This window comes from Streptomyces sp. PT12 (genome assembly GCF_003311645.1).
GTDB lineage: Bacteria > Actinomycetota > Actinomycetes > Streptomycetales > Streptomycetaceae > Streptomyces.
Genome location: NZ_QEST01000236.1, coordinates 1 through 57,671 on the forward strand (window position 1 = coordinate 1; position 57,671 = coordinate 57,671).

General features: G+C 74.1%; 39 protein-coding genes, 1 tRNA gene, 4 pseudogenes and 2 CRISPR repeat arrays (1 of these 46 running past the window's edge). Of the genes and pseudogenes, 25 read left to right on the forward strand and 19 right to left on the reverse strand.

The features are described 5' to 3' along the window. Positions 1-409: pseudogene (locus DEH69_RS25515) on the forward strand (IS1380 family transposase); the annotation flags it as partial. Between the two features lie 719 nt (positions 410-1,128). On the opposite strand, the gene DEH69_RS25520 reads toward DEH69_RS25515, so the two are convergent. Together DEH69_RS25520 and DEH69_RS25525 are read right to left on the reverse strand one after the other, a co-directional pair. Beyond that, positions 1,129-1,332 carry a nuclear transport factor 2 family protein gene (locus DEH69_RS25520; protein WP_113689347.1) on the reverse strand — a complete coding sequence of 68 codons (204 nt, stop codon included), beginning with the start codon at positions 1,330-1,332 and terminating at the stop codon, positions 1,129-1,131. Positions 1,333-1,399: 67 nt separating this feature from the next. Continuing rightward, on the reverse strand, positions 1,400-1,747 hold the full coding sequence (locus DEH69_RS25525) for a hypothetical protein (RefSeq protein ID WP_113689348.1): 348 nt from the start codon (positions 1,745-1,747) through the stop codon (positions 1,400-1,402). Between the two features lie 186 nt (positions 1,748-1,933). Between DEH69_RS25525 and DEH69_RS25530 the strand changes: the two genes are divergently transcribed. Then, positions 1,934-2,593: a TetR/AcrR family transcriptional regulator gene (locus tag DEH69_RS25530; RefSeq protein WP_113689349.1), complete on the forward strand. Its 660-nt coding sequence runs from the start codon at positions 1,934-1,936 to the stop codon at positions 2,591-2,593. Between the two features lie 50 nt (positions 2,594-2,643). Then, positions 2,644-3,321 (forward strand): ABC transporter permease, encoded by a 678-nt coding sequence (locus tag DEH69_RS25535; RefSeq protein ID WP_220131340.1) that lies wholly within the window; start codon positions 2,644-2,646, stop codon positions 3,319-3,321. 845 nt (positions 3,322-4,166) lie between these two features. On the opposite strand, the gene DEH69_RS25540 is transcribed toward DEH69_RS25535, so the two are convergent. From DEH69_RS25540 to DEH69_RS31130, 9 genes and pseudogenes are all read right to left on the reverse strand, one after another. Continuing rightward, positions 4,167-4,430: a hypothetical protein gene (locus DEH69_RS25540; protein WP_113689350.1), complete on the reverse strand. Its 264-nt coding sequence runs from the start codon at positions 4,428-4,430 to the stop codon at positions 4,167-4,169. A gap of 268 nt (positions 4,431-4,698) precedes the next feature. Then, a CRISPR array of direct repeats spans positions 4,699-5,403; the repeat unit is 29 nt; unit sequence GGGAACAACCCCGCGGGTGCGGGGAGCGG. Between the two features lie 99 nt (positions 5,404-5,502). Next, on the reverse strand, positions 5,503-5,859 hold the full coding sequence (gene cas2e, locus DEH69_RS25545; RefSeq protein ID WP_113689351.1) for a type I-E CRISPR-associated endoribonuclease Cas2e: 357 nt from the start codon (positions 5,857-5,859) through the stop codon (positions 5,503-5,505). Further along, a pseudogene (gene cas1e / locus DEH69_RS25550) lies at positions 5,856-6,805 on the reverse strand (type I-E CRISPR-associated endonuclease Cas1e). The gene cas2e and the pseudogene cas1e overlap by 4 nt, the downstream one beginning before the upstream one ends. Positions 6,806-6,808: 3 nt before the next feature. Next, positions 6,809-7,516: a type I-E CRISPR-associated protein Cas6/Cse3/CasE gene (gene cas6e / locus DEH69_RS25555; protein ID WP_113689352.1), complete on the reverse strand. Its 708-nt coding sequence runs from the start codon at positions 7,514-7,516 to the stop codon at positions 6,809-6,811. Next, entirely contained in the window at positions 7,516-8,220 is a 705-nt protein-coding gene (cas5e, locus tag DEH69_RS25560; protein ID WP_113689353.1) for a type I-E CRISPR-associated protein Cas5/CasD, read from the reverse strand. Before cas5e ends, cas6e begins: the two co-directional genes overlap by 1 nt. Continuing rightward, positions 8,217-9,425 (reverse strand): type I-E CRISPR-associated protein Cas7/Cse4/CasC, encoded by a 1,209-nt coding sequence (cas7e, locus tag DEH69_RS25565; RefSeq protein WP_113689354.1) that lies wholly within the window; start codon positions 9,423-9,425, stop codon positions 8,217-8,219. The genes cas5e and cas7e overlap by 4 nt, the downstream gene beginning before the upstream one ends. Before the next feature lie 88 nt (positions 9,426-9,513). Then, positions 9,514-10,284, reverse strand: coding sequence for a type I-E CRISPR-associated protein Cse2/CasB (gene casB, locus DEH69_RS25570; RefSeq protein WP_113689355.1), 771 nt, complete (start codon positions 10,282-10,284; stop codon positions 9,514-9,516). Then, positions 10,281-14,891, reverse strand: coding sequence for a type I-E CRISPR-associated protein Cse1/CasA (gene casA, locus DEH69_RS25575; protein WP_181727606.1), 4,611 nt, complete (start codon positions 14,889-14,891; stop codon positions 10,281-10,283). The genes casB and casA overlap by 4 nt, the downstream gene beginning before the upstream one ends. A gap of 137 nt (positions 14,892-15,028) precedes the next feature. Then, positions 15,029-15,232, reverse strand: coding sequence for a hypothetical protein (locus DEH69_RS31130; protein WP_147255845.1), 204 nt, complete (start codon positions 15,230-15,232; stop codon positions 15,029-15,031). Positions 15,233-15,939: 707 nt separating this feature from the next. Further along, a CRISPR array of direct repeats spans positions 15,940-16,517; the repeat unit is 29 nt; unit sequence GGGAACAGCCCCGCGCGTGCGGGGAGCAG. Positions 16,518-16,850: 333 nt separating this feature from the next. Between DEH69_RS31130 and DEH69_RS31800 the strand changes: the two genes are divergently transcribed. Next, a tRNA-Tyr gene (locus DEH69_RS31800) sits at positions 16,851-16,955 on the forward strand. A 176-nt stretch (positions 16,956-17,131) separates the two neighbouring features. On the opposite strand, the pseudogene DEH69_RS31135 reads toward DEH69_RS31800, so the two are convergent. Next, a pseudogene (locus tag DEH69_RS31135) lies at positions 17,132-17,296 on the reverse strand (site-specific integrase); the annotation flags it as partial. Between DEH69_RS31135 and DEH69_RS25580 the strand changes: the two are divergent. The 3 genes and pseudogenes from DEH69_RS25580 to DEH69_RS25590 all read left to right on the forward strand — a co-directional run bounded on the left by DEH69_RS25580 (position 17,244) and on the right by DEH69_RS25590 (position 20,228). Then, positions 17,244-18,211, forward strand: a pseudogene (locus DEH69_RS25580) (zinc-binding dehydrogenase). The pseudogenes DEH69_RS31135 and DEH69_RS25580 overlap by 53 nt on opposite strands. A 214-nt stretch (positions 18,212-18,425) precedes the next feature. Next, positions 18,426-19,106: a hypothetical protein gene (locus tag DEH69_RS25585; RefSeq protein ID WP_113689356.1), complete on the forward strand. Its 681-nt coding sequence runs from the start codon at positions 18,426-18,428 to the stop codon at positions 19,104-19,106. Between the two features lie 924 nt (positions 19,107-20,030). Beyond that, positions 20,031-20,228 carry a hypothetical protein gene (locus DEH69_RS25590; protein WP_147255849.1) on the forward strand — a complete coding sequence of 66 codons (198 nt, stop codon included), beginning with the start codon at positions 20,031-20,033 and terminating at the stop codon, positions 20,226-20,228. Here the strand turns inward: DEH69_RS25590 and DEH69_RS25595 are convergent. Together DEH69_RS25595 and DEH69_RS33130 are read right to left on the reverse strand one after the other, a co-directional pair. Next, the gene (locus DEH69_RS25595; protein WP_113689358.1) at positions 20,215-20,715 is read right to left on the reverse strand and encodes a hypothetical protein; all 501 of its coding nucleotides are present in this window, start codon (positions 20,713-20,715) and stop codon (positions 20,215-20,217) included. The genes DEH69_RS25590 and DEH69_RS25595 overlap by 14 nt on opposite strands. Beyond that, the gene (locus DEH69_RS33130; protein WP_258534959.1) at positions 20,691-21,239 is read right to left on the reverse strand and encodes a GNAT family N-acetyltransferase; all 549 of its coding nucleotides are present in this window, start codon (positions 21,237-21,239) and stop codon (positions 20,691-20,693) included. The genes DEH69_RS25595 and DEH69_RS33130 overlap by 25 nt, the downstream gene beginning before the upstream one ends. 670 nt (positions 21,240-21,909) lie before the next feature. On the opposite strand from DEH69_RS33130, the gene DEH69_RS25605 reads away from it, so the two are divergent. The 9 genes from DEH69_RS25605 (at position 21,910) to DEH69_RS25645 (ending at position 42,118) form a co-directional block, all read left to right on the forward strand. Further along, a complete protein-coding gene (locus tag DEH69_RS25605) occupies positions 21,910-22,260 on the forward strand; it encodes a BlaI/MecI/CopY family transcriptional regulator (RefSeq protein ID WP_113689359.1) in 351 nt (116 codons plus the stop codon). A 76-nt stretch (positions 22,261-22,336) separates the two neighbouring features. Beyond that, positions 22,337-26,278: a non-ribosomal peptide synthetase gene (locus DEH69_RS25610; protein WP_113689360.1), complete on the forward strand. Its 3,942-nt coding sequence runs from the start codon at positions 22,337-22,339 to the stop codon at positions 26,276-26,278. After that, the gene (locus tag DEH69_RS33515) at positions 26,275-32,742 is read left to right on the forward strand and encodes a type I polyketide synthase (RefSeq protein ID WP_113689361.1); all 6,468 of its coding nucleotides are present in this window, start codon (positions 26,275-26,277) and stop codon (positions 32,740-32,742) included. Before DEH69_RS25610 ends, DEH69_RS33515 begins: the two co-directional genes overlap by 4 nt. A 46-nt stretch (positions 32,743-32,788) precedes the next feature. After that, positions 32,789-34,303, forward strand: a complete 1,515-nt coding sequence (locus DEH69_RS25620) for an ABC transporter substrate-binding protein (RefSeq protein WP_113689362.1) — start codon at positions 32,789-32,791, stop codon at positions 34,301-34,303. Continuing rightward, positions 34,304-35,236 (forward strand): ABC transporter permease, encoded by a 933-nt coding sequence (locus DEH69_RS25625; protein WP_113689363.1) that lies wholly within the window; start codon positions 34,304-34,306, stop codon positions 35,234-35,236. Then, positions 35,233-37,617, forward strand: coding sequence for an ATP-binding cassette domain-containing protein (locus tag DEH69_RS25630; RefSeq protein ID WP_147255851.1), 2,385 nt, complete (start codon positions 35,233-35,235; stop codon positions 37,615-37,617). Before DEH69_RS25625 ends, DEH69_RS25630 begins: the two co-directional genes overlap by 4 nt. Then, positions 37,607-38,971 carry a bifunctional 2-polyprenyl-6-hydroxyphenol methylase/3-demethylubiquinol 3-O-methyltransferase UbiG gene (locus DEH69_RS25635; protein WP_113689365.1) on the forward strand — a complete coding sequence of 455 codons (1,365 nt, stop codon included), beginning with the start codon at positions 37,607-37,609 and terminating at the stop codon, positions 38,969-38,971. The genes DEH69_RS25630 and DEH69_RS25635 overlap by 11 nt, the downstream gene beginning before the upstream one ends. Next, positions 38,961-40,136, forward strand: a complete 1,176-nt coding sequence (locus tag DEH69_RS25640) for a class I SAM-dependent methyltransferase (protein ID WP_113689366.1) — start codon at positions 38,961-38,963, stop codon at positions 40,134-40,136. The genes DEH69_RS25635 and DEH69_RS25640 overlap by 11 nt, the downstream gene beginning before the upstream one ends. Positions 40,137-40,141: 5 nt before the next feature. Then, complete coding sequence (locus tag DEH69_RS25645; protein WP_113689367.1) at positions 40,142-42,118, forward strand: phosphopantetheine-binding protein; 1,977 nt, start codon at positions 40,142-40,144, stop codon at positions 42,116-42,118. A 56-nt stretch (positions 42,119-42,174) separates the two neighbouring features. Here DEH69_RS25645 and DEH69_RS25650 read toward each other — a convergent pair whose 3' ends face one another. Beyond that, positions 42,175-43,095: an NAD(P)/FAD-dependent oxidoreductase gene (locus DEH69_RS25650; protein ID WP_113689368.1), complete on the reverse strand. Its 921-nt coding sequence runs from the start codon at positions 43,093-43,095 to the stop codon at positions 42,175-42,177. Between the two features lie 72 nt (positions 43,096-43,167). Between DEH69_RS25650 and DEH69_RS25655 the strand changes: the two genes are divergently transcribed. Further along, a complete protein-coding gene (locus DEH69_RS25655) occupies positions 43,168-44,250 on the forward strand; it encodes a saccharopine dehydrogenase NADP-binding domain-containing protein (RefSeq protein WP_113689369.1) in 1,083 nt (360 codons plus the stop codon). Beyond that, positions 44,247-44,999 (forward strand): trans-aconitate 2-methyltransferase, encoded by a 753-nt coding sequence (locus DEH69_RS25660; protein WP_113689370.1) that lies wholly within the window; start codon positions 44,247-44,249, stop codon positions 44,997-44,999. Before DEH69_RS25655 ends, DEH69_RS25660 begins: the two co-directional genes overlap by 4 nt. A 97-nt stretch (positions 45,000-45,096) precedes the next feature. Here the strand turns inward: DEH69_RS25660 and DEH69_RS25665 are convergent, their stop codons facing one another. Further along, the gene (locus DEH69_RS25665) at positions 45,097-46,296 is read right to left on the reverse strand and encodes a hypothetical protein (protein ID WP_113689489.1); all 1,200 of its coding nucleotides are present in this window, start codon (positions 46,294-46,296) and stop codon (positions 45,097-45,099) included. A 140-nt stretch (positions 46,297-46,436) separates the two neighbouring features. On the opposite strand from DEH69_RS25665, the gene amiA reads away from it, so the two are divergent. The 7 genes from amiA to DEH69_RS25695 all read left to right on the forward strand — a co-directional run bounded on the left by amiA (position 46,437) and on the right by DEH69_RS25695 (position 54,963). Beyond that, positions 46,437-46,550, forward strand: a complete 114-nt coding sequence (gene amiA / locus DEH69_RS33150) for a streptamidine family RiPP (protein WP_258534970.1) — start codon at positions 46,437-46,439, stop codon at positions 46,548-46,550. A 91-nt stretch (positions 46,551-46,641) separates the two neighbouring features. Continuing rightward, a complete protein-coding gene (locus DEH69_RS25670; protein ID WP_113689371.1) occupies positions 46,642-47,463 on the forward strand; it encodes a hypothetical protein in 822 nt (273 codons plus the stop codon). Beyond that, positions 47,460-48,956, forward strand: a complete 1,497-nt coding sequence (locus tag DEH69_RS25675) for a CocE/NonD family hydrolase (protein WP_113689372.1) — start codon at positions 47,460-47,462, stop codon at positions 48,954-48,956. Before DEH69_RS25670 ends, DEH69_RS25675 begins: the two co-directional genes overlap by 4 nt. After that, a complete protein-coding gene (locus tag DEH69_RS25680; protein ID WP_113689373.1) occupies positions 48,953-50,332 on the forward strand; it encodes a YcaO-like family protein in 1,380 nt (459 codons plus the stop codon). The genes DEH69_RS25675 and DEH69_RS25680 overlap by 4 nt, the downstream gene beginning before the upstream one ends. A 10-nt stretch (positions 50,333-50,342) precedes the next feature. Continuing rightward, positions 50,343-51,461: a SagB/ThcOx family dehydrogenase gene (locus DEH69_RS25685; protein ID WP_258534960.1), complete on the forward strand. Its 1,119-nt coding sequence runs from the start codon at positions 50,343-50,345 to the stop codon at positions 51,459-51,461. After that, positions 51,458-53,194, forward strand: a complete 1,737-nt coding sequence (locus DEH69_RS25690; RefSeq protein WP_113689374.1) for an ABC transporter ATP-binding protein/permease — start codon at positions 51,458-51,460, stop codon at positions 53,192-53,194. Before DEH69_RS25685 ends, DEH69_RS25690 begins: the two co-directional genes overlap by 4 nt. Beyond that, the gene (locus DEH69_RS25695) at positions 53,191-54,963 is read left to right on the forward strand and encodes an ABC transporter ATP-binding protein (RefSeq protein ID WP_113689375.1); all 1,773 of its coding nucleotides are present in this window, start codon (positions 53,191-53,193) and stop codon (positions 54,961-54,963) included. Before DEH69_RS25690 ends, DEH69_RS25695 begins: the two co-directional genes overlap by 4 nt. 62 nt (positions 54,964-55,025) lie before the next feature. Here DEH69_RS25695 and DEH69_RS25700 read toward each other — a convergent pair whose 3' ends face one another. The 3 genes in view from DEH69_RS25700 to DEH69_RS25710 are tightly spaced (each overlapping or abutting the next) and all read right to left on the reverse strand, a layout consistent with a single transcriptional unit that may run on beyond the window. Then, positions 55,026-56,048, reverse strand: coding sequence for an ABC transporter substrate-binding protein (locus DEH69_RS25700; protein ID WP_113689376.1), 1,023 nt, complete (start codon positions 56,046-56,048; stop codon positions 55,026-55,028). After that, positions 56,045-56,866, reverse strand: coding sequence for an ABC transporter ATP-binding protein (locus DEH69_RS25705; protein WP_113689377.1), 822 nt, complete (start codon positions 56,864-56,866; stop codon positions 56,045-56,047). The genes DEH69_RS25700 and DEH69_RS25705 overlap by 4 nt, the downstream gene beginning before the upstream one ends. Further along, positions 56,863-57,671, reverse strand: partial view of an iron ABC transporter permease gene (locus DEH69_RS25710; RefSeq protein ID WP_113689378.1) — the 3' portion only. 226 nt of this gene lie beyond the right edge of the window; the window shows 809 of its 1,035 coding nt (coding positions 227-1,035); the start codon falls outside the window, past its right edge; the stop codon is at positions 56,863-56,865. The genes DEH69_RS25705 and DEH69_RS25710 overlap by 4 nt, the downstream gene beginning before the upstream one ends.

Genomic DNA, 57,671 nt, shown 5'->3' on the forward strand with positions numbered 1-57,671 from the left:
GTCGTCAATCTCCGCGGCGGTCCTCACTCTGGAGCGGCAGTACTGAAAGAGCTCAGTGACACCGCTGCCGACCACATCACCACCGCCCAACTTGCCCTGGCCCAGTTGCCGAAGAATCACCGGCGTGGACGCCAGACGCTGATGCGTACCGACTCCGGCGGCGGCACCCACGAGCTGGTCGCCTGACTCGCCCAGCGGGGCGGATGGCTGTCGTACTCGGACGGCAGGACCTCACCGACGCAGTCCACCAAGCCGTCCTCGAGGTTCACACCGCCGCGTGGACGGTGGCCGTCGAGCCCGACGGCGAGATCCGCGACGGTACCTGGGTCGCAGAACTCGACGGCGACGTCCTCAAGGGCTGGCCGAAGGGCGGCTGATCGTCCGCAGGGAAGGGCCACACCCCGGCGCGAGCCGGGGGGACCTGTGCAGGGAGCCGATCACCGGGGTGCACCAGGCCGAAGCTGAGGAGCGCCGCGATTTCGGAGAGAACGCTGAGCGTGATGACGTAGGTGATGTGGCCCGCGGTCGGCGAGAGTGGCTCGCCGCCCATGCCGTGGCCGATGACTGGTAGGCGCCACAGGCACATGGGGAGCGCCACGACTGGGATGGCGTGGGCGACCCGGTGGGCCAGGTAGGGGCGGGCGGCTCGGCCTCTGTCACGTTCACGGCTTCAGCATGACCAGACCGTCACAGGGGGCGTCTCGCCAGGAGGTGATCTCGACCCGTCGCGAGGGTGACGGCGGCACCACCCTCTCGGAGCACCCCACTCCTGAACGCCAGCGCGCCAGCGCTTGCCAGTGACGCGTGACTCCCGAATTGCGGCGCGTGAAAAAGGCCAGATCGCCGACACACAGCGTCGGCACACCTCCGCCACGAGCCCGCCGCAGAGATCCCGACCTGGATCGCGGCCGGAGACTTCCGGGAGGTCAATTGTCCGCCGCCCCGCCCCTCCCCGGGGACACGGGCACGATGCGGGCGGCGGGGGCGGTGCGACGCGGGATGTGTGGGGGTGCCGCCGCCGACCACGGTGAGCCGTGGTCGGCGGCGGCGTGGGCGAGGTGTGACGCGCCCCGAAAACGTTCAGAGCGCCTTGAGCCGCCTGAGTAGGTGGAGGCTGTCGGAGTTGAGCTAGTACTCGACGAACTTGCCGTCCCGCATGAGGAGTGTGTCGGTTCCGGTGAAGGTGACGGCGGTGCCGGGCTCGGCGGTGGCACCGGGGAATCCGCCGGCGTAGGTGCCGGTGGCGGTCCAGCGCACGGACAGGTAGGCGCCGTCGATCACCGGCGGGACCTCGATGGCGAACTCCAGGTCGGAGGTCGGGGCGGCGGTCATCAGAAGGCCTTTCGTCGAGGTGGTGGACGGGGGTGCGGGGTGCAGGGGCTGCTGGCCGGGGTGGCCCTCAGCGTCGCTGGACCCGGTGGATGGCGAGGAGGAGGAAAGCCGCCGCGGTGACGATGAGGGCGACGAAGCCCGGGTGGATGTCCTTCGACAGGCTCGGCGCGCCGTCGGGTCGGGTCTGCCAGATGACGAACGGGATGGCGTAGACGAGGGCCAGGATCGTGGCGGCCGCCTTGACCACCGTGTCGCGGGCCCGGGTAAGGGCGCCAACCAGCGTGATCAGGACGGGGACGAACGCGATGAAGGCGAATCCGGTGAGCACCAGGAGTGGCGCGATCCAGGCGGGGACGGTCACCACCAGAGGGGTGCGTCGCTCCTCGCGTGCGACGGTATCGGACGAACGTGCCATGGCTGGTCTCCTTGGGGGCTTGTGCTTTCGCGTCCAACCGCTCACGGTCCTCGTGCGGGCCCGCGCGAGCGGTGCCGCGTGGACGAGGATCCCGGGCAAGCGAGCTAACGATCGTAAGGCTACGTTCGTAAGTTCACGCCCGCAAGTGCGTTCCGTCGGTAAGCTTCGGAATGTAAGGTCACAAGGGTGAACGAAACCAACACGGCAGGCCCGGCCGCAGCAAAGCGGGCACGTGTACGCAATCGCCGCGGCGAGGGCGGCCGCCTGCGCGAAGAGATCATCTCCGCCGCCGCCGCACTCCTGGACGAGACCGGGGACGAGAAGGCGATCACCCTGCGGTCGGTCGCCCGCAAGGTCGGCATCGCCGCCCCGTCGATCTATCCGCACTTCCCCGACCAGCCGGCCATCATGCTGGCCGTCGTGCAGCGGGAGTTCGCCGCGCTGGACGCCTGTCTGCGCACTGCCGTGCGGGACGCCGGGGACGACCCGCGGGGCAGGCTGTACGCCCTCTGCCACGCCTACCTCGGCTACGCGCAGAGCCACCCCGAGCGCTACCGCACGATGTTCGGCGGGCTGTGGATCCCGACGCTCGGCGACAGCTCCCTCACCGAGGAGGATCTGGTCAACCTCGGCGCGACGGCCATGCGGCTGCTCGCGGACGTGCTGACGGACTGCGTCTCGGCGGGCCAGTCCGCGATCACCGACCCGGAGCAGGACGCCGTCGCCCTCTGGGTCGCCCTGCATGGCCTCGCGCACCAGCACGCCGCGACGCGGATCTTCCCCTGGCCCGGGGAGCGCATCGCCGACACCCTCATCGAGCGGATCGCCCGCCTCCGGGACGCCTGACCCCTCCCGTCGCCGACCGGGACCCCGGGGCGCGTCTCGGCCTCGACCCGGTGGCGCTCGCGCCCGACCTTGACGCCTCCGCGCTGATCGGCTGGGAGGCGGCCGAGGAGCTGACGGGCGACGAGGTGCCGCCGTCCACGCTGTACGAGCGGTCGGAGGAGTCCGCCGTGGAGGAGGGCGCCGAACTGCTGCCCGCCACCGTCAACCCGGAGCTGCCATCGGAGGTCGTGATCTCCGGCCCCTCGGACGCGCTGGCGGCGCAGGAGGCGGCGGACGAGACCCTCACCACGCTGCTGCTCGCCCTCGGCGGGGTCTCGCTGCTGGTCGGCGGCATCGGGATGGCCAGCACCATGGTCATCGCGGTGCTCGAACGGCGCTCCGAGATCGCCCTGCGCCGGGCCCTGGGCGCCACCCGGGCCCACATCCGGCGTCAGTTCCTCGGCGAGTCGGTGCTGCTGGCAGGTCTCGGCGGGATCGGCGGCGCGCTCATCGGCGGCGGGGTGACCATGGCGTTCGCCGCCAGTCGCGAGTGGCCGTTCGCCCTCCCCCTGTGGGTGCTCGGCGGCGCGGCCGGGGCGACCGTGCCTGTCGTCGCGTACCCGGCCGCCCGCATGCCCCGACCGCCGCCCTGTCCACGGCATAGCGGCGGGCCTTCGCCCCGTACGGAGCAGAGTCCGACAGATCGGGTGCGGCCGGGTCAACTCCTCAAGCACCGGTCTGCGACGTGACCCTGAGCTCCCTGGCCACCTTCACTCGGCCTCGGGTGCTCGGTTAGGCGCTACACCGGCGGGGGACGTCCTGGCGGGCCTGTCCCTGACCGAGGACGCCAGCGCACATCTGGCCCAGCTCGCGCGCGGCCAGGGCCTGCGCCCCTTTCGCGACCCGCACGTCGCGAACGGCGGTGAGGGCGAGGACTGATCGGCGACCCCGGCAGGGAAGACCGTCAGGCGGGTTCGGTGTTGAGGGCGCGCCCGGCGGGGCTGCGGGTGTGGAGCCAGGCGGGCAGGGCGGCCAGCGCCGCCACGGCACAGGGCGGTGTCCGGCAGAGAACAGGTCGGCGACTGCCCGCACAGCCGAAGGCCCATCGCCCGGCCACTGATCGCCTGCGATCCCTGACTGCCACGTCCTGGGAAGGGGCGGTGGTCCCCGCGGCGCGGTGTTCATCCCCCAGGTGTTCCCCAGAGGTGCAGGCTCGGCCGACTCTGGGCAGGAAGGCGCAGGTCAGAGGTGGTGTGGCGGAGTGAGGCTGAGCCCACTGTTAGATCTGCCGGCTCAGCCTTCCCAGGTTCGAATCCTGGCGCCGCCACCCTGGTGAAGCGGCCTCTGACGCGCAAATAGATCGGTTCCAAGGTCATCAAGGGTCTGACGCCTTCGATTTGCCCGTCCCACGGTGGGCGGCGGAGCCGCCCTGGGTCGCTGATCTGCGAATACGCAGGCGGGGCCGTTCTCGTTCCATCGAACAATCCGCGGGCGCAATGCGCCCTATGTCCCACTCTGTTCCGCCGGATTTCGCGTGCTGACCAGCGCGTGTGGGGTATTCGTGGACAGATCTGAGGAGTCCGATCGGCCTGACTCAGGACCGTCGGTTGCCGTATGCGGTGATCTTGGCGTTGGTGGCGTCGTCGCTGTCGTCGATGAACTTCGCGTAGACCCGGAGCAGGACCGCGACGGTGTGTCCGGCCCGTTTGGCGACGGTCTGTGGACCCGCGCCGACGACCTCGCCGACATCCCGGGCGACCCCGTCACCAACGCCCTGGCCGCCTACAACGCCGGGCCCGCCGCCGTGCGCACCTTCGCCGGGCCGCCGCCGTTCCCCGAGACCCGCGACTACATCCACCGGATCAGGGAGCTCGTGCCCCGCTATCAGGCCGCCCTGATCGCCAGCACCGAAACGGTCGACGACTGCGCCTTCACCCTCCCCCGCCCCAACCCCCACACCTGGACCAGCCACCAAGGCAGCCGCGGCCCACCTCAGCAGGCTCTCGACCACCGCCTGGGCGCCGACCACCTGAGGCCGACTCGTCGAAGCCCTCGGCCCCTCACACAGATCGCCACCAGCTCCACCGACCTCCCCTTGAACAGACGAGCTTTCTGGTGCTCAGTCGCCTCGTGCCCCCGCGGGTGCGGGGAGCGGCACCGTCAGCGCCTCTGACCAGCCCGGGAGGGGGGAACAACCCCGCGGGTGCGGGGAGCGGGCAGGGCCGGGCCGGGCCGAAGAGGATGAACAGAAACGGGAACAACCCCGCGGGTGCGGGGAGCGGTCTTCGATGCGGTCGGCCGCCGGCGGGCTGCCGGGAACAACCCCGCGGGTGCGGGGAGCGGGCCAAACCGATGCCTGTGTCAGCCAGTGCACGGGGAACAACCCCGCGGGTGCGGGGAGCGGCGGGGACGCCGAGAGGCCCGCGGCTGGGCGGAGGGAACAACCCCGCGGGTGCGGGGAGCGGCCCGGGGCGAGCGACGTGAGGGCGCCGAGAGAGGGAACAACCCCGCGGGTGCGGGGAGCGGGCGACGTCGATTGAGCCAGTGGCGTGGGACCGGGGAACAACCCCGCGGGTGCGGGGAGCGGCTGGAGAGGGCAGGTGACGCGGTGAAGAGTAGGGGAACAACCCCGCGGGTGCGGGGAGCGGTCGGGCGTTCACCGGGCCACCTGCACCGGGTTGGGAACAACCCCGCGGGTGCGGGGAGCGGGCGGGTCGGGGTCACGGTGTGCTCCTGGTGGTGGGAACAACCCCGCGGGTGCGGGGAGCGGGCCGTGCTGCCGGTCACCACCGACCCGGTGCCGGGAACAACCCCGCGGGTGCGGGGAGCGGAGGGGCTGACCTGCGGGTTTATTTCATGTGGAGGCCGTTTTTACTTACTTCCGGGGAAACGGTCATGGCGGGCCTTTCCCTCCGTATCGGCCGGCCGATTCACTTGCCGCCGAACCTTCTGCGTTTGGCTGCCTTGCTCCAGCCTGATGTCGGTGGCTCGTTGCCGGTGAGGGGACGGTCTCTTCGAGTGGGGCGGTGGATCAAGGTCAAGCCCTCGTGGTCCAAGGGGTGCCAGCCATGATCGTGGGTTCTGAAGGTGTAGCCCTGTTCGTTGTCGGCCTGGTGGGCGAGGAGTGCCCTGCCTTGGCCGACATAGGTGCGGACCTCGTCCCACAGGAGGTCTCGGACGCGGGCTGTGGGGGCACCGACGAAGACGCCGGGGGAGATCTCGAGAAGCCAGCGGGTGAGGAAGCCGCGGAGCCCGGCCGGGCAGTTGGTGAGGACGATGACGGTCACCAGATGATCTCGTCTTCCGCGTGGTTGCGCCCGGCTTCGAGATGGGTGTCCCGGTCGCCCTGGACGGTGACGCGGTCCTCGGCGTCGGAGGTGTCCCGCGTCCCTTCGTAGCGCAGCAGGGTCTTGATGTCCTGGACGCAGCGGTCGAGCAGGCGCGTCTTGTTGATGCGGTCGCGCAGTGCCCTTCGGGTGCGGGCGCCCATGTCGTCGTCGCCCTGGGCCGCCGCGTCGAACGCCGCAGGGATGGCGACATCCGTCTTGTAGAGGTCGGCGATGTCGAGGACGAAGGAACGCTCGTGCCCCGAGTGGACGAAGCCGAGGCCGGGTGAGCAGCCGAGGGCGACGACGACGGCGTGGGCGATGCCGTACATGCACTGGGCCGCCGCGGTGATGCCCTGGTTGGGCGCGTCTCCGGCCGAGAAGTCGCCGGGGTTGTACTCCCTGCGCTTCCAGGGACGCCGGTGCGCGCGGCTTCCCTGCGGTAGCAGTCCTTCAGGCGGCGTCCCTCGGCGCTGAGAAGCTCTTGCCGGGTGCGGCCCGACGGGTCCTCGTCGGGGAAACGCAGCCGGTACATGTCGCGGGCGACGTCGAGGCGCGTGCGGCGGTTGGCCCAGAGGGTGGCCTGGGCCTCGACCAGGCCCGAGGACCGGGTGAGTGCGCGCCCTCCGGCGTAGAAGCGGACGCCGTGCTCGCCGACCCAGATGACTCCGGCGCCGCATTCGCCCAGGACGCTCATCGCCTGGTGGGTGACACGGGTTCCCGGGCCGAGCAGCAGGGTTCCGATGGTGGCGGACGGGATGTGGGTGACGCCTGCTGCGTCCTCGGCGGTGATGGCGTTGTCGTCGCGGTGGACGGTGCAGCGTTCGAGGTAGACGAAGGACAGCCGGTCCCCGACCCGGCTGAGCTCACGGGGAGTTGACGCTCTGCGTCGGCCGATGGTCGACATGGGTCACCGGACCGGCGCGAGGGTCATCAGGCCGCAGCCGTATGCCTTGGCCTTGCCGAGGCCGTTGGTGAGGGTGCGGCGCAGCAGGGCCGGGTCGGTGATGCGCAGGCGGCCGTCGTAGGTGACCTGGGTGATGCTCACGCCCGGCCGCCTGTCCTGGCCCGGCTTGGTGAACTGGAGGGGGCGGTGGTCGCGCACGATCAGCTGGTGCTCGTCGCCCTCGGGCAGCAGCCGTTGTTCCTCGGGCTTGGCCAGGATCTCGAAGCCGTGCTTGTCCTGGCGGTCGAGGAGCCAACGGGCCTGGTGGCGCGGGGTGAGGTGCGCGGTGCGTTTGGTCGGCTCGCCGTCTTTGCGGCGGATGCTGTGCACCGGGTTGGCGGTGAGCCGGAAGCCCCAGGTGGTGCCCGGCTCCAGGGCGGTGAGGAAGTCGTCGTAGCCGTAGGTCTGCCAGCCGGGCGCGTCGGTGGCGGCGGGCCAACCCGCCTGGTCCACCAGGTGGGTGAGGTCGGGGCGGAAGGGGCTGACGATGAAGAGCAGGATCTCGTCGCGGGGGTTGCGGTCAAGGCGCCAGAGTACGCGGGGCTTCGCGCCGTCCGCGGTGGGTGGGGTGGGGAAGGCCGCGTTCACCGCGCCGTGCAGCCGGTGGGGAGAGGCGAGCAGGTGCCGGGCGTCCCTGCGACGTGTGTTGACGCGGAAGCGGGTCAGGTACATCAGCTCGTCCTCAGAGCGGCGGTCGGGTCGTGGGACGGTGGTGGCTCGTGGCCGGGCCGCTGTGGGTCGACGGAGGTGGTGGTGACCGCGCGGAGGTCGTAACGGCGGTGGCGGGGGTCGAAGCTGAGCGGCGTGTCCCTGAGGGTGAAGTGCGGTGGCTCTCCCGGGGCGTTGTCGAGGAAGATCTCCAGGGGGCGCTCGGCGTCGCGTCGGTGGCGGTACCAGTCGCTCGCGTGCCAGGGCTCGTCGCGGAGCGCCGTCAACAGGTCGGTATCCCTGCGGACTCCGAGGTCGAGCGGCTCGGCGGGTGGGCAGGAGCGCCGTCCCAGGTAGGGGAGGAAGGCGGGGGTCAGGAGCGCCGTGTGCAGGGCGTCGACGAAGGAGGAGTCGCCCTCGAGGCCCGCGACGAACACGGCGTCCGCGAGGTAGAAGCGCTCTGACAGCGGCATGGCCTTGCCGGAGTCCGCGTGGTGGGCGGTCTGGAAGTCGCGCAGGCGGGTGCCGGGTTGGTCGACGCGGACGCCGAACCGCAGGGCGGCCAGGTCGGACAGGTCCGCGTCCCGCTCCCGGCCATCGGCCGCGGCGAGGAGGCCGAGCACGCCGCTCTTGGTCGGGGCGTTCTCCGTGGTGCGCCGGGCGAAGCGCCCCGCGGAGCCCCATGCCTGGAGGGGTCCGGCCAGCCGGAGCAGCAGGACGCTGGTCATGCCGCCTCCGGTGCCAGCCGCTCGGCCACCGCCGCCCCCACGGCGTCGATCAGCTCGCGGAGGCCGACCTCGGTGCCCAGGTCGGCGAGTGCCCGGGTGCCGGATCCGACCCGCAGGACCCAGCCGCCTTCGTCGTCGATGCCGAACTTCTCCTCCAGGTCCGGGACAAAGCGGGCGAGTCGTTCGCAGCTCGGGGCCAGGAAGCCGCCGTTCTCCGGGTCTTGGGCCACCGGCTTCTCGAAGGCGGCGACGAAGCTGACCGGCCGTTTGGTGCGGAGCTTGACGATCACGGCGTCGGGGAGGGTGGTGTTGCCGAAGGTGTTGATCTTCCCGGTGGGCAGCGAGGCGATGAAACCCTCGATGAACGCCTCGACCGCGCGGCGGGTCGGGGTGCCGGGTGCTTCGTCCTCGCGCAGGCCAGCGCCGAGGTTGGCGTGCAGCTGGTCGACGTCGAGGGCGGCGTAGCGGTAGAGGGTCGCGGAGTTGAACTCGACCGTGCCGATCATCCCGGCGCCCTTCTCGGCGTCGGTGTTGTTGTCGTCGACGGCGGTGTAGTAGTCGGACTCGTTGTCGACCGCGTGGACGCTGAGGGCGTGGGCGACCTGGGTGGACGCCTCGACATTGAGGTCGGTGGCGTCGGCCACCATGCGGCCGAAGAGGGCGATGTCCACGGAGTGGCCCGTGTTCACCAGGGCGCGGGCCCGCGCCTTGTTCTCCTTCGCCTTGAGGAACGCCTTGAGGGCGGTGACATCGTCGGTGCCCTTGGTGCCTTCGAGCGTCAGGGCGGCCAGGGCGTCGAGCTGCCGCCTGCTGAGGAACATGAGGTAGGAGGACTCGGGGGCCGTCTCCTCCGCCTCGCCGTCCGCGTCCTTCTTGCGCCGCGGCACCTCCAGCTTGGAGTTGGTCGCCGTCTGCAAGGTCTCCGCGGCGACCTTCCACGCCGCGGCCCGCTCGATGGACGGCTCGGCGGCGGTGATGCGCCCGGCCAGCTCGTCGACGAGCTTCTTGGAACGGACGCCCAGGTGGGAGGGGTCGAGCAGGTCGTCGAAGGCGCGGCGGGTGGCGCGCTTCCACGCCTGGCTCGACACACGGGCGCGGCGCACTCCGCCGTAGACGGCGGTCTTGGGCTGGCCGGTGTCGTCCCGGTTCAGGTTGCTCGGGGGGACGGTCTGGAGCACATGGATGTCGAGGATGGTGCGCGCCACGGTGATGGACTCCCTTTCGGCGAAACGGTGGTGAAGACTCTGTGGCTCTGTGGCTCTGTGGTGCGGGAGGCGGACGGTCCCGGTGCGATCAGTCGGCCGAGGGATATCGGTCGTCCGGAGGGCTCGGCTGGCCTTGGGCGACGGGGGCATCCGTTCCCTCGGGGTCGGCCGCGCGGCGACGTTGTGCCCCGGCGAGGTGGAAGTCCCTTCCCCAGGAACGGTGGACCTGGCCTCGTCCGCCCGGCTCCTGCCACCGGAGGAGCTGATCGGCCAACAGGCCGTAGTCCAGGGGGAGCCCGGCCGACCTGAGCAACAGGACCAGCTCGCGCAGCCGCAGCGTCATGACGTCGAAGGAGGTGGCGGAGGCCGTGCGCACGAACCGCTTCCGCAATCGCTCGTCGAGCTCGTCCGTGCCCTCGGCGCGCATCAGCTCGCGCACGGCCCGACCGAGGCCCCAGCCCCTCGCGTGCATCGACACCCCGCGGTGCGCCTGCTGGTGGAGGGACCACAGCGTCAGGGTGGAGTGCAGCGCCGCCTCGACGCGGTCGAGCGTGCGGTCGCTGCTCCAGTACCCGGTGTCCGCCGGTGGGGATGCCTTCTCCGCCGCCTGCTGGAAGGCGTCCATGCCGATCAGGCCCCAGAGATCGGGCTGGGTGTGCAGGGGGCGCCCGAGGCCACGGCGCAGCCGGGCGAGGGTCGCGACCGCTTGGGGCCGGTCGGCCTGGTAGCCGACATAGAGGCCGCGGATGTGAGCGGCCACGGCGGTGCGGAGCGGGCTGTCGCGCGGGCTGTCGCGTCGAGGCGGCGGGGAGGAGGTCGGCTCCGCGGGCTTGGCCTGCCGCGGCACGGTGCTGGTCATGAGGAGGGCTCCGGGGATTCATCGGTGATGTCGGTACCGGGTGATGGCGGCGCCTGTGCGGCCACGGGGAGGGCCACGGGGAGGACGTTGTTCAGCCGGGCTCGGAACCACTGCTCGGCCTGCGGAAGGTCGATCCAGCGGGAGCCACCCTCGCGGCTCTCCACGAGGCGGCCCTCCCAGGCGGCCGGGCCCGCCGAGTCCAGCAGCTTCTCCCCGAGTTCCATGACGATCCGTCGTGCCGTGCGGCGCCACTCCTCGCGGGCTCGCTCCGGGGGGATGGGCCCGCCTAGGCCGACGAGCCACCGGCGGAACGGTCCGTCCAGCTCGCCGAAGCCTTGGTCACGGGCGGTCGCCGTGGGCGTGGAGGCGTCGCAGCCCGCGGCGCGCGCGAGATTCCCGGCGAGATGGCCCAGCGCGGTCACCGCGTCCTCCGCCTCGGAGACCGCCGCCAGCGCCACGCCCTGGTACTCCGGCAGGGACGCGTGCAGCAGGACGACCGGGAGGGTCAGGGCGTCGTCCACGACCTCGTCGATCACCGATTGCTGGGTGCCATAGAGGGCGCCGATGGTCCGGGTCCTGACCAGTCCGCCCCGGGGCAGCAGGTTCTCCTCGGCGAGCAGGTGCAGCCAGCGGACCACGCCCGACGGCCACATGGTGGAGGGCTCCTTGCCGCCCGAAGGGGCCTCGTGCGGTGTCGCGGGAAGAAGGCTTTCGAGGCCGCGCCAGGCCGCGCGCGTCGGGTCGTGCTGACGTGGCAGGTAGACGGGAAACCTACGCTGCTTCTTCTCCTGGGCCGGGCTTCGGCGCCATGCGGTCATCGGCTCGTCCCTGAACTTGTTATACGCGGTGAGCGGGTCTCCGTAGCCGAGGACGACGCCGGTGACCGCGCTCCCGTCGTGGTGCAGCAGCAGCCGCCGGGACTGCCAGGTGTAGAGGTCGCACAGGCCCGAAGGGCGGCGCGTGCCCGGGTCCTCCCCATCGACCGAGGGCCCTGGGCCGGGCGCTTCGCGGCGCCAGATGGGCAGGTCGTCGCCGTCGTCGGGCTCGGGGTCGCGGAGGATTCCGTCGTTGTCCCGGGGGATCAGATTGAGCAGAAGCGTCTCGCGCAGGCTGTCGCCTTCGGCGAGAATGCCGCCGAGATTCCCCGCCCAGGCCACGCCGAGCGGATAGCCCTTGCCGCCCTTGACCCGCGGATCGCCGACCGCGCCCGACTTGATGCCCGAAGGGTCGAACGCGTGGGCGTGCACCAGCCAACGGGCGGCTTCCGCGAAGCTCAGCTTGTCGACTCCGGGACGGCGCATGGAGAAGAACGGCTCTCCGTTGGGCACATCCGCCACGATCCGGTTGAGCGAGGAGACATCGTTCTTCTCGGTGTGCAGCCCGGCCACCTGGTAGAACGGGCGCTTGGGGTGGAGGAGATCGAAACGCTCCCGGTGACGGTCCAGATAGTCCGGGACGTCGGCGAACGGCTCGGCGGACCGCCACAGGGCCTCCCACGCGTCGAGATCCGCGGGGCCGTGAAGCGCGTCGTGCGCGACGGCAAGGAACAGCCGGAGCAGCGCGAACTCCTGTGTGGGAAGGTCACCGACCAGCCGCCGCACGTCCTCCGCCCGGAGAAAGACATCGCGCAGCGAAAGCTCACCGGTCGTCCCGTCACGGAACTGGACGGGAATCCACGGACGGGACACCAGGTCGAAGGCAGGCACAAGATCCACCACTCTCGCGTCACGCTCACCGGCGGGCCTGATCAACAGCCCATCCGACTCGCTGTACTCGAGGTCGTAGCCTGCCAGCCGGGTCTGACAATTCTCGTCCAGAATCAGAATCAGTTCACCGGCCAGCCAAGGACAGTGCTTGTTCTGCCACCCTTCTATATAGGAACGCTCAAGTTCGGCGATCGTTCGATCAATCGCCCAGGGTTTGCTGAAATGCCACGGCAGGGTGAGCGCGCTGGCGGCGACGGCCTCCGCGGCGTGCCGGGGCGGTGGGCAGTGCTCGGGAAGCTCCAGTCCGCCCCGCCCGCGGTCGAGCCAGGGGACGGTGGTCAGCGTTCCGTCCCGGCGCCGCCGCACCACGAGCACCTCGACGCTCTCCTCGCCGTCCCGCACCTGCGCCCGGCCCGCGCGGCTGTCCTCCGCCTCGCCGACTCCCGCGTCGATCCACCCGACCACGGGCCTTCCGGCCCGCCTGACCGGCCCGAGCCGGAACGTCTCGGCCCTCTCCCGCTTGTCGACGAGGAGCTTCCGGTGGGCGGCGCGGGCCTCGTCCATCGCCGAGCGCCATGTCTCCGGGCCCACGGGATCGTCGCCGTACGCTGCCTGAACGAGCGGGCTGATGTCCTCGGGGAGCCGCAGAGGGCGCCCTTCGAGATGCGGTCGAAGCACGGCGAGGGCGCGCAGCAGCGTGTGCGCGCCCTCGTACACCCCGAGAGAGCCGCGCACCGGCCACGGTGGGTCGGCGTTGCGGTCGCCGTTCCCGTCACCGTTGCGGTCGCCGTTCCAGTCGACGCCGGTCACCAGGCACAGCGGCTCGCGGAGCCGAGCGGGCCGCACCCGGGTGTGCCGGTGCAGACGGCCCATCCGCTGGAGCACGAGGTCCACCGGGGCCAGATCGGTCACCAGGAGATCGAAGTCGATGTCGAGCGACTGCTCGATGACCTGGCTCGCCACCACGACGTGCCGCTCCGCGGGCCGTTCGCCCCCGGGCCCGAACAACCGCCGCAGCTCGGCGTCCTTCCGCGCCCGGTCGGCGGCCAGGAACCGAGCGTGCGCCACCGTGACGTTCCCCTCACCGAACCGCTCGCGCAGCCGCTCCGCCGTCTCCTGCACCCGGTCCACGGTGTTGCGCACGACCAACGCGCAGCCGCCGTCGGCCAGTTCGGCCTCAAGGCGGTCGACAAGCGCGTCGAGGCCGTCGTCAAGGCGCTCGACACGGACCGCGGAGCCACGCCCCGAGGGGACCGGCCGCGCGCTCGACGGCGCCTCACCGGGAGCCACCGCGGTGAGCAAGGGGTAGGCGTCGGCCGGTTGATCGATGTCCACCGGCTCGCCCGCGTAGGCCGTGGCCAGCGCGCGGCGCCGGGCGGCGGGCAGGGTCGCGGACAGGAGCACCACCGGGACCCGGTAGGCGCCAAGCCACCCCAGCACCCGTTCCAGATAGGTGCTCATATAGGCGTCGTAGGCGTGCACTTCGTCGATCACGACGACCTTGCCCGCAAGCGCGAGATGCCGCAGAGCGAGGTGTCGGCTCTTGAGCCCCGCGAACAGCACCTGGTCGATGGTGCCCACAGCGAACGAAGCCAGCGCCCCCTTCTTGCGGCCCCGCAGCCACTGGTGCGCCTCCAACTCGCCCGGGTGGGAACGCTCCGCGACCCCCGGCCGACTGATGCCCTGCCCTCCGTCCACCTCGACGGCCGCGACGGTCCGGGAACCTGCGCGCACCAGCCCGGCCCACCGCTCGTTCAGAATGGCCTTGGCGTGCGCCAGGAACACCGAGCGACGATCGTCCCCACCGGCGGGCAGACGTTCCAGCCAGCCCAGCAGCCGCCCGAACATGGCGTCCCCCGTCGCCCGGGTCGGCAACGCCAGGAACACACCGCCCGCACCCGCCCGCGCGGCGAGCACTTCCGCGGCCAGGAGAGCCGCCTCCGTCTTGCCCTCGCCCATCGGCGCCTCGATCACCAGCAGCCCACCGGCCTTCATGGACCGGGCCACCCGCACGGCCTCCACCTGCACGGGGCGGGCCGTCGCTCCCTCGGGCAGGGCGAACCGCGCGCCAAGCAACTCGTCGGCGGAGCCGCCCGGTTCGTCCGGGGCCCATGGCCCCGGGAGGTCAAGGCCGCGCCAGGCCCTCTCAAGACGGTCAGGGGCCGGAAGCCCATAGGGAAACAGCTCCCGGGAACTCGCGACCCAGTCCGCGAGGATGACCAGGGCACTCAGCAGCACCTGCACCGGCTGCGTCAGCCGCGCCGTTCGCCAGTCCGACAGCCGTTCCTCGGCGCCTGATGCCTCGGCGCAGGCGGCGAGCAGCTCGAACTGGACCGCGCGCCACAGACCCTCGCTCGGGCCGGGCGTACGGAGGAGGTCAGGACGCAAGTGCAGCTGGTGGAGCTGGCCGTGGCTCGGGGGAACGCCGTGGTGCCCGCCGATCACCACGGCGAACTGACCCGAACTCCGCCCCGTCCACCCGTGCCGCTCCGCCAGCCACTCCTGGAGGACAACGTGCCCGGCCAGGGCATGCGGGGCCAAGCGCCGGTCCTCGCCGAACGCCTGCCGGTAGGGCATGTCGAGGCCCGCGGCGCGCATGCGCTCGGCAAGCGGCCCGAACTGACAGGCGAAGGCGGGCGTCGCCTTGCCGATGTCGTGACTCGACGCCAGCCAGACGACGAGGCGCCGCGCGTCCGCCTCGCCGTCCGGCAGCGCCTCGGCGACCAGGCGCCGCACCTGACCGGGAACCCACGCGTCCCACAGCCGCCCCGCGACAGCGCCGCTGTCCACCATGTGCTGCCACAGCGGCAGCCAATCCCCCTCGGGATCCTCGGACTTGCCCCAGACACTGCGGGCCGCCTCCGAGAGGTGGGCGAAGCCTGGCGGGCGCGATACGGACATCGTCGTCGCTCCTGTCGGTGCGCATCGATGGGGGACTCTCAACGCCGCGGGGTGTGGGGCCCGACGGCGGGCCCCACACCCGGGGCCGTGGCTTGCGCGCTGCTTCCACAGCGCTCACGGCGGCAGTTCAGCGGCGGCTACAGCGGCGAGGGCTGGCAGACCCCACCGTGGTCGCGGCGCCACCGAGGGTGACCCATCACGATCACGATGACCACCACGGCGAGCACGGTGACGCGGATCATCTGCTCGACGGGCGACGCGACACCGGCGCCAGCCGCGAGCAGCGCCACGAGCACCGCTCCGTATCCGCCTCGACCGGGTTCCGCGTTCCTCGGTAACATCGGTCCGTTCTCCTTCTTGTCGATGCGACTGACGTTGGACGGAGACACGGCCGGGTCGATCGATCTCCGCGGCAACGGAGGTGTGATGGGCCCGGCCTCTGCCTTGAGCAGGGCCGTCCGCGAGCAGACCACGGCCGCGGTGGCGTGGCCGGTGATCCGCGGGACAAAGATAGACCGACCCGCGGGTCAGCAGCAACACGGTTCGGTGGGCAATGGACTTGTGGCACAGTTCGACTCAGTTCGGCAACTGAGTGGGCTGAGCTCCCCGATGCTTGGCGGTGCCTGGCTGTTGCGCAGCGCAACGCAGTTGGCTGGCCTTCTGGATCTTCGCGGACGCTCGACTCCCCCGGCCCCGGCGGCGGGGGAGCGCCCTCACGCGCATCGCCCCTGGCTGTGTTGCCGAATCTTGCCAGTGAGGCCAACTACGAGGTGCGATCCGGCGCCTTGCCAGGTTGGCGCCGCTCGCCGCTCGCTGATCCGCGAAGACTGAGAAGGCGCGGTGTGTCGCGAGAGCGCTCTGATGCGCATGAGTACGGCGGGATTGAGAGCCACGGCCCGCGCTGAGCGGTGGACCAGAGAGAATTCGCCCCATTTGCCCGTAAGGGAGGGCGGAACCCCGCAGGCGCGGGGAGCATCCATGTGGCGCAGTCGACTCAGGGGTCAGCCTCGTGCAATGACGAGGAACACGGTGCAGAGAATCTACCGCGCGGAGCACCCCCGCGCGTGCGGGGAGCAGTGTTTGAGTTTTCACGTGTCTTCTCTCCCCTGGGGAACAGCCCCGCGCGTGCGGGGAGCAGGTCTTATGGGAACGTGCATATGGGAGGGATGCGGGAACAGCCCCGCGCGTGCGGGGAGCAGTACGCCGAAGCCACCGCCTACGCCTACCTCGCGGGAACAGCCCCGCGCGTGCGGGGAGCAGGCCGAGGCGCGGCGTGTGCGGGCGGCCGAGTTGGGAACAGCCCCGCGCGTGCGGGGAGCAGGTCGACGGCGTGGGGCACCTGGCGTTCGCGGTGGGAACAGCCCCGCGCGTGCGGGGAGCAGGAGGCCAGCTCGGCGTCGTCCTGGCGGGTGCCGGGAACAGCCCCGCGCGTGCGGGGAGCAGGCACCATCCGGACCCGCGGCGGATGCGGCGCAGGGAACAGCCCCGCGCGTGCGGGGAGCAGGCCGAACCCGCGGGCGAAGCGCGCGCCGGAACGGGAACAGCCCCGCGCGTGCGGGGAGCAGAGCCCAGGCCAACAGGCGTGGGGCGGCGCGGAGGGAACAGCCCCGCGCGTGCGGGGAGCAGAGGGCGTGAACTGGAGCTTTATGGCGTCGGGGGGCGAGTTTTGCTTGCTTCTCGAGAATCGGGCATTTCGTGCGGTCATCCTTGAGGAGGCGATGCTCTCCATACCTACCATGAGGTCTCGGCTGCGTACTGGCGCAGTCCCGATGTGGTGAGGGCGCGGCCCGTGTCGTGCCGGGGGAAGGTGATCAAGTGCGCGCTGTCGTTCGGTGCCTGTTGCGGAAGCGCTCCTTCTTCCGGTGCGTTGATGTGCGCTCTGGGTGACAACCCTCGTGCCCGGCGAGGGACGGATGTGAGGGGCGGAGTGGCGTCCGTGGTCTTGTGGGACATCTGTGGGGTGGCGGACGCCAGAAGCCGCATCGCGCCTGGTCAGGGGCTTGTGCGGGGGAGACTGTAAATCTGCCGGCTCAGCCTTCCCAGGTTCGAATCCTGGCGCCGCCACCCTGGTGAAACGGCCTCTGATCTGCGGATACGCAGCCGGGGGCCGTTCTCGTTCCGACGAACACCCCGCGGGTGCAATGCGCCCTATGTTCCATTCTGTCCCACCGGATTTCGCGTGCTGACCAGCGCGTGTGGGACATGCGTGGGACAGATCTGAGGAGTCCGATCGGCCTGACTCAGGACCGTCGGTTGCCGTATGCGGCGATGTTGGCGTTGGTGGCGTCGTCGCTGTCGTCGATGAACTTCGCGTAGACCCGGAGCAGGACCGCGACGGTGTGTCCGGCTCGTTTGGCGACGGTCTGTGGGTCCGCGCCTGCGGCGAGCCAGGCGGACAGGGCGGCCGCCGATGTCCACGTGCGCACCACTATTCACTTCGCCCCCGTCGACCTGCCCTACACCCCGGGCAACGAGGTCGTCGGCACCACGAACGAAGGGCGCCGACTCGTCGGCCTCACCCGCGGCGGTGGCTACGCCGAGCAGGCGCTCGTCCACCGCCGCACCGCCTGGGAGGTCCCGGCGGCATCACCGACGACCAGGCCGTCGCGCTCGCCCTCCAGGGCCAGTCGGCGTGGCATCTGCTGTTCACCGCAGCCCGGTTGAAGGCCGGGAGACCGTGGTGATCCCGGCGGCGGGCGGCGGCCTCGGCACCCTCGCCGTCCAACTCGCCAAACGCGCCGGAGCCAAGGTCGTCGCACTCGCCAGCACCGAGGCGAAGCGCCAACTCGCCAGCAAGCTCGGCGCGGACGCCGTCGTCGACTCCACCGCCACCGCCCACGCCGTCCTGGAACGACTCCGCCACGGCGGCCTCGTCATGCTCGTGCCGTTCGGCGGAGCCCAACGCCAGTGCATCGACATGGCCGTCGGCGACTCCGACCTCCACGAACTTCAACGTCACCCGCTCCCTGCGCACCGGCGCCAGCGGCCGCACCATCCTCGCCTCCCTACCAGAACCCATCCAGCAACGCGTCCTCGCCGAGCCCGTCCCCGCGGAAGCCGGACCGGGGGTCTACCGGGACAACGACGAACTCCTCGCATCGCTCCAGGACATCCGCGACCAGGGCCACGCCCTCGGCCACGAGGAACGCATGGCCCGCTGGAACAGCTGCGCGGCCCCGATCATGCGCAACGACTCCGTCCTCCTCCTCAAACCGACCATCGCCATGCCCGGAGCCCCCACCTGGACCATCGAAGCCACCAAAACAGCCGCGGCCCACCTCAGCAGGCTCTCGACCAGCGCCTGGGCGCCGATCACCTGAGGCCGACTCATCGAAGCCCTCGGCCCCGCACACGGATCGCCACCAGCTCCACCGACCTCCCCCTTGGCTCCCCGGGAATCAGCTGAGGCACGTCCACCAGGCCCTCACCGCGCTGAGGGGTCACCCGCAGGTGCCAGCCGACTCGGTGCTTGACGCAGCTGCCGTGGCGGAGGAGGCTGCGCAGTCGTTCGAGTCGATCCGGGTGTCCTGACGTATGCCGTCGACGCTCGGCGCGGCGTTCGACGCATCCATCGACGCGCTGCGCGCCGCCACGCGCGCCGTCCCGGCCATCCCCGAACCGGGACAGGTGCGCACCCTCCTCTTCCAGACCCAGGAGTTCTTCGCGGGCCTTCGCACCTCCCCCGACACCTTCGCTCGCGACGCCGCCCGGGCGCCCGGGCCCGGATCGTTCATGAACCGGGCCCTGGCCGATATCCGCGCCCACTTCGCGGTGGCGGACCGCCACCTCGCCGACGCCCTGCGCCGCGTGCTGATCATCAGCGGTCCGTCCGGCGAACCCGCCGACCACCTCCAGGCCGCGGCAACCCGCCTCGCCGTCCCCCGCGACCTGATCGGAACCCACCGTGGTCCCGACGGCGAGCCGCTCACCCCCTACCGCTACCTCCTGGCCGACTACCTGCTGGCCGACGCCCGGGCGCAGCGCCACGTGTTCTTCCGCGTCACCGACCTGGCCGGGGAGCTGGGGCACTTCATGGAGCGCGGGCGGCACGTTGGAGCACGTCGCCGTGGAGGGCGACCGGGTGATCCGCGCCGTCCTCCAGGCCCGCCACGGCACCGGCCGGTCGCTGAGCGGCGCGGACCTCGAACGAACCTCGAGGAGCGGGCCGCTGCCGGGCTCCCTTTCCGTGGCCGCCCTGGGGAGGATGATGAGTGAGTCATGTCATCGCCCCCAATCGCTCGGCTCCTGGTGTCGGCACGTGCCGTTGGCTTGCCGCTGCGCTTTGCAAGGGCGCCGGTCTTCGCGTGGTCGGCACGGTGCTCGGGGTGTGCGCGCACCACCTGGTGGCCGATGGGCCGGTGGCCGCGGGGGCGGGTGCTCGTCTGGCCGCGGGGCGGGTGCTCGTCGGGGCCGCCGCGTTGTTCCTCGTGGGCCTTGTCGGGGCGAGGTGGCCTCCGTCGTTGCCTGTGGCGCTCGCTCTCAGCGGCCTGACGCAGGCAGCGCTGCACGCGTGGTTGGGCGTGGATCAGGGCCATGGCATGGGTGGGGCGCACGCGCCCGGGCACTCGGCGCCCGGTGTCGAGGCGCACACGGTGTGGCATGAGTGGGCGCGCGGTGCGATGGCGATAACGGTCGGGCACGTGGTGGTGGCGGCCGTGGTCGCCGTGCTGCTCCATCGTGCGGACGCCGTGTGCTGGGCGGTGGGCCGGACGGGTTCCGCCGCGCGGGCGTTCGCTGATCGACCTCGGGACGCCGGAGTGGCGGCGTGGTCGAGGAGTGGAGCGGTCCCCACCCGCGTGGCGGGTGCTGGCGGACGTGGTGGTGCGACGCGGGCCTTCCGGCAGGACCGAGCTCAGCGCGTGAGACCTCGTTCCCTCCGGGGGAGACGGTCCCGAGGGGTGGGAGTTCACCGCCGCTGACGACGGCTACACCGTCGCCGGGTCGGCCGTTCCGGCCGGTGAGGACGCCGTCCACTCCGTCGTAGTGCGGCAGCTGCCGGATGCCGAGGAGGTGGTGACCAAGACGCTCCAGACCTACGAAGGCGGCCGGGTCGACCGCTGGATCGAGCTTTAGTCCGCGGGCTCGGGCCACGGCAACGAGGCGCCGGTCCTGGCGCTCGAACCGGCCGCCCCCGACGCCGTGCCGCTGGAGCCGGTGGAGCCGGTGGAGGAGGAGCCGGTGGAGGAGGAGTTCGCGGCCGCCGCGCCTGAGGCGGAGGCCGCGCCGGAGAGTGAGCCGACGGAGTCCGAGGAGACGGCTGCGGAGGAGGACGAGGACGGCGGTTCCTCGGCCGGCGTCTGGATCGACACCCGCGTCCGTCGGGTCAGGCCGCGATGAGGCGGCCGCTGCGGTCGAAGAGCGTCATCGCGCCCGCGCACAGCGCGCCGATCGACGCCAGGGCGGCCCAGGGCAGCCAGGCGGCCCCGCTCGCTGCCGACACGTCGAACAGCGCCCCGACGGCGAGGTTGCCCAGTGAGACGGCCACGTCGCAGACGGTCTGGTAGGCGCCGTAGTAGGTGGCCACGAGGTCGGGGCCGGCGAACCTGACGAGGGTGTCCATCTCGAACGGGTAGAGCAGGGCGCCGCCCAGGGCGAGCAGCGCCGCGCAGGCGGCGAGTGCCGCAACGCCCACCGTGGTCTCGGGCGGGCTCGGCAGCAGCGGCAGGAACGCGGCCCCCATGACGAACAGGCCGACGGTGATCGCCGGAGGTCCGGGAATGCGCCGTTGGGCCCACGTGGTGAGGCGGGCCTGGCTGGCGATCGCCGCGAGCGCGGAAACGGCGAAGACGGTGCCGGTGATCAGGCCGGCGTGCTCGGGCGACACCTCGCGGCCTGCGGGGCGTTGATCTGGTCGGGGCGGCGGCAGTTGTGGGCGGCGGTGTCGTCGTCGGCCATGCTGGCGTTGTTGTCGCCCTCGTACTCCTCGACCGGCCGCATCCTGCGGATGGGGAAGCGCTCGTCGAAGAGGCGCGTGAAGATGCGGACGACGCTGTCGGCGACATCCGCGTTGACGACGAGAACGCCGCGGGAGACCTCGCCGTCGAAGTCGATGTGGTTGATCTCCACCCGGCGCAGGTCCTCGCGGGTGGCCGGGCAGCCCTCGCGCCACATGCCGACCGCGACCATCTCCTCGGTGGCCAGGCGGCTGCCCTCGGGGGTGAGGGTTTCGCCGCGGGGTAGCCAACCGTGCCGTTCGTAGTAGGCCCCGGCGCCATCGGGACCCACGGCGGTGACCAGGCTGTCCCGGGCGCAGCCGGCGGCCGCCGCGTCGGAGACGAACTGGTGGAGCAGGACGGCGCCGATGCCCGATGAACGCGCGGAGCTGGTGACCACGATGTGGGAGAGCACGGCGGTGGTTCCGGGGTGGGGGCGGGCGCCGGGTCTTCCGCTGCCTTCTTCCGGCCGGGGAGGAGTTTTCGCAGGTAGCGGCCCAGTCGGGTGCGCGGGAAGTGCCACGCCAGGTGAGGGCGGACGACCAGGCCCAGCAGGGGGCGCCCGGCGAGCCGCGGTCCGTGGGAGCGCAGCACATGACGCCGGTGGGTCGGCGGATCGAGCACCCCGACCAGGAAGCCCACCGGACGTCCCGTGGTATCGGCCACATAGGCGCGGGCGGCTGGACCGGTGATGTTGGTCCGGGCGTAGGAGGTGATGAACCCAGGGCCCAGGCGGGCGAAGAACCCGTCGGGGAAGTGCCCGAGGTGTTCCTCCACCACGAACGGCAGGTCCTCGGGCGTCATCGGGCGCAGGATGAACAGTCGCCGCTCGTTGGGGAGTTGCTCGCGCGTCCCGGGAATGTGCGAGCTGTCCGTGGCTGGCTGTTTCCGCGGCGGGGCGGGGTCGGATCGCGCGGCGGCGCGGGGGTCGGCGTCCCCACCCGCAAACTACTCCACTCTGTAGGAGTTCGTGGAGGCGGGCGTTCCGGACCTCCGGTCGTCGGCGCCGCGCGGCCGCCCCGCACGCTGGCTGCGGTGGCCTCCCACGGCCGCCGAACCGCGCACGAGGACGAAGGTGAACGAGGATGCGTCCGCTGGGAGAGCTGGAAGCCGAGGTCATGAACGTGGTGTGGCACAGGGCCGGGCCCGTGACCGCGCAGGACCTCACCGACGCCCTCAACGAACGACGCCCGCTCGCCTACACCACCGTCATGACCGTCGTGGACCGGCTGCGCGCCAAGGGCTGGCTGACCAGGGAGAAGGCCGGCCGCGCCTTCCGCTACACCGCCGCCCGCTCCGGTCGGGCTCGCGTCCAGTCGGTGGGCGCGGTGAAGAGGCGCACCTCGGTGACGCCGCTGACGTTGCGGGCACCGCAGACGTCTCCCGGGGCGACCTGCGGCCTCCGGGCTTGTCTCTGTGCGCTGTCGAGGGGTTGACAGGCGGGCGATCAGGAAGGTTAATGAAAATGATTATCAGAACTTCCGGCCCTGGTGCCATGCCTGGAGGAGGACCATGAACGCGCCCCCGACACTCGACGACGTGGCCTCGGCGCTGGCGGACGTGCTGGACACGCCCGTGGCCGAGATGGAATTCGACACGCCACTGACCGAGTTGGGGCTGGAGTCCTTCACCGCCGTTCGGCTGCGCCGGCGGATCCGCGAGGACCTCGGACTCGACCTGCCGCTCACCGCTTTCCTCGGCTCCGCCACCGTCCGCTCACTCGTCCCGAACCCGGCCGGCGCGGTCGGGGTGGCAGAGAGCCAACCGGGCGCGGACGGCGCGTCGTTCCCGCTGACGCCGATTCAGTCGGCCTACTGGGTCGGGCGGGACGCCGCGTTCCCGCTCGGGGGTGTCGCGACGTTCTTCTACCGGGAGTACGACCGCGAGCCTGGCGCCGAAGGTCCCGAGGCCGATCTGGCGCGGCTGACCACCGCCTGGAACCGACTGGTCGCCCGGCACCCGATGTTGCGCATGGTGGTCGGGCCCGACGCGCGGCAGCGCGTGCTCACCACGGTGCCCGAGTACCGGATCGATGTCACCGATCTCCGCGACGTCGACGCGGAGTCGGCCGAACGGGCCGCCACGCGGTTGCGGGCCGGGTGGTCGCACCAGGTGCGGCGCGCCGACCGGTGGCCGCTCTTCGACGTCAGGGCCGTTCTCCTGCCGGACGGCAGGACGCGACTGTGCATGGGTGTCGACGTGCTCGCGCTCGACCTGGCCGGCTGGCTCCAGGTGCTGGCCGAGTGGGGGCGGCTGGTCGCCGAGCCCGACGCCCAACTTCCGCCGCAACAAACGACCTTCGCCGACTACGTACGAGGCAGGGAGCGTGACCCGGCCGAACGGCGGCGCCGGGAGGCCGACCTGGCGTACTGGGCCGAGCGGGCGCCGAACCTTCAGCCGGGGCCGGAGCTGCCCCTGGCCGTGGACGTCGCCGAACTGCGCGGTCACCGCTTCACCCGTGCGCGGACACACCTGACGGCGGACGAGTGGTCCGCGCTGCGCGACCGCGCGGCCCGCCACGGACTCAGCCCCACCGGGATGCTGCTCGCCGCCTTCGGGCTCACGCTGACCCGCTGGGGCGCCACCGAGCCCTTCACCCTGAACACCACCCTGTTCGACCGGCCCGACGTCCCGGAACTCAAGGGCGTGGTCGGTGACTTCACCTCCACGCTGCTGGTCGGGATGCCCGAGCTCGACCCACTGCGCTGGGAGGGGTTCGCCGCCTACGCGAGCCAGGTGAACGAGCGGTTCTGGACGGACATGGAGCACCGGGCGGTCTCCGGCATGGAGGCGCCGCAGGCGAACGGGCAGCCATCGGGCCCGCCGAGACATCCCGTCGTCTTCACCAGCGGGCTCGGCCTCACGGACGGCGACGCCGATCCGGCTGGCTGGCTCGGCACGGAGGTCTTCGGCATATCCCAGACCCCGCAGATCCTCCTGGACCACATCGTCTACGCCGAAGGCGGCGCGCTGATCCTGTGCTGGGACTCGGTGGACGGCGCCTACCCGGCCGGCTTCGTCTCCGGGATGCTCGACGCCCACGCCCGCCTGCTGCGCCGGTTGGCGCGGGAGGACGAGGCGTGGCGCGATCCCGAACTCGGCTGGGATCCCTCCTTCCTGCCAGCACAGACGCTCGACGCGACGCCCTTCGGCGACGCGGGACCGCCGCTCGACGACCCGGCGCGCGCCGCGGCGGAGGCACGTCCCGACGCGCCAGCGCTGCTCGACTCCGCCGACCGGGTCAGCCACAAGGAACTCGCGGCCCGCGCCGAGCGCACGGCAGCGGTGCTCGCCGCCGCCGGAGTCGGCCCGGGCGACCTGGTGGCGGTGGCGGCCGAGAAGGGCCCGGCGCAGGTCGCCGCCATCCTCGGCGTGACCGCGAGCGGCGCCGGCTATGTGCCGGTCGAGCCCTCCTGGCCCGCCAGGCGCGTGGCGTCCGTCTGCGCCCAGGCCGGCATCCGGCACGCCCTCGCCGGCGACGGGACCGCCATGACCTGGCCGGACGGCGTGACCGCGCACCCGCTGCGGCCGGACGGCACGCCCGCCGCGGAGAGCGGACCCGAGAGCGCCGGGGGGCGATGCCGCCCGAAGCCGGACGAGTTGGCCTATGTCATCTTCACCTCAGGATCGACCGGCCGGCCCAAGGGCGTCGCCATCGAACACCGCGCCGCCCGCACCACCGTCGACGACCTCGTCGACCGCTTCCCGATCGGCCCCGACGACCGGGTGCTCGCCCTGTCGGCGTTCAGCTTCGACCTGTCCGTGTACGACGTCTTCGCGGTGCTCGGCGTCGGCGGGGCGCTTGTGCTGCCCGAGGTGGAGCGGCAACGCGACCCGGCGCACTGGCTTGAGTTGATGGCTCGCCACCGGGTGACCGTCTGGAACACCGCGCCCGCCCTGATGGAGATGCTGGTCGAGTACGCCGAGGTGGCCCCGGACCAGGCGCGGGCTGCCCTCGCCCCGCTCCGCCTGGTGCTGCTCTCCGGCGACTGGATACCCGTCACCCTGCCCGAGCGCGTCCGCGCGCTGGCGCCGGACGCCCGGATCGTCAGCCTGGGCGGCGCCACCGAGGCGTCCATCTGGTCCATCTGCCACCTCGTCGACCGGGTGGAGCCTGAGTGGCGCAGCATCCCCTACGGCCGGGCGCTGCGCGGCCAGTCCTTCCACATCCTGGATCCCGAGGGTCGGCCGTGCCCGGTCGGTGCGTCGGGGGAACTCCACATCGGTGGCCGGGGCCTGGCGCGGGAGTACGTCGGCGATCCGGAGCAGACCGGCCAGCGGTTCGTCGTTCATCCGCTGCTGGGCACCCGGCTCTACCGCACGGGCGATCTCGGGCGGTGGCGCCCGGACGGCACGATCGAGTTCCTCGGCCGGCTCGACCGCCAGGTCAAGATCCGCGGGCATCGCATCGAACTCGGCGAGGTCGAGTCGGTGCTCGACCGGCTGCCCGGGGTGCGGAAGTCCGTCGCGCTGTCCGTGCCGGGGCCCGACGACCGGCCGCGTCTCGTGGCGTACGCGGTGCGCCACGAGGGCGCAGAGGTGACGGACGAGGAGATCAGGAGCCGGCTGCGGGAGAACGTGCCCGCGTACATGGTGCCGAGTCGGCTGGTGGCGATGGCCGAGTTCCCGGTCACCGACAACGGCAAGATCGACTACCGCGCCCTGCCGAACCCGTACCGGCGGGCTTCGGATCGGCCGAGCGCCGTGCCGACGACCGTGCCGTCGGCGCCGGTGCCGACAGCGGTGGTCGCCGAGGAGCAGGCAGCGGTGGGTGCCAGCCCCTTGGATCGCGCGCTGCGCGCGGCCGGTGAACGCGGGTTGAGCGTGACCCTCACGCTCTCCGCGGGGACGCTGCCGCCCGCGGACGCCCTGATCGCGGCGGGGGAGTGCGGCCGGCTGCTGCTGTCGGCGGCCACCGCGGCCGGGTTCAGGCCGGCCGAGCGGCTGACCGGGCGCGGACTGATCGAGCTCGCGCTCGGCGAGCCGGCCACCACGGCCGAGTCCGCCGTGCCGAGCCAGGACACCGCCCCATCCAGCCCGCCCGCCGCCCCTGCCAGCGAACGCGGCCCGTCCGGCGCGCCCGGCGCGAGCGCGTCGCCCGAGCCGGAGACACGGCCAGAGACACGGCCGGAGGTCGAGGCGGCGGTCCGGCGGGTGTTCGGTGAGCTGCTGCGGGCCGCGCCGACCGAGTTGGCCGGTGACACGCCGTTCTTCCAGCTGGGCGCGACCTCGCTCACCCTCGTCCAGGCACAGCGTCGGCTCGGCACGGAGCTCGATCCGGCGCTCAGCGTCGTCGACCTCCTCTCGCACCCGACGGTGCGCGGCCTGGCGGCGGTGATCTCCGCACGAACGGCCCGGCAGCCGCCGCCACCGCCACGCGCCGCCAGGGCGCCCGCACCACCCGCCACCGGACGGCGGGCCGCCCGCGCGCGAGCCGCGGAGCTCGCCCGATGATCGCCGTCACCGGCCTCGCCTGCCGGTTCCCCGGCGCACCCGACGCCGCGTCCTTCTGGAAGCTCCTGACCGCCGGACGGGAGGGCCTGACCCGCTTCACCGAGGCCGAGCTGGCGGCGAGCGGGGTGCCGCGTCGCCTGCGGAGGCACCCCGACTATGTGCCGGTCGGCGGCCTGATCGAGGGCCAGGACCTGTTCGACCCGGCACCGTTCGGCCTCGCCGACGCGGAGGCGGCGCTGCTCGATCCGCAACAGCGACTGTTCCTCGAGGTGGCCTGGCAGGCGCTCGAACAGGCTGGCCACGGCGGCGGCGCGGGAGCCGGCTCGGTCGGCGTCTTCGCCGGGGCCGCGCACAGCGCCTACCTGACCAGCAACCTCGCCGGCCGCTGGAGCCCGACCGGCGGCGGCGCCGATCCGGTCGGCAGCCTCCAGACCGCGATCGCCACGCACGCCGACTACCTGCCGCTCCAGGTCGCCTACCGGCTCGACCTGACCGGACCGGCCATCGCGCTCAACACCACCTGCTCGACCTCACTGGTCGCCGTGCACGCCGCGGCGCAGTCGCTGCTCGCCGAGGAGTGCGACACCGCCATCGCGGGCGGCGTCTCGCTGATCGTGCCGCAGGGCCACGGATACCTGCGCGTGGCCGACGGCATCTACTCTGCGGACGGCAGCGTGCGGCCGTTCTCGGCCACCGGCACCGGCATCGTCTACACCCAGGGGGTGGGCGCCGTGGTGCTGCGGCGGCTCGACGAGGCGCTGGCGGACGGCGATCCGGTGCTCGCCGTGCTGCACGGCTCGGCCGTCAACAACGACGGCGCCAGCAAGGCCGGGTTCACCGCGCCCTCCCTCCGGGGCCAGGCGCGCGTGATCGCCGAGGCGCAGGCGGTGGCCGGGGTGACGTCCGACCGCGTCGGATACGTGGAGGCCCACGGCACCGCCACCAGGCTCGGCGATCCGGTCGAGATCGCCGCGCTGCGGCGGGTCTTCGGGGACGAGGGACCCGCCTGGTGCGGCCTCGGCTCCGTCAAGAGCAACATCGGGCACGCCAACACGGCCGCCGGTATCGCCTCGTTCATCAAGACCACGCTCGCCGTGTGGCACGGAGTCCAGCCCGCCTCGCTGCACGCCGAGCCGCTCAACGAGCTGCTGGGGCTCGACGGTTCGCCGTTCGAGGTGGTGAAGGACAGCCGCCCGTGGCGTGGACCCGAGCTGGCCGGGGTGAGCGCGTTCGGTATCGGCGGCACCAACTGCCATGTGGTGCTCGGCCCTGCCCCGGAGCGGCCGACGCCCGAGCCCTCGCCGCGACGCCCCGTGATCCTCGCCGTCTCGGCCCACGACGCGGCGGCGGCCGAGGCCACCGCCGCCCAACTCGGCACGGTCGCCGACTCCTTCGAGGCGGCGGACCTCGCCCACACGCTGCGCGCCGGGCGGCCGACGCTGCCCTACCGCGTCGCCGTCGCCGCCAGCCCCGGCCACGCCGGAGCGGCACTCGCCGGGCGGCGCGCGGTGCGCGCCCAACCGGGCGCGCCCCGGGTGGTGTTCGCATTCCCCGGTGCCGGCAGCCAGTACCCCGGCATGGGCGCCGGTCTCTACGGGGCAGAGCCGGTCTTCCGCGACGCGGTGGACGAGTGCGCGGAGCTGCTGCGACCGCTGCTCGGCGCGGATGTCCGCGCGGCGATCCGGGGCGAGGGGGCGCCGCCGGTCGAGGACCCCGGCTACGGGCTGCCCGCCCTGTTCGCCGCCTCGCTCGGCGTGGCGCGGCTGCTGGAGTCCTGGGGGGTGCGGCCCGGCGTGGTGCTCGGCCACAGCCTCGGCGAGTACACCGCCGCGGTGGTGGCGGGCGGCCTCACCCTGCCCGAGGCGGCCCGGCTGGTGGCCGTCCGCTGCACCGAGGCCGCACGCGCCGCCCGGGGCGGGACCATGCTCGCCGTCCCCCTGGGCGAGGCCGAGACCCTCCGACTCCTCGCCGGGCATCCCGAGGTGGACCTGGCGGCGGTCAACGCGCCGGACGCCTGCGTGGTGTCCGGGCCATGTGCCGCCGTGGACACCCTGGCCAGCGCGCTGGCCGCCCGATCGGTACGACCCACCGAGCTGCGGGTGGACGCGGCGCTGCACTCGCGCCTGGTCGAGCCGGCGCTGCCCGCCGTCCGGGCGGCCGCCGCCGGCCTGCGGGCCCGCCCGCTCTCCGTCCCCCTGGTCACCACCGTCGCGGGCGACCATGCCGGGGCCGAACTCGGCACGGCCGAGCACTGGGTCCGGCAACTCCGTGACCCCGTGCGCTTCGCGGACGCCCTGCGCACCGCGCTGCCGCCCGAACAGCCGGCGCTGCTGGTGCAGGTCGGGCCCGGCGCCGCGCTGGCCTCGCTCGCCCGCCGTACCGCGCCGCCCGCACTCCGCGCCACGCTGACCACCTGCGTCGAGGACGAGCCCGACGCCGCCACCACCATCCGCGAGACCGTCGCCCAGCTGTGGGCGCACGGCGTCGACATCGACCTCGCCCTGGGCGACGCCACGCCCAGGCGGCGCGTCGCCGCCCCCGGATACGCGTTCCAGCGGCGGCGGCTGTGGATCGATCCCCCGGCCGCCGCCACCGACCTGCCGGGCGAGCCGGAGCCGGACGGCGACGAGCCGCTGCACCTGCCGCGCTGGCGGCAGCTGCCCCCGGCCGATGCCGCCGATTCCCCGGCCGGGCGCTGGCTGGTCGTCGCCGGCGAAGACCGCCCGCTGGCCGACGCGGTGCGCCGGGAGTTGACGGCGCGCGGCGCGGAGTGCGTGGCCGTGGCCGAGCAGGGCGAGGCTCTCGACGGCGTCGTCCTGCTCGCCACCGACCAGACCGACGACCTCGCGGCCGCGGTCCTGCGCCACACCGAGCTGGCTGCCAGGCTGGACCGACTGGCCGCGCCGCCCCGGCTGTTGCTCCAGGTCACCGAGGGAGCCGTGCGAGTGGAAGGGGACGACCGCCCAGAGCCTGTGGCGGGTGCGGTGCGCACGCTGCCCCGCGTCCTCGCCCAAGAGCTGCGCGGCCTCGCCTGGCGCACCCTCGACCTTCCCACGGTCAAGGCGGGCAACGCCTCCGAGCGGGCGCGGTTCGTGATGGCCGAGCTCGGCGAACTGACCGGTCCTGACGCGGCCCCAGGTCGTGAGGTCGCGGTGCGTGGCGGCGTCCGCTGGGCCCGCGACCTGGTGCCCTGGCGGCCGGCCAGGACCAGGGAGGCGCCGCCCGCGACGGGCACCGTGCTGATCACCGGCGGCCTCGGCGACGTCGGCCTGGCCATCGCCGACCACCTCGGCCGCGCCGGCCGACGCGTCGTGCTCACCTCGCGCACCGGCGGGCGGGCCGAGGGCGTCAGGCGGCTCGCCACGGCGGGCCGGAGCGTCGAGGTCCGGACGTTGGACGCGGCGGACGCCGCGGGCACGGCGGCGCTGGTGCGCGAACTCGCCGCCGACGGCGGCCTCGGCCTGGTGGTGCACGCGGCGGGCGCGGTCGCCACCGCCGGCGCCACCACCCTCCGCGAGACCACCCCCGAGCAGGTGCGCGCCCATGTCGCGGCCAAGGCCGATGGCGCCCTGGCGCTGCGCGCCGCCGTGGACGCGCTGCCCGCCGAACTCCGGCCGAGCACCGTCGTGTTGATGTCGTCCGCGACCACCCTGGTGGGCGGGATCGGCATGGGTGCCTACGCCGCCGCCAACGGCTTCCTCGACGCCCTCGCCGACGCCGCACAGCCCGGCCCGACCCGCTGGATCAGCGCGGTCTGGGACGGCTGGCGGGTGGGTCCTGCGGGCGGCGAACGCACGGTCGCGCTCGCCGGCGCCCTGGACGCCGAGACGGGCCTGGCCGCGCTCGACCGGCTGCTGGCCGGCCCCACGCCGCCCGTGGTGGCCGTCGCCACCACCTCGCTCGCCGACCGGATGGCGCGCGCGGCGGCCCCCGCCGACCGGCCTTCGACCGGGCCGGGCGGGTCCGACCCCGGTGAGCCGACCGCCCGCTGGCTCGCCGAGCTGTGGGCCGGGCTCTTCGGTACCCCCGCGCTCTCGGCCGACGCCGACTTCTTCGCGCTCGGCGGACACTCGCTGCTCGCCACCCGGATGCTGGCCGCTGTCCGCGAACGCTTCGGCACGGACCTGCGGCTGCGCGACCTGCTCGACGCGCCGACCGTCGGAGCCCTCGCCGCCCGCGTCGACGCCGCCGTCCCGGAAGCGCCCGCCCGGCCGCCCGCCGACCTCCCGCAACCGGCCGCGGCCGACGGCACGTTCCCGCTCACCCGCGTGCAACACGCCTACTGGGTCGGGCGCGACGGGGGCTACGAGTGGGGCGAGGTGCCCTGCCACTTCTACCTGGAGTACGACTGCGAGCGGTTGGACGTCGCCCGCTACGAGCGGGCCTGGAACCTGGTGCTCGCCCGCCACCCCATGCTGCGCGCCGTCGTCACCCCGACCGGCCGGGTCCGGGTCCTCGACGACGTGCCGCCCTACCGGGTCCGTGTCCACGACCTGACGACGCTGCCCGAGGAACGCCGGAGCCAGCGCCTCGCCCGGCTCCGGGAGCGGATCAGCCGGGAGCCTGGCCCCGCCGACCGCTGGCCGCTGGCCCAGATCCAGGCCGCCCTGCTGCCCGGCGGTCGGGTCCGGCTGTTCGTCGGCGTGGACGTGCTGGTGTGCGACGCGGCCAGCTGGTGGATCATCGACCGTGAACTCCGCCGCTTCTACCACGCACCCGACGAGCAACTGCCGCCGCTGAAAGTGGACTTCGCCTCCTGCGTCGCCGCCGTCGAGGAGCGGCGCCGCGGCCCGGCAGGACAGCGGGCCGCCGCCTACTGGCGGGAGCGGCTCGACACCCTGCCAGGGCCGCCCCCGCTGCCGGTGGCCGAGCCGGTCGGACCCGCGCGGTTCGTCCGCCGCGCCGCCCGGCTCGAAGCCGGGGCCTGGGCGGCGCTCAGGGCCGAGGCGACCCGGCACCGCGTCACCCCCACCGCCGCGCTGCTCGCCGCCTACGCCGAGACGTTGGCCGCCTGGTCGGGCGACGACCGGTTCTCACTGGTCCTCACTCTCTTCGACCGGCCCGACACCCACCCCGACGTGGCGGGCGTGGTCGGCGACTTCACCTCGCTGGTCCCGCACGTCGTGGAGCGGGCGCGGGCAGGCTCGTTCGTGGAGCGTGCCAGGGCCGCGCAGGCGACCCTGTTCGCCGATCTCGACCACCGGGAGTTCTCCGCGCTCGAGGTGCTGGCGGAGAAGTCGACCCGCGTCGGCCGGCGGGTGTCCGTGCCCGTCGTGTTCACCAGCGCCCTCGGGCTGCCCGATGTCATCGGTGCCGACCACGACCCCGAGTGGGTCGGCGAGCAGGTCGCGGCGCTTAGCCAGACGCCGCAGACCTGGCTGGACCACCAGGCCCTTGAGCAGGGCGGCAGGCTGCTGCTCCAGTGGGACGCGCTGGAGCCGGTGCTGCCGCCGGAGGAGGTGGATCGCGCCTTCGCCGACTACGTGCGCCGGGTGGAACGGCTGGCAACCGACCCGGCCGCCTGGGCGCCCGAAGCCGCGACACCCGACGGGACCGACGTCTCCGACGAGGACATCGCGGTGCCCGTCCGGCCCGGCCACGACGGGGGGCCCACCCTGTTCCTGACGCACCCGTCGGGCGGCGACATCGTCTGCTACGCCGAGTTGGCCCGGCTGCTCGACCCCCGCGTCGAGGTCGTCGCGCTCACCGATCCCGAACTCGCAGGCGGCACCGGCGCCGAGGACATCGACGGCATGGTCCGGCGCTTCCTCGACGTGGTGCGCCGCAGGCGGCCGCACGGCCCCTATCTGCTCGGCGGCTGGTCCATGGGCGGCGACCTCGCCCACGAGATGGCCCGCCGACTCCACCAGGAGGGCGAGACCACCGCGCTGTTGGCGCTGCTCGACTCCAACGATCCGGTCCACATCACCCCCGTCGACCGGCCCAGTCAGAACGAGACGGAACTCGAGGTGGTGTGGCGCTTCCTCGGGGCGCTCGAGGCGTTCACCGGCGCCGCACTCGGCGGCGGCCGGGACCGGGCCGCCTCCGAGACCATCACGGCCGTCCGGAACCTGCCGGACGCGGCACGCTGGCGCGAGATCGACGAACGCCTCCGCGCCGCAGGGCTGTTGGGACGCCGCGACAGCGCCAGGCGGCGGGTCGCGGTCTTCGCCAGACACCTGCGCGCCCTCGCCGACCACCGGCCCACGCGGCTCGAAGCGCCCGCCACCAGGACGCTGCTGATCCGCGCCGACCGGCCCGCGCCGCGCAACGCCGGCATCGGCATGGGAGTGGACGACACCCCGCCCGGCGTCGCCGACCTCGGCTGGGGCCGCCACCTGGCGGGTCCACTCGACGTGGTCGGCGTCCCGGCCCACCACTACTCCCTGCTGCGGCCACCGGCCCTGCCGCGTGTCGCCGAGGCACTCAACGACGCCCTGCGCCGGGCGATCGGCCCCGCCTGACGCCGACCCGGCCGCATCTCAGCTCACCACCTCGCGAAGGACCACCATGCACCGACGACGCTTCCTGCTCGCCGCGGCCACCACGCTCGTGGCCGCCGGCTGCGCCAGAGACACCACCGGCGACGCCCCGGGCGCGAACGGCCGCGCCACGGACACCCTCCGCTACGCCGCCGTCGGCGCCCCGGCGACCGCCAGCCACGACCCGCACGGCGGCCTCGGCAACGAGTCCGACGCGCTGCGCTTCGCGCTGCTCTACGACGTGCTCACCGCGCCAGGACCCGACGGCACCACCCAGCCCCGGCTCGCCACCGCCTGGGAGCCCGACGCCGACCTCACCCACTGGCGGATGACGCTCAGGACCGACGCCGCCTTCACCGACGGCCGCCCCGTCCGGGCCGCCGACGTGCTGTACTCGCTGCGCCGGATGGGCGAGAAGGCCGCCGAGAACTACGGCCGGATGGGCATGTTCGACCTCGACGCCGCCACCGTCGTCGACGCGCACACCGTGGAACTCGTCACCCACCGCCCCTATGCCGAGGTCGGCCGCGCCCTGGAGTCGGCCACGTTCGTCGTCCCCGAGGGCAGCACCGACTTCAGCGGGCCGGTCGTCGGATCGGGCCCCTTCCTGCTGGCCGACGGCGACGCCGGCAACGCCGCCCTGGAGCGCAACGACGCCTGGTGGGGCCCGCGCCCGCCGCTGCGCCGCATCGAGATCCGGGCCGTCGCCGACCCCCAGGCGCGCGCCGACGCGGTCGCCGCCGGCCAGGCCGACGTGGCCGGCAGCGTCAGCCCCGCCGCCGCCACCCAGGCCGAGAGCGGCGGGCTCGTCGTGGTCCGCCGCCCGGCCGTGACCCTCTATCCGCTGGTCATGCGCCTCGACCGGGCGCCGTTCGACGATCCGCGCGTCCCGCAGGCCGTCAAGCTCGCCGTCGACCGCCAGCAGCTCATCGACACCGTCTTCCTCGGCCAGGGCCGCCTGGGCAACGACCTGCTCTCGCCCGCCGACCCCACCACCCCCGACCTGCCCCAGCGGGAGCGCGACGTGGAAGAGGCCCGCCGGCTGCTGCGCGCCGCCGGGTATGGCGACGGCTTGGACCTCACGCTGCGCACCACCACCGCCTACCCCGGCATGGACACCGCCGCCACCCTGCTCGCCGACCAGCTGGCCGCCGTCGACATCCGGGTCCAGATCGCCGTCGAGCCGCCCGAGACCTTCTGGACCGAGGTATACGCCCAGGCCGACTGCTACGTCAGCTACCTCGGCGGCATCCCGTTCCTCGATGTCGCCCGGGTCGCGCTGCGCTCCGACTCTCCCACCAACGAGACCGCCTGGCACCGGCCCGACTGGGAACGCGACCTCGACCAGGCGCTGGCCACCGCCGATGAGCCCCGCCGCGCCGCCGCCCTCGGCGCGCTACAGGAGACGCTGCGCGACGAGGGCGGCTACCTGGTCTGGGGCGCCGGAGACGGACTCGACCTCGCACGCCCCGGCGTGGCGGGCCTGCCCATCGGCCCCGGCTTCCAGCGGCTCTTCATCGACCAGGCGCGAGTCGACGGCTGAATGTTCCCGCTTCTCATCCGCCAGGCGACGCGCGCCGCGCTGCTGCTGCTCGGGGTCTCCCTGCTGGTGTTCGCCGCCACCGCGCTGCTGCCCGGCGACGCGGCGCAGACCAGGACGGGGGGCCGGGCGAGCGACGAGCAGCTGGCCGAGCTGCGCCGCGCACTCGGCCTCGACGAGCCTCTGTGGACGCGTTATGTCCGGTGGTTGGGCGGGCTGTTGCGGGGCGACGCCGGCCACTCCCTGGTCAGCGGGCGCCCGGTGGCCGAGCTGATCGGCGAACGGCTGCCAGCCACCCTGGTGTTGACCGGCTGCGCCCTGGCGCTCGCCGTTCCGCTGGCGCTCACCCTCGCCTGGTGGGCCGGCGGCGCTCCCCGGGCGGCGGGAGTGGTCACGGCGGCGGCCGCCGTGCCGCAGGTGGTGGTGGCCGGTGTGCTGGTCGCCCTGTTCTCCGGACTGCTCGGCTGGCTGCCCCGGGTCTCGCTGGTGCCCATCGGCCAACCGGCCTGGGCACAGCCCGAGTTGCTGGTGCTGCCGGCGCTCTCCCTGGCCCTGCCTGCGGCCGCCTTCGCCGCCGCGCTGCTCGCCGGGTCCTTCGCCGACGCCCGCCGGCTGCCGCACGTCGAGGACGCGACGCTGCGCGGTGTGCCGCGGTGGCGGGTGGCCGCCCACCATGTGCTGCCCCTCGTGCTCGCGCCCGCGCTCCGCATCCTGGCGGTCGTCGGCGGCGGACTGCTGTCGGCCACCACCGTGGTGGAGACCGTCTTCGGGTACCGGGGCCTCGGCGAGCTGCTGGTCGGCTCGGTGGCCGGCCGCGACGTGCCAGCGGTGCAGGCCGTGGCGGTGTTGGGCGCCGGGGTCGTGCTGGCCGGGCTGCTGCTGGCCGACGTGGCCGCGGGACTCGCCGACCGGGGAAGGCGGGACGCGACCGCATGAACCCTGCCGTCCTACGCGGCTGTCTGGCGCTCGCCGTGCCCGCCGCCGCGCTGCTCTGCGCGCTCGCCGCGCCCCACGACCCGGCCGCCATCGTCGCCGCGCCCTACGCCGCGGTCGGCCCCGGCCTGCCTCTTGGCGCCGACGCCCTCGGCCGCGACGTGCTGGCCCGCCTGTTGGCGGGCGGGCGCGAGCTGACGCTGGTCGCCCTGCTCGGCGCCGCGCTCGCCACCTCGCTCGGCGTCGCCGCCGGCCTCCTCGCCGGCTGGACGGCACGCTCCTCGGGGCGGCTGCTGACCGGCGTGGCGGACGCGCTGCTCGCCACCCCGCCGCTGCTCGTCGCGCTGGTGCTCGCCGTCTCCCTGCCCGGCGACGCCGCCGTCGTGGCCGCCACGGTGTGCGGCGGCGCGCCGCTGACCCTGCGGGTCGTCGGGGACGCCACCCGCGGCGCCCTCGACGCCGGCTATGTGGAGGCGGCCCGGGGCCGAGGCGAGCGCGCACCGGCGCTGCTGTCGCGCGAGGTGCTTCCCGCGCTGGCCGGCCTGGTCGCCGCGGACGCCGGGGCTCGGTTCGTCACGGCCCTCCAACTGGCGACGGCCCTCGGCCTCCTGGGCTTCGGCGCACAGCCGCCGAGCCCGGACTGGGCGCTGATGATCCGCGAGAACCTGCCGGGGACGGGGCTCAACCCGGCCGGGGTGATCGCCCCTGCGCTGGCGCTGGCCTTCGTGGCGTTGGCGGTGGCCGCGCTGGCCTCCGGCGCGCTGCCCGGCGGCGCTTCGGCCGGTGCGGGGACCGGGCCGCCGACGGCCGGGCGCCGCGTGCGGCGGCCCTGGTCGGCAGCGCGTCGTCGTTCGCCGGTCCGCGTCGACCGGCCTTCGGCCCGCCCCGCCGAAGGCGCCACGCTGAGCGTCGAGGGCCTCACGGTGACGGACGGGCACGGCCGGCGTCTGCTCGACGGAGTGTCGCTGTCCGCCTGGCCAGGCGAGGTGGTGGCCGTGGTCGGCCCGTCCGGCTGCGGCAAGTCGACGCTGCTGCGTGCCGTGCTCGACGCCCTGCCCGACGGGCTGCGCCGCACCGCCGGCGCGGTGCGCTGGCGTGGCGGGACCGTGGAGCCAGGTCGCTCCGCCCGCCGCTGGCGCCACCGCACCGCGGGCGTCGTCGGCCAGCACCCGGCGGCGGCGCTGCACCCGCTGCGCCGGGTGCCAGCGGTGGTCGCCGACGGGCGGAGGGTCGGCGACACGGCGGTGCGCGGCGCGCTGACGCGGCTCGGCCTCGACCCGGCCGCGCTGTGGCGCCGGTATCCGGGACAGCTCTCCGGCGGGCAGGCGCAACGGGTCGCGCTGGCCCGGGCGTTGATGGGCGACCCGCCGCTGCTCGTGCTCGACGAGCCGACCACGGGACTCGACCCCGACGCGCTCGACCTGGTGGTCGCGGCCATCGAGGCCCGGCGCGGCGACGCCCGTTCGGTGACGATCGTGATCTCCCACGACCGGGAGTTCGTCCACCGGATCGGCGACCGCGTGCTCGACCTCGGCCAGGCCCGCCTGGCCGAGCGGCCCGCCGAGCTGTCCTGTGCGGCGGCGCCCGGGGGCGCGCCCCGGGCGGATACGCCCGCCGGGCGTATCCCCGCGCCACCGGTCGGTGGGCGTTCGCCCACCGGGACCATGCGGGGTGCGGGGGCTGTGGTCCTGTCGGCGGACGGTCTCCGGCTCGCCTCGCCCGGTGGACAACTCCTGTTGGACAACGGCGCCTTCGAGCTGCGCGCGGGCGAACTGGTCGCCATCACCGGCCCGTCTGGCTGCGGCAAGTCGACGCTGCTGCGCGCCCTCGCCGGGCTCCGGCCGCCGGCGGCCGGCCACCTGCGGGTCTGTGGCGAGCCGCTGCCCTGGCGCGTCGAGGACCGCCGACCGGCCCGCGTCAGCGCGGTGCAGCTGGTCGCGCAGGACCCCGCCACCGCCCTGAACCCCGCCCACCGCGTCGGGGCGTCCGTCGCGCGTCCCGGCCGGCTGCTGCGCGGGCTCCCCCAGGACGCCGCCCGGGACCTGGCCGCCGAACTCCTGACGGCGGTCGGTCTCGACCCGGCCGTCGCCCGCCGACGGCCCGCCCAGCTCTCCGGGGGGCAGCGCCAACGCGCCGCCGTCGCCCGCGCCCTGGCCGCCGACCCACGGGTGCTCGCGGCCGACGAGATCACCTCGGCCCTCGACCCCGACGCCGGGCACGGCGTCCTCGACCTCCTCGACGCGCTGCGCGCCGAAGGACTCGCGATCCTGCTCGTCACGCACGACCAGGGCCTCGCCCAACGCGCCGACCGCGTCCTGCGGTTCGACCGGAGCGCGCTCACCCCCAGCGGCCAGTACAGAACGGAGCACCACCATGCCGGCTGACCTCGACGACGGGCTGCGGCACGCCGCCGACATCCTGCGCCGCCACCCGTGGGTCGGAACGGCCGACGTCGGCGACGGCACGGTCCGGATCTCGCCGACCCCCGAGGCCCTGGCAGTGCGCCCCCAACCGGGGGCGCTGCTCGCCGAGCACCTGGCGCAGTGGGCCGAGGTCTACGACGCCACCTACGCCGAGGCGGCCGGGCGGCACTCCACCGAACTCGACCTCTCGGGCTGGCGCGCCTCCGACACGGGCCAGCCGTTGCCGGTGGCGCACATGCGGGAGTGGGTACGGCGGACCGCCGGCCTCGTGCTGCGCGCCGATCCCCACTGGGTGCTCGAACTCGGCTGCGGCACCGGCCTGTTGATGCACCGCCTGCGGCCCCGGCTGCGTGGCTACGTCGGTACCGACGTGTCCGCCGAGTCCGTCGGCACGCTGACGGCCACCGCCCCGCCGGGGACGACGGTCGTGCGGGCCGCCGCCCACGAGGCGCACGGCCCGGCTGTCCAACGTGCCCTGGCCGAGGCGGGATTCCCCGAAGGCCGCCCGGACTGCGTGGTGCTCAACTCCGTCACCCAGTGCTTCCCCGGCGTCGCCTACCTGCGCGCCGTGGTGCACGACGCCATCGCGCTGGTCGCCCCGGGCGGCACCGTGGTCGTCGGCGACATCAGACACTCCGGGCTGCTCACCGCACACTGGTGCTGGGTCGAGTCGTCCGCCAACCCCGGACTCCCGTCGGCGGAGGTGGACCGCAGGGCGGCCGAGCGGGCCGCCCGCGACGAGGAACTCCTCTTCGACCCGCCGCTGCTGGCCCGGATCGCCGGGGAGTCCGGCCGCGAGGTGGCGCTCACCTTCCACCCCAAGACCCTCGGCGCCGACACCGAGCTGACGCGTTACCGCTTCGACGCCGTCCTGCGCGTCGACGCCGGGGCCACCGGCGAACCGCCGGCCACCGACGAGCTCGACTGGGCGGAGCTGCCGGCCGGCGACCGCCGCGCCGCCCTGCGCGAGCTGGCCGGGCGCCGGGCACTGCGCGTCACCGGCATCCCCAACCGGCTGCTGACCCCCGGCACCGGCGTCAGCGCCGCCGAGCTGCGCCGCACCCTGGCCGACCTGGACGCCGCCGTGCTCCTCGACCCGCGGCGACCAGAACTCCTCCAGGCGGTCACGCCAGCGGACGCCGCACCCCGCCCCGCCGCCGCGCTCGCCGGCCCCGGGACGGCGCACGAGCCGCTGCGCCGCTTCGTCCGCCGTCGGCTCGCCGAGGCGGCCCGCCGCGAACTGCGCCGCGCCGGCCTCGCTTCGGTGCCGATCGACGTGGCGCCGACCGCGCCAGGAAACCTCGATGAGCACTGACCACGAGGGGGCCGACCGGGCCGGCCTCGCGGCGATCACGGGCACCGACACCGACGCGCTCCCCGGCCACCTGCGCCGGCTCGACGAGGCGGCGCTCCTCGCCATGGCCCGTGCCCTTGGCCGCGAGGGGCTGTTCCGGCCCGGCGTCGCCCACCGCTGGGACCAGATCGCCGACCGGCTCGGCGTCGCGCCACGCCACCGGTGGATACCGCGCCGCTGGCTCGCCGTACTGGCCGAGGAGGGCCTGCTCCGCCGCGACGCCGCCACCGGGAACGTGCGCGACCTGCGCGCCGTGCGGCGCGCCGAGGTCGCCGCGACCGCGCCGGCCGTGCACGCCGCCTGCCGCGGCCTCGGCTACCCCGAGGCGATCGCCGACTTCTTCCTCACCGCCGCCGACCAACTCCCCGGGCTGCTGCGCGACGAGGTGACCGCCCAGAGCCTGCTGTTCCGCGACGACGACCCGTCAGCGGCCGAGGGCGCCTACCGCGACAACACCATCAACCGCTACCTCAACGCCGCCGCCGGCGAACTGCTGCGCCGAACGCCCGCGCCCGCCGCCCGCCCCGCGCGGGTACTCGAACTCGGCGCCGGGATCGGCGGCACCACCACCGCGCTGCTCGCCGCCCTCGCCGACCGGCCCGTGGAGTACCTGTTCACCGACGTCTCCCCGTACTTCCTCGACGCGGCCAGGCGGCGCTTCGGCGACCGGCTGCGCTATGGCCACCTCGACATCAACGCCGAACTCGCCGAGCCGCGGATCCCTCCCGGCGCGGCCGACGTCGTCGTGGCGGCCAACGTGCTGCACAACGCGCTGCACATCGGCGCGACCCTCACCAGGGTGCGCCGGCTGCTGGCGCCCGGCGGGCTGCTGCTGGTGATCGAGTCCTGCCGCGAGCACTACCAGGCCATGACCTCCATGCAGTTCCTGATGTCGCCGCCGGACGGCGCCCCACGCCCCGGCACCGGCGACATCCGGGCCGGCACCGACCGGATCTTCCTCACCGCGGCGGAGTGGCGCGCCGTGCTGGCCGAGGCCGGCTACCGGCCGCTGTTCGACCTGCCGGACCCCGATCACCCATTGACCGCGCTCGGCCAGCGGCTCCTCGTCGCCCGGGCCCCCGGCGCCAGGCCGCAGTCCAGAACCTTCGCGCAGACACAGGAGTGAGAACCATGCCCCCAGGACCCCCGCTCGCCGCACCCGAGCACGACCTCCGCGCCACGCTCGCCGGTATCTGGTCCGAACTGCTGGACCTCCCACCCCAGGAGGTGCCCGATGACCGGGCCTTCCTCAGCCTCGGCGGGGACTCGGTGCTCGCGGTGCGCATGTCCGCCATGGTGCGCAGGAGCCTCGGCGTCGTGCTGGCGCTCTCCGACGTCCGGGTGGAGATCACGCTCGCCGAGCTGACCGACCTGGTCGCCCGCCGCCGCGTCGGCTCCGCCGACGGCCGCGCCCTCCCGGTCGAGGTGACCAGGAGGAGCGATCCGCACGCACCGTTCCCCCTCCTGCCGCTACAGCAGGGCTACTTCGTCGGCCAGCAGGACGGCTGGGAGCTGTCCTACGCCTCCGCGCACCACTATGTCGACATCGGCCTGAACGAGGTCGACCCGGACGAGGCCCCCGAGGCGCTGCGGGACGCGCTCGCCCGCCTGGTGCGGCGGCAACCGACCCTGCGCGCACGGGTGCTGCCGGACGGCCGGCAGCACATCCTGCCGGACGACGCGCCCGGCGCCGTGCCCGAGCTGACGGTGACCGACCTCCGCGACGCCGGACCCGAGGCGGCCGGGGCCGCCGTCGCCGCGATCCGCGCCGAGATGTCGACCACCGGACCCGACCCCGCCAAGGGACCGGGAATCGCGTGCCGGTTGACCCTGCTGCCCGGCGACCGCGCCCGGCTGCACGCGGCCGTGAGCCTGCTGATCATCGACGGCTGGTCCTCCAACGTCCTGTACCGGGACTTGTTCGCGCTGGTCTCCGACTGGAACGCGATGCTGCCACCGCTGGAGATCGACTACGGCGACTACGTGACCTCGGTGGCCGGGCTGCCCGACACCGACGCCTGGGAGGCCGATCGCGACTGGTGGTGGGACCGGCTCGATGGGCTGCCGCGGCCGCCGGCCCTGCCGCTGGCCGCCGACCCGAGGCAGGCGCGGCCCGAGCTGATGGGCAGCCGCCAGCACCGGGTGGACGCGGCCACCTGGGCGGCGTTCCGCGAACGGTGCGCGGCGCACGAGGTCACCCCGTCCGCCGCGATGTTCACCGCCTACGCCATCGTGCTGGCCCATCGGGCCGGGCACCGGCGGATGCTGCTCAACTCCCTCCAGCTCAACCGGCTGCCCCTCCACCCCGACGTGCACCGGATCGTCGGCGCCTTCGCCTCCACCACGCTGATCCCGGTGGAGCTCGCGGAGCGCGCCACGTTTGCCGAGCTGGCCGCCGACAGCCAGCGGCGGTTCGGCGAGTCCGCCGCCCACAGCCTGATCAGCGGCGTCGAGGTGTCCCGGGAGCTCGGCCGCCGCCGCGGCACCCATCGCCCGGTCGCCCCCGTGGTCTTCCAGAGCACGCTGGGGATGGACGCGGCCATGGGGGACCGACTGCCGGAGACGGCCGGGCCGTTGGGTCGTGTCGACATGGCCGACCACCACCAGCAGCTGCGCACCCCTCAGGTCGCCCTCGAAGTGCGGATGTTCGAGCTGCGGGACGAGATGTTCCTGGTGTTCTCGCTGGTGGACGAGGTGTTCGACGCGGCGCTCGTGGACGCGATGTTCACGGAACTGACCGGCCTCGTGGGGGAGTTGGCCACCCCGGAGGGCTGGTCCGAAGTGGTCGGGCTGCCGACCCCGGCCGATCCGCCCTCCGAGGCCGAGGGGTTGCGGCTCGGCGCTTACCAGCCCGAGGCGTCAGGGGAGGAGCCGGGGCCGCCGCGGCCGGGCGCCGAGCGGGCCATCGCGGCCGTCTGGGAGGAGGTGCTGGCCGTGGCCGAGGTGGACAGGGCGGCCGACTTCTTCGCCCTCGGCGGCGACTCGCTGCTCGCCGTACGGGTGCTCGGCCGGCTCGCCCGCGAGGCCGGAATCACCGTGACCGTCCGGGACTTCCTCGAAGCGCCCACGGTCGCCGGGCTCGCCGGGCTGGCGGAGCCCGCCGGGTGACCGACCGGAGCTCCCGGGGTGCGGGCCGCCCGCGCGCGGCCCGCGCCCCGGCCCCGTCAGCCGGCCGTCAACCCGGCCCGGAACAGGCCCTGTTCCAGCCAGACCGCGGCCCGCACCCCGTCCGCCGCTGCCTGGCTCACCAGCGTCAACGCGTCCGGCAGCGCCGCCAGCCTGGCCATGTCGCCGGCCGCCGACACCCCGGGCACGGTGGTCGCCTGGAACTCGTCCACCCGCACACAGCCGTCCGCCAGCACCTCGCAGCCCAGGTCCGCCGCGAACGAGGCCCGCTGCCGAACCGGCGCTCGATGGAAGACGGACTGCCGCTCCAGCACCGAGCCGTCCGCCAACCGCAGCCGGAGCGCGCCCGGTTCGCCCGTCAGCTTTGCCACCCGCTCGGTACGCACCGGCACGCCGCGCGCCGTGAGCCGGCCGAGGACCTCGTCGGGCAGCTCGTGCGGGCCGTCCGTGAGCACCACCACGTCGTCGCTGTAGCGGTCCGCCAGATACAGGCCGAGCATGACCTGGGGCACGTCCCGGCCGATCACCGCGAGCGTGTGGCCGTCGGCCTCCCAGCCGTGGCAGAACGGGCAGTGGTAGACGCCGCGTCCGAACCGCTCGGCGAGGCCCGGGATGGCGAACGGCTCGTCCACCACCCCGGTGGCCAGCAGCACCCGCCGCGCCCGCTCCCGCCGACCGTCGGCGAACTCGACGGTGAAGTCGTCACGTTCACCCTTGACCGAGCGCACCTGCCCGGCCCGCAGCTCGACGCCGGGGTAGGCGGTGAGCTCCTCACGGCCGAGCGCGAGCAACTCCTTCGGTGGGAAGCCGTCCCGGCTCAGATACATGTGCATCTGGTCGGCCGGCGCGTTGCGGACCTGGCCGCCGTCCGCCACCAGCACCCGCCGTCGCTGCCGCCCCAGCACCAGCGCCCCACTCAACCCGGCCGGGCCGCCGCCGATCACGATCACCTCGAACACAGGGGACTCCCTCCAACAGATCAAGCTATTGGAAACGATTATCATTAGAATGCGGTTGCGAGGGAAGGAACGATGAGAGATCCCCTGATCGCCGTGCTCGGCGGCTACGGAGCGGTCGGCGCCACCGCCGTCCGCCGACTCGCCGCGCTCGGCCACCGTCGGCTGCGCGTCGGCGGCCGGAGCCGGGACCGGGCCGCCGCCCTGTGCGCCGAAGTGCCCGGCGCCCAACCCTTCCCTGTGGACGCCGAAGACCCGCGTGCCCTCCGTGAGTTCTGCGTCGGCAGCCAGCTCGTGGTCAACTGCGCCGGACCCTCCTACCGGCTCCTCGACACGGTCGCCCGCGCCGCCCGCGCGGTCGGCGCCCACTACGTCGACGCCGCCGGAGACCTCCCCGCCCACCGCGCGCTACTCGCCCACGAGAACCCCGACGTCGGCGGCCACACCGCCCTCTTCTCCGCCGGCGTCACGCCCGGCCTCACCGGGCTGCTGCCCCGGCTGATCGCCGGACCTGGCGACCGACTCGACGCCTACGTCGGCGGCGCGGTCCGCATCACCCCGGCCTCCGCCATCGACATCCTGCTCGCCCAAGGCCCCGACTTCGGCGAGCCGATGGCCTCCTGGCGCCACGGACAGGTCGCCCCCCGCACCCTCGCGCCACGACGCCGCGTCCAGCCAACCGGCTTCCCGGAACCCGTCGACGCCATGCCCTACCTGACCGCCGAGAGCGCCCGCCTCGCCGCCCACCTCGGCCTCGCCGAACTGCGCGCCCACGCCGCCTACCCCTCCGATGCCATCCCCACCGCCCTCGCACTCGCCTGGGCCGACGACCCCCGGCACCTCCCCGAACACGCCGCCGCGCTGACCGCCGCGGCCAGCGCCGACCTACGCGACCGCACTTCCTACTACGTGCTGGCGTTCCAGGCCCGCACCGCCCGCGGAGTCGTCCGCTCGCTCACCCTGCGCATCGGCGACCCCTACCACGTCAGCGGCCTCACGGCGGCCCTCGCCGCCCACGCAGTCCTGGCCGACCGGTCACCCCCCGGCGCCCACTTCGCTGCCGATGTCCTCGACCCCTGGCAGGTCATGGAGGCGCTGCGCGGCGACCCGCTCGTCCACTCCCTCGACCTCACCTCGTCCACGGCAGGAATCCCATGACCGACGCGACCGACGCCTACGCCGCCTCCGCCGAATACCTCGACCTCCTGATCGCCCCGTTCTGGGACGCGGCGGGGCCCGCCCTCGCCGAAGCCATCCGGGACACCGACGCCGCCACGGGCCCCGTCCTCGACATCGGCGCCGGCAGCGGCCGCGGCACGCTGCTGCTCGGTGACACCCTGCCGAAGTCGGAGATCATCGCCGTCGAACCGTCCCCCGGTCTGCGCGCGGCCCTGCTCGCCAGGCTCGCCACTCACGACGCGCTGCGCCCCCGGGTCACCGTCCTGCCGGAACCCCTGCCCGCGGCCGAACTCCCCGACCGACTCGGCCTGGTGATCGCCCTCAACGTTATCGGCCACTTCCCCCCGGCCGAACGCCGGGCCCTCTGGAACCTGTTGGCCACCCGGCTTGCCCCCGGCGGCCGTGCCCTGCTCAACCTGCAACCGCCGACCGAGCCCGTCGCCGTCCCCGAGACCCTGGCCGCCACGGCCCACGTCGGACGCCGCCGCTACGAGGGCTGGGCCCGCGCGGAGCCGGTCGGCGACGCCATCCTGACCTGGCACATGACCTACCGCACCCACCACGACGGCCGGCTGGTGGCCGAGCGGACCGTGAGCTACCCCTGGTACCTCCTCGACGAGACGACCCTGCGCGCGGAGGCCACGGAGGCCGGCCTCCGCGCGCGGCCACTGGGCCCGCCGGAACTCGGCCTACAGGTCCTCACCCATTCCACGGCCCTGCTCGCCTGACAGACCCTGGCGGTGCAGCGACGGCGCCAGCGCGGTCTGAGTTCCGCGGCGGCGCGTTCGCCCAGGGCGCGGGCGTGTCTGCTGGTGATCGACACACCTAGCGGCCCACCGGGTCGCCTTCGGCCCCGTCGTTCCTGCTGCGCAGCGTCGCGTGGCCGCCGTGCCGCAGGGGCGTGTCCAGCTTCAGACGGGCCGCCTCCGTACCCGTTTCGGCGTCGAAGAGGTGGACCTCGCCGTGGCCGCCGCGGGTGATGGCGACCCAGCCCGCGCCGGGTGACGCCGCCACCGCACGGCGTTGCACGCCCTCCCAGGGGGTGCTGCCGCGACGGGGCGCGCCGTCCATGGCCGGGAGGGGGGCGCGGCGGGTGGTCCCGCGGGCGGCGTCGAGCAGGATCAGTTCGTCGCCGTCCGGGTGGATGCGGGCGAAGGCGGTGTGGTCCTTCGCGAGGGCGAGCCGGAAGACCAGTCCAGGGCCGAGCTCTGTCCGGGTCGTTCGCCCGGTCGGGAGATCGTGGCACCAGGCGTGGTTTGTCCACTCCGGCCATCGCGGCGGGTCGGTGGGGCCGCCGCGCAGTGTCGACCACAGCGCCCGCCGCCGTGGGTCGAGCCGCAGATACCAGCCCCGGGCGGCCGAACCCCAGGGGATCAGCGGCCCCGCGACGAGTGCGTCACCGTGGCGGTGTGCTCGACGCACTCCCTCGCCGACGGCCGCGAACACCTCGCCGCCGTCCGGGTCCTGGGCGTCTCCGTGCCCGTCGGCCGGCAGCGGGAGGTGCGCGTGGGGCGTCGCCCGTGGGCAGCCGGGCGGCGCCCCGAGCAGGTCGGCGAACCGGTGGACGGCCAGGGCGCCGGGTTCCCTGTGGCGCAGGACGACGAGTGGCTCGCCCCCGCCCAGCACGGTGACTCCTGGCTCGCCCACCCGGGTGCGCACCCGGGACGTGTCGCCCGTGGCGAGGTCGACGACGGTCAGCAGATCCGACCACGGCTCGTCGTTCCTGCCAAGGCCCGTCGTGACGGCGACCCACCGGCCTGATGGGTCGACGGCGAGGTGCTCGGCCGGCGCGGCCACCGGGATCGCGGCGTCCACCAGCTCAGGGCCGAACGGGGCGAGCACGAGCAGTTCGCCCCTGCGGTCGTCGACGCAGGCGAGGCGCCCGCCGGGCAGCGCCAGGAACCCGGCGTGCTCGGAGAGGTGGCGGCGGGTGAGGCGGCCGGTCTCGGTGCCGTCCGGCACGGTCAGTACGTGGACGGATCCTCCGATGTGGTCGGAGACGATCAGCAGTGGGTCGGCGGTCATCTGGGCCTCCATCGCCGCGTGTTACCTGGATCACGCTCCCCGGTCTAGTAAATGATAATCATATTCTTTAGCCTCTCCTGTGCGGCGTTCGTCCGATCGCCGTACTCCCGTGCGAACAAGGAGAGTTCATGGACCACGAGATGGAAAACGAGCGGGTCTTCGCGCCGATCGTCGACCCGGGCCAGCTGGCTCACGACTCGGCCTCGCACTCCAACGCGCTCGTTGAGAACCCCTTCGAGGACGACGGCGAGTAACCAAGGGCCCACAACCCTGCCCGTGGGCCCGCCGGTCGTCTTCCGCGCGGGCCCACACCCCAACCACGGCCTACCCGACAGGAGACCCGACGTGTCCCGCAGCCAGCTCGCCCGCGGCGTCGAGGTCGTCGCCGTGCCCGGGGGCGGTCTTGCCATCCGCACGGCCGACGGGGAGTTCCTCGGAGTACGGATCGGCGAGGTGGACCAGGGCGCGCTGCTGGCCCGACTCGCAGGGGCGGCGACGGGCGAGCAGGATGCCGAACTCGCCAGGCTGGCCAGGGCCTTCGAGGACGCCGGATATCTGGTGGAGGCGCCGCGGCACGCGGAATGGCCCGCCGAGCGCAGGGACGTTCGGCTGGTGGGTGACCCGGTGCTGACCGAGCCGCTGGCCGCGTATCTGCGGGCCGAAGGGGCGCAGCCGCGCTCGGCTGAGCCCGACGCGGTGACCGACGGGCACCCCGCCGCCGTGGTCTGGTGCGTCGACGGGCCCGTGCCCGAAGGGATGTGGGACGACGCCGACCGGCTGCCCGAACGCGGCATCGCCTGGCTGCGCTGCTACCGCGAGGGTTGGCAGGCGTACGTGGAGCCGCTCGCTGCCGCCGCCGACGACGTCACCTCGGCCCATGTGCGGGCACGTCGACTCGCCGCCACGCCCGCGCACCGCGAGCTCGCCGCCTACTGGAGCGGCCCACGCACCTCCGGGGCCCTCATCCAACTCGCCCGCCCGGCAGCGGGGTTGCTCGCCGCACTGCTCGCGGACGACCTCACCCGATGGGCCACCGACGCTCCGGACGTCGGCGGCCTGCCCGCTCGGCGCCGCCTCCGCCGGGTCGACCTGCGCACCTTGACCGTCACCGAGCACCCCCTGCTGCCCGTTCCCGATGTCGCGCCGATGCCGGAGAAGGCCGGATGACACCGGGCACCGTGGCCATCGACGGCTCGGCCATCGACGGCTTGGCCACCGACGTCCGGCTCCCGGACGGCCGCGGCCCCTTCCCCGCCGTCCTCATCCGCACCCCCTACGACAGGCGGCGGCACCACGCGGAACTGGCTGGGTGGGCCCGTCGCGGGTTCGCCGCACTGGCCCAGGACGTGCGGGGGCGGCATTCCTCGGCCGGGAGGTGGCGTCCATACGAGAACGAGGCCGCTGACGGGGCGGCGACCGCCCGCTGGATCCGCCGACAGCCCTGGCACGATGGGCGGTTGGTGGCGGCGGGTGCCTCCTACGCCGGGCACTGCGCGCTCGCGCTCGCGCTTGAGGCGCCCGAGGGCGCGCGCCCCGATGCCGTCATCGTCGCCGTGCCGGCGCTTGGCGCCGCCGAGACCGCTCGCGAACCCTCGGGCGTGGAACGCCTCGCGTCCCGCGCTGGCTGGTGGGCGGCGCACGGCGACCGGCGGGACTCCGACGAAGGCGCCCTGCGGAAGGCCCTCGCCGCCGACCCAGGACTGCTCGCCCACCTGCCGGTGCGCGGCCTCCCCGCGCGGCTGGGCCGGAGCCTGCCCTCCTGGCCGGGCCTGTGGCGACACCGCGAGCGCGGTCGGATCGGGGCGCGGGCGAGGCAGGGCGAGCAGCCCCTGCTCGTGGTGGGCGGCCAGCACGACCACTTCGCCGCGGAGACCTTCGCGCTGTGGCACGGCTGGGGCGGGCCCTCGGCGCGACTGCTGATGGGACCCTGGGGGCACGGCCTGGTGGCCGAGCCGGGGCGCGACGCCTGCCCTGAGCACCGGGTGCCTCTCGGCGACCTCTACGCGCGCTGGGCTCGCCTCGCGCTCACCGGCGAGCTGCGGAACGGGCGCCACGGCGTGGTCGCGCTGGGCGGCAGCCCGCTGTGGGTGGCCGCCGACGCCGAGGGCGAGCCATACCGCCCCGACGTACGGGTGCTGCACGGGGCCTCGTTCACGGCCGATCCCCAACGCCCGGTGTCCTCGGAGGAGTTGGCCGTCCCCACCGAGGGGGCGCCCGATCGGTGTCTGCTCGTCACCACCGCGCTGCCGCGCCCGCTGGACGTCATCGGCCCCGCCGAGGTGCGGCTGCGGGCCACCGCCGATACGCCCTGCGCCGACTGGTTCGCCCGGCTCGCCGCGATCAACCCCGAGGGCACGGCCGAGCGGCTCGCCGTCGGCGTCGTCCGACGCGCGGATCCTCCGGGGCGGGCCGCCGAGTTCACCGTGCCGCTCGGTCGGCTCGCGCGGCGGCTCCCCACGGGCACCCGACTCCGCCTGGAGATCGCCGGGCACCACTTCCCGGCCCACGCCCGCAATCCGCACACCGGCGACGACCCGGTCCTGGCCACCCGCCTGCGTGCCTCCCGACGCGAGGTCGAGGCCGACGGCGTGGCGCTCCGGCTGCCCGTGCTCCCGTCCCGACCCGAACCCGTCGATCCCGTACAGGAGATCCCGCGATGACGGCGCTGCCGCTCGAAGCTCTCGTCGACCCCGTCTGCGGCATCGTCCGCAAGGTCAAGCCCGTCGAACACCCCGCGGGCGCACCGCCCCGCTACACCGCGCTCACCGCCGAGATCGCCGACGCCCGCAAGCTGGGCCTGTGGCCCGCCGACCGGGTGTCGCTCGGCACCACCTTCGGCGACCCCGAGGGCGCCCGAACGGCCGCCATAGCCGAGGGAATCGAGCGGTACTGCGGAAACCGGGTGCCGCCGCCGGGCCACCAGGACGCGCCGCTGCGCGCCACGGCCGCCGAGCTGACCGCCAAGGGCCTGCGGCTGTACGGCCCCGAGGAACTGCCGGCCTACGCCGACTGGCAGTACGCCCGCGCGAAGTTCCCCTACCGCCCCCTCACCCCCAACACCCCGTGCCTGTGGACGCGCGGCGAGGAACGCCTGGCTGACGGGGAGACGGCCGAGGTCTGGGCACCCGTCGCGCTCACCCACCTCAACTGGCGCCAGGGCGAGCTGCGTTCGCTGCCCCGCACGCACCACCTCAACTACGCGGGGATCGCCGCGGGGCAGGGGTTCGACGACGCCGTCGAGCGCGGTCTGCTGGAGATCGTCGAACGCGACGCGCTGGAGTTGTGGTGGCACCTCGACGGGCCGACCCGGGGCATCGACCCGGCCAGCGTGCCCGGCCTCGCCGACGACCTGGCCGGATCCGAACTCGACGTCCATCTCGTCGAGATGCCATCGGAGTTCGCCCCCTGCGCGGCCGCGCTCGTCCACGACCGCCGACTCGGCGTCCGCGCGGCCGGGTTCGCCTGCAAGTACGACCCGGCCGAGGCCGCCCGCAAGGCCGTGCTGGAAGCCGTCCACACCTGGATCTTCACGCAGGGCCTCATCGACCCCGACGGCTGGGTGTTCCAGGCCGTGGAGGCCGGGCTGCTCGCCCGCGGCCTCTACCTGGACCACCGGGCGGACAGGCGCTATCTCGACGCGTGCGGCGAGCACTTCTCCCGGGTGCGGGACCTGGGCGCCCATGTGCAGGTGTGGCTGGACGAGCGGATGGCGGCCGAGGCACGGCGGTTCACCGAGCCAGCGCGGGGCGTCGTGCCCGTCGAAGCGGTCGAACGCGGCAGCCGGGAGCGACTTGAGCGCGCGCTCCACGACGGCGGCCACCGCGTCATGACGTTCGACCTCACCACCGAGGACGTGGCCGAGACACCGCTGCGCGTGGCCCGGGTCCTCGTCTCCGGGCTCATCCCCAACGCCCCCGCAGCCTTCGGCTACTTCGGCTGCCCACGCCTCGCGCAAGCTGCCATCGGCCGGGGTTGGCGTACGACCACGCCGAGCGCGCCGGAGGACTTCATGCTCGCTCCTCCTCCCCACATGTGAGGGCGGCCCGATGAACCTCGCCCTCGCCCTCGCCCGCGCTCGCTCCGCTGAGGAGCCGGGTCCCGACACGCCTGCCGGGGCCGCCGTCCCCGACTGGCCGGGCCGCGCTCACTGCCTGCCGAAGGCCGGTCCCGGGGAGCTGGACCTCCCGCGGCTGCTCCGCCTCTCGCTGGCCGCCGTGGACGGCGCCGGACGGCTGCGGCCCGCCCCGTCCGCGGGCGGACGCCACCCGGTCGACGCCCAGCTGGTGGTGGGCGCCGACTGCCCGCTGCCGCCCGGGCGCTACGGCTACGACCCGCTGCGCCACCGCGCGCACGCGCTCGATCCCGCCCCCGACGACGCGTTGCCCGGTGCGACCGTCGAGCTCTCCGTCACCGCGCGGCGCACGGTCTCCCACTACGGCCACCGCGCCTGGCCCCTGCTGCTGCTTGACACCGGACACGCCGCCGCGGCACTGTGGCTCGCGGCCGCCGCGCTCGGCACCACCCCGCCCATCCTCCGCCTTGACGGGCTCGCCGAACACCCTCTCGCCGCACTGCACTTCCCGCCGCCCGTGGGTGCGCGCCGGGGCGCGGACGCGCCCACCCCGCGAGAGCTGCTGGCCCGCCGCAGCGCCCGGCCGCCGCTGACGGGCACCCCCTCGCGGGACGCGCTGCGGACGGTGCTGGCCACCGCCGTCGACGCGAGTGCCGGCGAGGTCGCGTGGTGCGCGGCGGTCGGCGAACCCAGTCCCGAACTCGTCGAGTTGGCGTCCGATGGCACCCTGCGACGGCTCGCATCGGGCGAGGCGCGGCCGACTCTCGGGGCCTGGGCGGCTGGCCAGGGCTGGATGGCCGACGCGGGCGCCATCCTCCTCGGATACGGCTGCCCGGCGGACTCCGACGCGCCGCGGATCCGCCGGGCGCATCTGCGAGCCGGCTTCGGCGTGGGCCTTGCCCAGGTGGCGGCCGGCCGACGGGGGCTGCTCAGCCGCCCCGTCGGCTCCTGGCAGCGGGCGGACCTGGGCGCCGCGCTCGGCGCCGCCCCGGGCCGGGACTGGATCGTCCACGGCCTGGCCCTCGGCACCCCCACCCAGCCTTCGGCCGGGGGTACCCCCCACTCGCTTCGCTCGGAAGAGGAAACCCCGTGATCGTCCACCCCGAGCTGCGCCGCGCCGCGCGGCACGCACGGCGCACCCTGCTCGCGGCCACCCTCCTCCAGGGGGCCGTCACCTTGACCCACCTCGCGCAGGCCGCGCTCCTGGCCCTTGCGCTCGCCGACCTGGCCCGGGGCGAGACGGGCCGCCTCCCCGTGCTCCTCGCGGCGGTGCTGGCCGTGGTCGCCACCCGCGCGGGGCTGACGTGCGGGCAGCGGCGCGCCGCCACCCGGGCCGGGGCACGGGTCAGGGTGGGACTGCGCGATGAACTCGTCGCCCACCTCGGCCGACTCGGGCCCGCGCACCTGACCACCGCGCGCGCCGGGGCCGTCCGGACGACCCTGGTCGACGGGGTGGAGGGCGTCGACGCCTACGTCGCCCGCTACCTGCCCCAGCTCCTCATCACCCTCACCGTGCCGCCCCTGCTGCTCGTCGCCCTGGCCGCCATCGAGCCGAGCGCCCTCGTCGGCCTCGTCCCCGCGCTGCTGTTCGGCCTGCTCGCGCCGCGTGCCTGGGACCGGCTCCTCGCCAAACGCGGCAGGGAGCACTGGGACACCTACGAGGGTCTTGGCGCCGACTACCTCGAGGCGCTTCAGGGCATGCCCGCGCTGCGGGCCGCTGGTGCCGTGGGGCGTGTCAGGGAGCGGCTCGAGGAGCGTTCGGCAGCGCTGCACCGGGCGACCGTCGCCAAGCTCCGGGTCTCCCTCGTCGACACCGGGCTGACCGACCTGGCGATCCAGGGCGGCACCGTGGCCGCCGCGCTGCTCGCCTGCTGGTCGGCCGTCACCGGATCCACCGCGGCGACCGGCACCTATCTGGTGCTGCTCCTGGCCTCCGAGTGCTTCCGGCCCGTGCGCGACCTGTCCCGCGAGTGGCACGCGGGGTATCTGGGCGCGTCGGCCGCCGACGGGCTCGCGGCGCTGCGCACCGCGGAACCCGCGGTTCCCGACACGGGAACCGCGCGGGCCGACTGGCAGGGGCCGCCCCAGGTGCGCTTCGAGGATGTGACGTTCGGCTACGACGGCGCGGAGCGCCCCGCCCTCGACGGCGTCGCCTTCACCGCGGACGCGGGGCGCACCACCGCGATCGTCGGCCCCTCGGGCGCTGGCAAGTCCACGCTCGTCGCCCTTCTCCTGCGCCATCGCGATCCGCGGCGGGGCCGGATCACGATCGACGGCCGCGACGTGACCGAGTACGCGCTCGACTCGCTGCGGCGGGGCATCGCCGTGGTCTCCCAGGAGACCTACCTCTTCCACGGCACCATCGCCGACAACCTGCGCCTGGCCCGGCCCGCGGCCACGGACGACGAACTGGTCAGCGCGGCCCGTACCGCCGGCGTCCACGACGAGATCGCCGCCCTCCCCGTCGGCTACGCCACCGTCATAGGCGAACGCGGTTCCACCCTCTCCGGCGGCCAGCGACAACGGCTTGCCCTCGCGCGGGCCCTGTTGGCCGACGCTCCGGTCCTCGTCCTCGACGAGGCCACGAGCTCGGTCGACGAGCGTCGCGAGGCGGACATCGTTCGGGAGCTGCTGGCCGCCGCGGGAGGCCGGACCATTCTGGTGATCGCCCACCGGCTCGCCGCGGTCGAGCACGCCGACCGGATCGTGGTGCTGAACGGCGGACGGGCGGACGCCGTTGGCGAGCACGCGCACCTGGTCGAGGCCGACGGAATCTACGCGGAACTCGTCAGGGCCGGCCGTCCGCACGAAGGAGCCGCGGCATGAGCGGCGCCATCCAGGACGGCACCGCGGGCAGCGGCACGACCGAGGCGCCGGTGCCCCCGCGCGGCTCGCTGCGCGCCCTGCTGCCCGCGCTCGCCGGGCACCGGGCCATGATGGCCCGCACCTGTGCCACCGCCGTCGTCGAGCAGGGTTCGCTGGTCACGCTGCTGACCCTGGCCGCCCACACCGTGGGAACGGCCGTCACGGAGGACCGCGCTCCCTCGGCCGAGACGGTCGCCGCTCTCGTCCTCCTCGTCCTCGTCCGCGCCCTGACCACCTGGCGTGAGATGGACCTCTCGCACGACCTGGCCTACCGGGTGCTCGCCGAGCTGCGGGTGCGGGTCTTCGACGGGCTTGCCCGCAGCGCGCCCGCCCGCGTCGCCGGCAAACGCAGCGGGGAGCTGGCCGCCACCGCGATGACCGACGTGGAGGCCCTGGAGTTCTTCTACGCCCACACCACAGCCCAACTCCTCGCATCCGGCGTGGTGTTCACCGGCGGTACGGTGACCCTGGCCATGCTGGAGCCGTGGCTGCTTGTGGCGGTACTGCCGGTCGCCGCGCTGCTCGCCGCAGCCCCCTTCGCCGACGCGCGCGGGCGCGCGGCGCGCGGGGCGCGCACCAGGGCGGCCGCCGCGAAGCTGTCGGCCGACACCGTGGACACCGTCGACGGGCTGCGCGAGCTGCTGGCCTTCGGCGGGCTGGCCAGTCGGCGTGGCCAGCTCGCCGAGCAGGGCCGAAGGGTGGGCGAGGCGCAGCGGGCCGAGGCCACCTGGGAGGCGATGGCCGCCGCCGTCCGTGACCTGCTCATCGTGTGCGCGGTCCTTGGTGTGGTGGCGGCCGCGGCCCAGTCCGTGACCTCGGGGAGGCTGCATGGCGCGTGGGCTCCGGCGGCCATGGCGCTGGCCCTGTCGGTGCTCGGCCCGGTCGCCGAGTCGGCCAGGGCGTTGAGCCAGGCCATGGGCCTGCGCGCCGCGGCCGCCCGGGTCGACGCGGCCATGCGGGCCCCCGCACTCGCCCCGCCGCCGGCCGCATCGTGCACGCTGCCGCCGGGTCCGCTGGGCGTCCGGTTCCGGCAGGTGAGCTTCGACTACGGTGGTCAGCCGGTGCTGGTCGGCGTCGATCTGACGGTCCCCGCGGGACGGACGCTCGCCCTGGTGGGGGCCTCGGGCGCGGGCAAGTCGACCTGCGCCCACCTGCTGGCCCGATTCTGGGACCCGGTCGCCGGAGCCGTGCTCCTGGTGCCGGACGGCGGTGCGCCCATCGACATCCGCGACCTGTCCGACGCCCAACTCCGCGCCGCCGTCGCCGTGGTGGGCCAGGACACCCCCCTCTTCCACGGAACCTTCGCCGACAACCTGCGCCTCGGGGCGCCGGGCGCGGACGACCGCGTGCTGGCCGAGATAGCCAGCCTCTGCGGCGTCGACGGGATCGGCTCCCTTGACACCCCCGTCGGGGAGCGCGGATCCACCGTCTCCGGCGGCCAGCGTGCCCGCATCGCGCTCGCCCGTGCCCTGGTGCCAGGGCCCCGGGTCCTGGTGCTCGACGAGACCACGGCCCACCTGGACAACGCGGGCGACGCCCGGCTCGCCGCCGCGCTCGGCGCCGGGAACCGCACCACGATCGTCATCGCCCACCGTCGCGCGACCATCCGCCGCGCCGACCGCGTCGCCGTCCTCGAAGCCGGCCGTGTCGCTGAGGAGGGCACCTGGGAGGAACTCACCGCGCGCCCCGACAGCGCCCTCAACCGCGTCCTGGCCACCACCCCGTCCTGACACCGCGCCCCACGGGATCACCCGTGGGGCGCGGCAGGCGAGCGGCGGTGCGGCACCGGGGGTCAGAACGCCTCGGGGTACAGCGCCGCGGCGATGTCCGCGACCGCGTCGACGTTGCCGAGGGTGCCGGGGTAGACGTCCGAGGCCGAGACGGCGATGAGGCGGTCGTCGCGCACCGCGTCGAGGTCGGGGAAGGTGCGGGTCAGGTAGTCGCGGGTGGCCTGCTCGTGCTCGGGGCTGTTGGCCGTGAAGACGAGAGCCTCGGGGTCGCGCTCGGCGAGTACCTCGGGGTTGATCTGGGCGGCGAAGAAGTCGGCGAACGCGGCGTCGTCAGGCCCGAAGACGTTTTCCCCGCCGGCCCGCAGGATGATGTCGTACTCGATGCCGGCACCGATCGCGGAGAGCGTGCTGCCCTCGACGTAGACCTGCGCGACCGTCACGGGGTCCCGGTCCGAGACGCGGGCGGCGACGTCGTCCAGAGTCGCTTCGGCCTCATCGGCGAGCCCGGTCGCGGCATCGGCCACGTCCAGGGCGCGGCCGAGGGCGTCCAGGTCGGTGAAGAGGTCGTCGACCGTGCCGGTCATCCGGCGATCCGCGCACCCCCCGGTGGCGATGTAGGCGGCCACGCCCGCCTCGTCGAGCTGCTCGACGCTGGCGAAGCCCTGCTCGGCGGTGAACTCGTAGGCGGTGGGCGCGAACACGAAGTCGGGCCCGGCCTGGAGCAGCACCTCGCGCGTCGGCGGGGCGTCCTCGCTGAGCACCGGAATGTCCTCGGCCTCGGCACGCAGCTCCTCGGGCAGCGGCGCCGTGGCGGTCTGCGCCTGGCCCACCATCCGGTCGCCGAGACCCAGGCGCAGCAGCAGCTCCGTCTGGGACGGGCTCAGTCCCACGATGGCCTCGGGGGTCCCCGGCAGGACGACCTCGCGGTCGCAGTTGGTCAGCACGGTGGACCGCGGGCCGTCGGCGTCCTCGCTGTCCGCCTCCGGTTCCGTGACCCCCGAGCCGCAGGCGGTCAGCGTGAGGAGGCCGAGGGCGGCCAGGGCTGTTCCGGTGGCGGCGAACCGGGCGGGCAGGGGTCTGGTCATGACGCGCGCTCCTTGGCTTGGTGCTCGGGTGTCGGGTCGTGCGACGCGGGGGATGCCGGGGAGGAGAAGGCGATCAGGGGCCGTCCGGTCGCCGGGTGGCTCAGCAGGTGTGCCCTGACCCCGAAGACCTCGCCGATCAGTTCGGGCGTCAACACCTCCGCCGGGGGGCCGTGGGCGACGATCCGCCCCGCCCGCATGACGGCGACGACATCGCAGTGGGCCGCCGCCAGGTTCAGGTCGTGCAGCGCGGCGAGCGTGGTCAGGCCGAGCTCGCCGATGACGCGCATGAGTTCGAGCTGGAAGGAGACGTCCAGGTGATTGGTCGGCTCGTCGAGCACCAGCACCTGGCTCTCCTGCACCAGGGCGCGCGCCAGCAGCACTCGCTGCTTCTCGCCGCCCGACAGCGCGGCGAAGGGCCGTCCGGCCAGCTCGGTGGCGCCCACCCGGGCGAGGGCCCGGTCGGCGAGCGCGAGGTCGTGCGGGGAGTCGCCCCCGAAGCCGCGGTGGTGGGGCAGGCGGCCGAGGAGCACGACATCGAGCACGTCGAGATCGAAGTCGGCGGTGGTCTCCTGGGTCATGACGGCGACCTGCCGCGCCACGGTCCGCGGCGGCAGCCGCCACACGTCCTCCCCGTCGAGGCCGACCGTTCCGGCCTCGGGCCTGATCACCCGGTACAGGGTGCGCAGCAGCGTGGACTTGCCGCTGCCGTTGGGGCCGACGAGACCGACGACCTGGCCCGGTGCCGCGCTGAACGTCGCGCCGTGCACGACGCGGGTGCCGCCGGGAGCGACGACGACGTCCGTGAAGTCGATCCTCATCGCAGCACCCCCGCCCTGGCCGCGCGCCCCCGGCGTATCAGCCAGAGGAAGCAGGGGGCCCCGACCACGGCGGTGACGATGCCGATGGGTATCTCGGTGGGCGCGGCGACGGTGCGCGCGAGCACGTCGGCGGCCATCAGGAAGAGGGCACCGCCCAGGATGGTGACGGAGAGCATGCGGCGGTGGTCGGCGCCGACGAGGATGCGGGCGGTGTGCGGGATGACGAGCCCGACGAAGCCGATCCCTCCGCTGACCGCCACGACAGCGCCGGTCAGCAGGGAGGCGGCGATCACCAGCTGTCCGCGCAGCCGGTTGACGTTGACGCCCAGCGCGGTGGCGTTCTCGTCGCCGACCAACAGGGCGTTGAGGGCCCGGGCGTTCGCCAGGGCGTAGAGCGCGACGACGGCGAGCGCGACGGCCGGGACCGCGAGTTGGTCCATGGTGGCCGCCGAGACGCTGCCCAGCAGGAAGAAGAGCACGCTGAAGACGTTCTGCGCCTCGGTGGTCAGCGTCAGGTAGCTTGTCACCGCGCTGAGGAGCGAGCCGAGGGCGACGCCTGCGAGGATCATGCGAGTCGGTGCCAGCACCCCCTGCTGGCGCGCCAGCAGGTAGACGGCGGCGGTCGCGCCGAGCGCGCCGAGGAACGCCGCGCCGCTGAGCGGGAGTCCGCCGACCGCGGCCGAGCCCAGGGTGATCACGGCGACGGCGCCGACCCCCGCTCCCGCCGAAACCCCCAGTACGTAGGGCTCGGCCAGCGGATTGCGCACCGCCGCCTGCATCAGCGCCCCGGCCAGCGCGAGACCGG

Bases quoted from the DNA above. Each gene is read 5' to 3' on its own strand.
- casB (WP_113689355.1), bottom strand. From the start codon at position 10,284: ATGACCAGCACCGTGCCGCGGCAGGCCAAGCCCGCGGAGCCGACCTCC.
- cas6e (WP_113689352.1), bottom strand. From the start codon at position 7,516: ATGTACCTGACCCGCTTCCGCGTCAACACACGTCGCAGGGACGCCCGG.
- casA (WP_181727606.1), bottom strand. From the start codon at position 14,891: ATGTCCGTATCGCGCCCGCCAGGCTTCGCCCACCTCTCGGAGGCGGCC.
- DEH69_RS25620 (WP_113689362.1), top strand. From the start codon at position 32,789: ATGCACCGACGACGCTTCCTGCTCGCCGCGGCCACCACGCTCGTGGCC.
- DEH69_RS25685 (WP_258534960.1), top strand. From the start codon at position 50,343: ATGAACCTCGCCCTCGCCCTCGCCCGCGCTCGCTCCGCTGAGGAGCCG.
- DEH69_RS25655 (WP_113689369.1), top strand. From the start codon at position 43,168: ATGAGAGATCCCCTGATCGCCGTGCTCGGCGGCTACGGAGCGGTCGGC.
- DEH69_RS25675 (WP_113689372.1), top strand. From the start codon at position 47,460: ATGACACCGGGCACCGTGGCCATCGACGGCTCGGCCATCGACGGCTTG.
- amiA (WP_258534970.1), top strand. From the start codon at position 46,437: ATGGAAAACGAGCGGGTCTTCGCGCCGATCGTCGACCCGGGCCAGCTG.
- DEH69_RS25605 (WP_113689359.1), top strand. From the start codon at position 21,910: ATGCGTCCGCTGGGAGAGCTGGAAGCCGAGGTCATGAACGTGGTGTGG.
- DEH69_RS25610 (WP_113689360.1), top strand. From the start codon at position 22,337: ATGAACGCGCCCCCGACACTCGACGACGTGGCCTCGGCGCTGGCGGAC.
- DEH69_RS25680 (WP_113689373.1), top strand. From the start codon at position 48,953: ATGACGGCGCTGCCGCTCGAAGCTCTCGTCGACCCCGTCTGCGGCATC.
- DEH69_RS25630 (WP_147255851.1), top strand. From the start codon at position 35,233: ATGAACCCTGCCGTCCTACGCGGCTGTCTGGCGCTCGCCGTGCCCGCC.
- DEH69_RS25700 (WP_113689376.1), bottom strand. From the start codon at position 56,048: ATGACCAGACCCCTGCCCGCCCGGTTCGCCGCCACCGGAACAGCCCTG.
- DEH69_RS25645 (WP_113689367.1), top strand. From the start codon at position 40,142: ATGCCCCCAGGACCCCCGCTCGCCGCACCCGAGCACGACCTCCGCGCC.
- DEH69_RS25660 (WP_113689370.1), top strand. From the start codon at position 44,247: ATGACCGACGCGACCGACGCCTACGCCGCCTCCGCCGAATACCTCGAC.
- DEH69_RS25695 (WP_113689375.1), top strand. From the start codon at position 53,191: ATGAGCGGCGCCATCCAGGACGGCACCGCGGGCAGCGGCACGACCGAG.
- cas5e (WP_113689353.1), bottom strand. From the start codon at position 8,220: ATGACCAGCGTCCTGCTGCTCCGGCTGGCCGGACCCCTCCAGGCATGG.
- DEH69_RS25705 (WP_113689377.1), bottom strand. From the start codon at position 56,866: ATGAGGATCGACTTCACGGACGTCGTCGTCGCTCCCGGCGGCACCCGC.
- DEH69_RS25520 (WP_113689347.1), bottom strand. From the start codon at position 1,332: ATGACCGCCGCCCCGACCTCCGACCTGGAGTTCGCCATCGAGGTCCCG.
- DEH69_RS25625 (WP_113689363.1), top strand. From the start codon at position 34,304: ATGTTCCCGCTTCTCATCCGCCAGGCGACGCGCGCCGCGCTGCTGCTG.
- DEH69_RS25640 (WP_113689366.1), top strand. From the start codon at position 38,961: ATGAGCACTGACCACGAGGGGGCCGACCGGGCCGGCCTCGCGGCGATC.
- DEH69_RS25585 (WP_113689356.1), top strand. From the start codon at position 18,426: ATGCCGTCGACGCTCGGCGCGGCGTTCGACGCATCCATCGACGCGCTG.
- DEH69_RS31130 (WP_147255845.1), bottom strand. From the start codon at position 15,232: ATGTTACCGAGGAACGCGGAACCCGGTCGAGGCGGATACGGAGCGGTG.
- DEH69_RS25665 (WP_113689489.1), bottom strand. From the start codon at position 46,296: ATGACCGCCGACCCACTGCTGATCGTCTCCGACCACATCGGAGGATCC.
- DEH69_RS25635 (WP_113689365.1), top strand. From the start codon at position 37,607: ATGCCGGCTGACCTCGACGACGGGCTGCGGCACGCCGCCGACATCCTG.
- DEH69_RS33515 (WP_113689361.1), top strand. From the start codon at position 26,275: ATGATCGCCGTCACCGGCCTCGCCTGCCGGTTCCCCGGCGCACCCGAC.
- DEH69_RS25525 (WP_113689348.1), bottom strand. From the start codon at position 1,747: ATGGCACGTTCGTCCGATACCGTCGCACGCGAGGAGCGACGCACCCCT.